At 59.7% G+C, this 44665-nt stretch carries 34 protein-coding genes and 1 pseudogene; 7 read left to right on the top strand and 28 right to left on the bottom strand.

Annotation, left to right across the window (positions count from 1 at the left end; translation table 11 throughout):
- A partial coding sequence (locus tag OBACDRAFT_RS18640; protein ID WP_232767393.1) for a uroporphyrinogen decarboxylase family protein occupies positions 1-1055 on the top strand: 1055 nt, incomplete at its 5' end.
- A gap of 130 nt (positions 1056-1185) precedes the next feature.
- On the opposite strand, the gene OBACDRAFT_RS18635 is transcribed toward OBACDRAFT_RS18640, so the two are convergent.
- The 17 genes from OBACDRAFT_RS18635 to OBACDRAFT_RS18555 all read right to left on the bottom strand — a co-directional run bounded on the left by OBACDRAFT_RS18635 (position 1186) and on the right by OBACDRAFT_RS18555 (position 23159).
- Positions 1186-2733 (bottom strand): adenylosuccinate synthetase, encoded by a 1548-nt coding sequence (locus tag OBACDRAFT_RS18635; protein ID WP_043588220.1) that lies wholly within the window; start codon positions 2731-2733, stop codon positions 1186-1188.
- Positions 2734-2945: 212 nt separating this feature from the next.
- Positions 2946-3590 carry an imidazoleglycerol-phosphate dehydratase HisB gene (gene hisB, locus OBACDRAFT_RS18630; RefSeq protein ID WP_052362240.1) on the bottom strand — a complete coding sequence of 215 codons (645 nt, stop codon included), beginning with the start codon at positions 3588-3590 and terminating at the stop codon, positions 2946-2948.
- Positions 3578-4681 carry a pyridoxal phosphate-dependent aminotransferase gene (locus tag OBACDRAFT_RS18625; RefSeq protein WP_043588218.1) on the bottom strand — a complete coding sequence of 368 codons (1104 nt, stop codon included), beginning with the start codon at positions 4679-4681 and terminating at the stop codon, positions 3578-3580. Before OBACDRAFT_RS18625 ends, hisB begins: the two co-directional genes overlap by 13 nt.
- 204 nt (positions 4682-4885) lie before the next feature.
- Positions 4886-6199: a histidinol dehydrogenase gene (hisD, locus tag OBACDRAFT_RS18620; RefSeq protein ID WP_232767391.1), complete on the bottom strand. Its 1314-nt coding sequence runs from the start codon at positions 6197-6199 to the stop codon at positions 4886-4888.
- A 133-nt stretch (positions 6200-6332) separates the two neighbouring features.
- Entirely contained in the window at positions 6333-7313 is a 981-nt protein-coding gene (locus OBACDRAFT_RS18615; RefSeq protein ID WP_043588216.1) for an acetyl-CoA carboxylase carboxyltransferase subunit alpha, read from the bottom strand.
- 83 nt (positions 7314-7396) lie between these two features.
- A complete protein-coding gene (locus OBACDRAFT_RS18610; RefSeq protein ID WP_043588214.1) occupies positions 7397-7765 on the bottom strand; it encodes a gamma-glutamylcyclotransferase family protein in 369 nt (122 codons plus the stop codon).
- A gap of 295 nt (positions 7766-8060) precedes the next feature.
- On the bottom strand, positions 8061-9074 hold the full coding sequence (locus tag OBACDRAFT_RS18605) for a hypothetical protein (protein WP_052362239.1): 1014 nt from the start codon (positions 9072-9074) through the stop codon (positions 8061-8063).
- Entirely contained in the window at positions 9071-9514 is a 444-nt protein-coding gene (locus OBACDRAFT_RS18600) for a hypothetical protein (RefSeq protein ID WP_052362238.1), read from the bottom strand. The genes OBACDRAFT_RS18605 and OBACDRAFT_RS18600 overlap by 4 nt, the downstream gene beginning before the upstream one ends.
- Before the next feature lie 623 nt (positions 9515-10137).
- Positions 10138-11022, bottom strand: a complete 885-nt coding sequence (locus OBACDRAFT_RS18595; RefSeq protein ID WP_043588212.1) for a PEP-CTERM sorting domain-containing protein — start codon at positions 11020-11022, stop codon at positions 10138-10140.
- A 676-nt stretch (positions 11023-11698) separates the two neighbouring features.
- Entirely contained in the window at positions 11699-12724 is a 1026-nt protein-coding gene (locus OBACDRAFT_RS18590) for a hypothetical protein (RefSeq protein WP_157837182.1), read from the bottom strand.
- A gap of 56 nt (positions 12725-12780) precedes the next feature.
- The gene (locus OBACDRAFT_RS18585) at positions 12781-13233 is read right to left on the bottom strand and encodes a hypothetical protein (protein ID WP_052362236.1); all 453 of its coding nucleotides are present in this window, start codon (positions 13231-13233) and stop codon (positions 12781-12783) included.
- A 712-nt stretch (positions 13234-13945) separates the two neighbouring features.
- Positions 13946-14170, bottom strand: a complete 225-nt coding sequence (locus tag OBACDRAFT_RS18580) for a hypothetical protein (RefSeq protein WP_043588210.1) — start codon at positions 14168-14170, stop codon at positions 13946-13948.
- 634 nt (positions 14171-14804) lie between these two features.
- Positions 14805-15443, bottom strand: coding sequence for a putative globular PEP-CTERM protein (locus tag OBACDRAFT_RS18575; protein WP_043588208.1), 639 nt, complete (start codon positions 15441-15443; stop codon positions 14805-14807).
- Positions 15444-15532: 89 nt separating this feature from the next.
- Entirely contained in the window at positions 15533-19225 is a 3693-nt protein-coding gene (locus OBACDRAFT_RS18570; protein ID WP_081722191.1) for an InlB B-repeat-containing protein, read from the bottom strand.
- A gap of 513 nt (positions 19226-19738) precedes the next feature.
- The gene (locus OBACDRAFT_RS28505; protein WP_157837181.1) at positions 19739-19921 is read right to left on the bottom strand and encodes a hypothetical protein; all 183 of its coding nucleotides are present in this window, start codon (positions 19919-19921) and stop codon (positions 19739-19741) included.
- 95 nt (positions 19922-20016) lie between these two features.
- Positions 20017-20685, bottom strand: a complete 669-nt coding sequence (locus OBACDRAFT_RS18565) for a hypothetical protein (RefSeq protein WP_043588204.1) — start codon at positions 20683-20685, stop codon at positions 20017-20019.
- A gap of 1853 nt (positions 20686-22538) precedes the next feature.
- A complete protein-coding gene (locus OBACDRAFT_RS18555) occupies positions 22539-23159 on the bottom strand; it encodes a hypothetical protein (protein WP_125069302.1) in 621 nt (206 codons plus the stop codon).
- A gap of 503 nt (positions 23160-23662) precedes the next feature.
- Between OBACDRAFT_RS18555 and OBACDRAFT_RS18545 the strand changes: the two genes are divergently transcribed.
- Positions 23663-24568 (top strand): sensor histidine kinase, encoded by a 906-nt coding sequence (locus OBACDRAFT_RS18545; protein WP_157837180.1) that lies wholly within the window; start codon positions 23663-23665, stop codon positions 24566-24568.
- A gap of 5 nt (positions 24569-24573) precedes the next feature.
- Positions 24574-25317, top strand: coding sequence for a LytR/AlgR family response regulator transcription factor (locus OBACDRAFT_RS18540; RefSeq protein ID WP_043588195.1), 744 nt, complete (start codon positions 24574-24576; stop codon positions 25315-25317).
- A 9-nt stretch (positions 25318-25326) separates the two neighbouring features.
- Here the strand turns inward: OBACDRAFT_RS18540 and OBACDRAFT_RS18535 are convergent, their stop codons facing one another.
- Positions 25327-27780, bottom strand: a complete 2454-nt coding sequence (locus tag OBACDRAFT_RS18535) for a DNA topoisomerase 3 (protein ID WP_043588193.1) — start codon at positions 27778-27780, stop codon at positions 25327-25329.
- 5 nt (positions 27781-27785) lie between these two features.
- Complete coding sequence (locus OBACDRAFT_RS18530) at positions 27786-29108, bottom strand: type II secretion system F family protein (RefSeq protein ID WP_043588191.1); 1323 nt, start codon at positions 29106-29108, stop codon at positions 27786-27788.
- A 143-nt stretch (positions 29109-29251) separates the two neighbouring features.
- Between OBACDRAFT_RS18530 and murJ the strand changes: the two genes are divergently transcribed.
- Positions 29252-30946 carry a murein biosynthesis integral membrane protein MurJ gene (murJ, locus tag OBACDRAFT_RS18525; protein WP_043588231.1) on the top strand — a complete coding sequence of 565 codons (1695 nt, stop codon included), beginning with the start codon at positions 29252-29254 and terminating at the stop codon, positions 30944-30946.
- A gap of 160 nt (positions 30947-31106) precedes the next feature.
- A complete protein-coding gene (locus OBACDRAFT_RS28500; RefSeq protein ID WP_157837179.1) occupies positions 31107-31304 on the top strand; it encodes a hypothetical protein in 198 nt (65 codons plus the stop codon).
- A 234-nt stretch (positions 31305-31538) separates the two neighbouring features.
- Here the strand turns inward: OBACDRAFT_RS28500 and OBACDRAFT_RS18520 are convergent, their stop codons facing one another.
- The 6 genes from OBACDRAFT_RS18520 to OBACDRAFT_RS18500 form a co-directional block, all read right to left on the bottom strand.
- The gene (locus OBACDRAFT_RS18520; protein ID WP_157837178.1) at positions 31539-32183 is read right to left on the bottom strand and encodes a transposase; all 645 of its coding nucleotides are present in this window, start codon (positions 32181-32183) and stop codon (positions 31539-31541) included.
- Complete coding sequence (locus OBACDRAFT_RS28495) at positions 32176-32790, bottom strand: hypothetical protein (RefSeq protein WP_157837177.1); 615 nt, start codon at positions 32788-32790, stop codon at positions 32176-32178. The genes OBACDRAFT_RS18520 and OBACDRAFT_RS28495 overlap by 8 nt, the downstream gene beginning before the upstream one ends.
- A gap of 167 nt (positions 32791-32957) precedes the next feature.
- Entirely contained in the window at positions 32958-33587 is a 630-nt protein-coding gene (locus OBACDRAFT_RS18510) for a putative globular PEP-CTERM protein (RefSeq protein ID WP_157837176.1), read from the bottom strand.
- 63 nt (positions 33588-33650) lie between these two features.
- Positions 33651-35966 (bottom strand): SUMF1/EgtB/PvdO family nonheme iron enzyme, encoded by a 2316-nt coding sequence (locus tag OBACDRAFT_RS26935; RefSeq protein WP_081722190.1) that lies wholly within the window; start codon positions 35964-35966, stop codon positions 33651-33653.
- Between the two features lies 1 nt (position 35967).
- Complete coding sequence (locus tag OBACDRAFT_RS28490; protein ID WP_157837175.1) at positions 35968-36186, bottom strand: hypothetical protein; 219 nt, start codon at positions 36184-36186, stop codon at positions 35968-35970.
- A gap of 95 nt (positions 36187-36281) precedes the next feature.
- Positions 36282-36950, bottom strand: a complete 669-nt coding sequence (locus OBACDRAFT_RS18500) for a hypothetical protein (protein ID WP_043588185.1) — start codon at positions 36948-36950, stop codon at positions 36282-36284.
- Positions 36951-38497: 1547 nt separating this feature from the next.
- On the opposite strand from OBACDRAFT_RS18500, the gene dprA reads away from it, so the two are divergent.
- Together dprA and OBACDRAFT_RS25755 are read left to right on the top strand one after the other, a co-directional pair.
- Complete coding sequence (dprA, locus tag OBACDRAFT_RS18490) at positions 38498-39664, top strand: DNA-processing protein DprA (RefSeq protein ID WP_043588181.1); 1167 nt, start codon at positions 38498-38500, stop codon at positions 39662-39664.
- A 321-nt stretch (positions 39665-39985) separates the two neighbouring features.
- Positions 39986-41698: an exosortase/archaeosortase family protein gene (locus OBACDRAFT_RS25755; protein ID WP_052362234.1), complete on the top strand. Its 1713-nt coding sequence runs from the start codon at positions 39986-39988 to the stop codon at positions 41696-41698.
- A 175-nt stretch (positions 41699-41873) separates the two neighbouring features.
- Here the strand turns inward: OBACDRAFT_RS25755 and OBACDRAFT_RS18480 are convergent.
- The 3 genes and pseudogenes from OBACDRAFT_RS18480 to OBACDRAFT_RS18470 all read right to left on the bottom strand — a co-directional run.
- Positions 41874-42493: pseudogene (locus tag OBACDRAFT_RS18480) on the bottom strand (D-sedoheptulose-7-phosphate isomerase).
- Between the two features lie 174 nt (positions 42494-42667).
- Positions 42668-43894, bottom strand: coding sequence for an SGNH/GDSL hydrolase family protein (locus tag OBACDRAFT_RS18475; RefSeq protein WP_052362233.1), 1227 nt, complete (start codon positions 43892-43894; stop codon positions 42668-42670).
- Positions 43895-43992: 98 nt separating this feature from the next.
- Positions 43993-44665: MFS transporter (locus OBACDRAFT_RS18470; protein WP_157837174.1), on the bottom strand; the 673-nt coding region annotated here is incomplete at its 5' end.

Below are 44665 nucleotides of genomic sequence, written 5' to 3'. Positions count from 1 at the left end.
CCCCCCCCCCCGCAACCATTCACCCATCAACCATGACCAGCCTCGAACGTTATTTGAATATGATCGACGGAAAACCCGTCGATTTTGTCCCTCGCATTCCGATCCTCATGCGTTACGCCGCGGAGCATATCGGTTCCAATTACGGCGATTTCACCGCCGATTATCGTGTGCTCGTCCGAGCCAACCAGCAATGCGCCGCCGACTTCGGTATCGACCAGATGAATACCATGAGCGACCCCTACCGCGAGACGGAAGGTTACGGCGCGAAAATCATCTACGAACGCGACTCCGGTGCGCACATCGACGCTCCGCCGCTTGCCGACGGTGATCTTGACGCCGCCCGCCTCGCCGCACTCCTGCGTCCCGATCCGATGACCTCCCCGCGCATGCGTGACCGCATCGAAGCCGTCCGCGCTTACGCCGCGCAAAACGGGACGACCCATTCCATCATGGGCTGGATTGAAGGCCCCGCCGCCGAAGCCGCCGACGTGCGCGGCGTGGAAAACTTTTTTATCGATCTGCTCACCGATCCCGAACGCGCAGGCGACTTGATGGACATCTGCAATGAGGTCGCGCTTCGATTCGCCAAGATCCAGATCGATCTCGGCGCCGACACCATCGGCATTGGCGACGCCGTGGCGAGCCAGGTGTCGCGTGATGTTTACGAGTCGTTGATTCTTCCGCGCGAGCAGTGGATCGTGCGCGAGCTGAAAAAGCACAAGCCGTCGCTGAAAGTGCGTCTGCATATTTGCGGCAACATCACGCATTTGTTGCCCGGCCTTGCCACGCTCGGCATCGACGTGATCGACGTGGACCACATGGTGGATATGACAAAAACACGCGAGGCGCTTGGGCGTGGCGTGACGCTGGCCGGCAACATCGATCCCGTGGCCGAAGTCCTGCGTGGCACTCCCGAAAGCATCCGCCGCCGCCTGCTCGAACTCTATGAACTCGTCGGCAATCCCTTCATGATAAACGCCGGCTGCGAAATCCCCTCCGGCACTCCGCTCGAAAACCTGCGCGCTCTCTGCGAACCCATCGCATGGCGGGCATGAAGTGAGGAGCTATTTTTTGCCTTGGGTGGAGGGCGGGTCTCCCGACCCGCCAGACGCGGCGCAGCCGCGCCTTCCGAAATCGGATGGGCGGTGCTTCGCACCGTCGGCGGGTCGGGAGACCCGCCCTCCCTTATCCGAGTTTCAGCAACTCAGCGGTGGACGGAACATCCTTGATGATCTGCGAGGGATCGGGACCGACGCCGAGATAGCGCAGGTTGGGCAACAATGCGGGATCGGTCGGAATCGTCTCTCCGTGCCAGGCGACCTCAACCAAGGTGCGCATCATGGCTGCAACATAGCTGCGGGCGTTGGCCGGCAGGTCGGCGAAGTGGCGGATTTTGGATACGTCCTCGCTCCAGCCGGGATGTTTTGAATACACGGGGCGGAGCGTCTTGCGCACGGCTTCGTTGCGCGGCACGTGGTGGTAGCGTTTGCCGCCGGCGTCCTCGTAGGCGGTGGCGATGAGCAGGTCGCCCTGCCAGTCTCCGCGGTGCGTGAGGGCGTCGAGCTTGTTGATCATCACGTCCTGATAACCGCCGTAACGGAGGGCGTCGCCTTTTTCCACGGCGTCGTACCAGCCGACCATGCGCTGGCGTCCGGTGGAGGTGCCAAATTCGAGTTGCTTCAACAACGCGGCCAGCGGATGCGCGTCGTCCATCTGCGTAATGAAAGTGTGGGTACCGACCTTGGTGTCGTAGGCCTTGGCCACGCCAAAGGTGTGGATGGGCTGCACCGCGATGCCCGCACTCTGGAAAAACTCGGGAGTGAAGGTGTGCGAGGCAGTGACGTTGGGCGAGAAACCGTGGCGTTTATCGAGCCAGTAGGACTGGCCGAACTCGCCGATGATGGTGCGTCCGGCGCGGACTTCGCGCAGGATGAGTTCGCGGACTTCGCCGATGTTGCGGGCCAGGCGCTGGCCGGTCTGCCAGTAGGTGTCGGTGAGTTTGTCGAGATTGAGCGTGAAGGGGGCGGCACCACGGAAGACGGTGAAGTCAAACTCGGCTTTGTCGAAGACGCCGAGTTCGATGGCCTCGGCATTGGCGCGGAGTTCGGCGGCGGTGAGTTTGTCAAAAAAACTGGCAAAGGTCTCCGCACTGGTCTGGCAGACGTGCTGGATGACACGGAGCGCGCGGTCGGCGCGTTGGGCGAGCTTGCGGGCAAAGGCGTCGCGCGGGCCGAGGAAGTCCGCAAAGGTGATTTGCCATTGCCCGACTTCGTCGAGGTAGGCCGGAGTGATGCCGCGTCCGGTGGAGCCGCGCGGTTCCTCCTTGAGAACGACGGTGCGGTAATCTTCCCACGCGAGGTCGAGCAGGCGGTGCGTGAGGTCGGAGACCATCGTGCGCTCGTCGATCACGAGGCGTTCAAGGACGCCGTAGCCTTTTTTTTCCAGAGGCAGGGCTTCCCAAATGGCTTTGCGGGGATCGGCAACAACGCCGCTGCCAATGGCGAGGTGGGCGATGCATTTTTCGACGACGCCGGCGGGCAGGAGGTTGAGTTTGATGCCGGCAGCGGTGTGGCCGGAGTTGGCGCCACCGTTGACTTTGAGGACGACGCTGACGGGGTGCGGGGTCTCGCGGAGCTCATGAACGACTTCGGGTATGAGGCGGCCCTTGCCTTCGTCACCGAAGGAGATGCCGACATCCGCTATGAGCTGGCTGGAGAAGGGAGTGTGAGACATGATGGCAAACGGGCGAGCGAAACGACCCGAACCGGGTCGGGCAATATCAGAAGACAGGGAACTGCAGGCGGAGGGCGGGTTTTTATTGCCAATCCCCGCCAGACGAACCTTGCACGGAAGCGCGAGGCTCGGGCTCTCACTTCCGGAACGATAGATACGGATGGGCGGCGGCTGCGCCGCGTCTGGCGGGTCAGGAGACCCGCCCTCCGATGTCAGATTTTCCCCTTGGTCGAGGGGAGTTGACCCACGGTGCGCGGGTCGATTTGCGTGGCGGCGTCAAGGGCGCGGGCCAGGCACTTGAAGATCGCCTCGGCGATGTGGTGCGGCTCCTCGCCGTACTCGATGCCGACGTGCAGGTTGCAGCCGAGGGCGTTGCTGAAGGCGCGGCAGAATTCCTTCACAAGAATGATGTTGAAATCACGCACATACATCGTGGGCGCTTCGACGTTGTAAACGAGGTGCGGGCGTCCGCCGATGTCCACGGCGATGCGCGCCAGGGTCTCGTCCATCGGGAGGATGAAGAATCCGTAGCGGCGGATGCCGAGTTTGTCGCCAAGGGCGCGTTTGAACGCGTCGCCGAGCACGAGGCCAACGTCTTCCACGGTGTGGTGATAATCCACGGCGACATCGCCTTTGCAGGTCACGTCGAGGTCGAAGAGGCCGTGCTTGGCGAAGAGCGTCAGCATGTGGTCGAAGAACGGCACGCCGGTGTCGATCCGGGAGCGTCCGGCGCCATCAACGGCGAGCGTGAGCTGGATGTCGGTCTCGGCTGTTTTGCGGGAGAGAGTGGCGGTGCGATTGTCCACGACGGGGGGGGGGGGGGGGAGAGACTTTGGACGGATGTTTATTTTAGCCATGTGTCGATTGCTTCATTGACGGCGAGCATCTCGTCGTCGGTGCCGACGCTGATGCGCAGAAATGATGCGGTCAAGGCGTGGCTGGGGAAGTAACGAACAAGTATCTTGCTCGCAACAAAGTGGTCATACAGCGACTTGGCAACGGCGGGGCCGGTCTCGTCGCGGGCGTTTTTGGGTTCGGTAAAGATGAAGTTGGCCTGCGTCTCGTAAGTGAACCAGCCGCGCCGGGCGCGCCACTCACTGGCCCAGTAGTCGCGGGTCTCGATGATCTTGCCGATGATGGCGTCGTAGTAACCGGCATCTTCGAGCGCGGCGCAGGCGGCGACTTGCGAGAGGCGGTTGACGTTATAGCTGTCGCGCACGCGGTCGAGCACGTCGATCACGTCGGGGTGAGCGAGTGCGTAGCCAACGCGGATGCCGGCCAGCGCGTGGGCCTTGGAGAGAGTGCGCGTGATGACGAGTCGCGGGTGGCGGGCGAGGAGCGACACGGCGTTTTCGCGGGCAAAGGGCGCGTAGGCTTCATCGACGACGAGCAGGCCGGGGAACGCCGCGAGCACGCCCTCGATGTCGGCGTTGCTGAAGGCGACGCCGGTGGGCGCATTGGGCGAGGTGAGGATAAACATCCGGGCGCCCGACGCCGCGATGCGTTCGATGGGCAGGCGCATGTCGCGGGCAAACTCCACCGGCACGCACACGCCGTCCTGGATTGCAACAAGCACCGGGTAAAGCGAGTAGCTGGGCACGGTGAACCCGGTGGCGGCGGACGCGGCGGCGGGGCCGGCGTAGGCGCGTATCAGGAGATTCAATACATCGTCGGAGCCGTTGCCGATGAGCACGTTTTTCTCTGTCAGGCCGTGGCCGTGGACGCGGGCCACGAGCTGGCGCAGCGGGGCGCTGGTCGGGTTGGGATAGAGCCGGAGGCGTTCGCCCTCCCCCCCCCCCCCGGCGAGTTCCGCCTGCACGGCGGCGGCAACGCGCGGGCTGGGCGGATAGGGACACTCGTTGGTGTTGAGTTTCACCCAGCCGGAGCCGGTGGGCTGGAGGCCGGGCGTGTAGGCGTGAAGTCGGGCAATGTGCGGAAGCGGTTGCATGGAAAAGGCGGGATGTGGAATAAATCAGGAAATCCGTTTTTTTAGACAGAATTAACGGAATTTTCGGAATTGCCGGAATTAACAATGAATTGTCCGACAGACAGTGGATTATTTGTTCAGTCAATTCTGCTAATTCCGAAAATTCTGTTAATTCTGTCCAAAAAACGGAGGCGTGGTTTTTTCCGTATTCTGGAAAGCGGCGCGTCACACGGCGCGAATTTTCACGGAGCGTCCGTGGGCGTCGAGTTTCTCCATCGCGGCGAAGGCCGAGACGATGGGCTCGGCTTTTTTCACGCCGGGCTTGGTGTAGCCAACCACGCTTGTGCGACGCATGAAGTCGGCCACGCGCAGTCCGCTGAAAAAACGTCCCGCGCGTCCCGTCGGGAGCACATGGCTCGGACCCGCCACGAAGTCGCCGAGCGCGGTCGCGGTGTGGTTGCCAAGGAGGATGGCGCCGGCGGTGGTGATGTTTTTGAGGAGCGTCTTTTGCGCAGTGTCCTTCACCTGGAGATTGAGGTGTTCGGGGGCGATATAGTTGGCGACCTCAGCGGCGGCGGCGAGGTTGGGCACCTCGATCGACACAAATCCGTCGGCGAGCACTTTTTCGATCTTGGCGGCGCGCGACAGCCACTTGAGTTGCGCGCGCATCTCGACGTGGACGGCCTCAATGATCGCGGCGGAGGTGGCGGCGAAAAAAATCTTTTCGCGTCCCGATCCATGCTCGGCCTGCGCGAGCAGATCGGCGGCGGTAAAGGCGGGGTTGGCGGTGTCGTCGCAGATCACCATGACCTCGCTCGGGCCGGGCAAAGAATCCACACCGACGACGCCGAAAACCTGGCGCTTGGCTTCGCACACGTAGGCGTTGCCGGGACCGAACACCTTGTCCACCGCAGGCACGGTCAGGGTGCCGTAGGCGGCGGCGGCGATGGCCTGCACGCCGCCGATGCGGTAAACTTCGTCGATGCCCACGAGCGCGAGCGCGGCGAGGAGGCCGTCGGCGATTTTGCCCTGCGGGTTGGAGGGCGTGAAGACGGCGATCTCGGGGCAGCCGGCGATTTTGGCAAGCGTGGCCGTCATGAGGACGGTGGAGACGAGCGGCACTTCGCCGCCGGGGACGTAGAGGCCGACGCGGCGGATGGGATAAAACCGCTCGCCGATGGTGGCTCCGTGTTTGTTTTTGCCGCTCCAGTCGTTGGGCAGGGTTTTTTTGTTGAAGGCGAGGATGTTTTCGTGGGCGGCGGCGAGCGCCTTCTTGTCGGCGGCAGGCAGGCGTTTGACGGCGGCGGCGATCTCGGCTGGCTTCACTCGAAATTCGCGGGCGCGCAGTTTGGCGCCGTCGAATTTGGCCGCGTAGTAGGCCACGGCTTCGTCTCCGCGGGCGCGCACGTCGGCGAGAATCGCGGAGACGGAGTCTTGGATTTCTTTGGGAATGACGGCTCCGCGGCAGAAATCAGCCAGCTCTGTTGCGAAGGTTTTGGAGACGAATTGCAGGACTCGCACGGTTTTGTTGTTCGGCAAAAGGGTTGAAGTGAAACGGCATGTGTTAACCGAATCCCGCCTCTGGGCGCGAGCAGGAAAAAGCAAACGTTGTTTGCACGGGGGCGCAGGAGCAACGACGCCAATGGGGACAATCTTTTGACTTTCGGCCCTTTTAGCTTCGCACGGCTCCCGCTTCTTCAAAGGTGCCGAGGTGGCGGTAGCGTTCGTAGCGTTGGTCGAGCAGAGCGGCTTCGTCCAACTGGCGGAGTTCGCGCAGGTGCTTTTGCAGCGCAGTGGCAAGGGCGGTGGCAGCCTTGGCGGGATCGTGATGCGCTCCGCCGTAGGGTTCGGGAATCACGTCATCGACGACGTGGAGTTTGGAGAGTTGGTCGGCGTTGAGCTTGAGCGCTTCGGCGGCCTTGGGCGCGGCGGCGGGGTCTTTCCAGAGAATCGCAGCGCAGCCTTCGGGCGAGATCACGGAGTAGTAGCTGTTCTCAAAAATGAGCACGCGGTCAGTGACGCCAATGCCGAGCGCGCCTCCGGAACCGCCTTCACCGACAACGACGGAGATGGTCGGGATGCGCAGCATGGCCATCTCGCGCAGATTGACGGCGATGGCTTCGGAGACGTGGCGCTCCTCGGAACCGATGCCGGGATAGGCGCCGGGGGTGTCGATAAAGGTGATGACGGGGAGGCCGAATTTTTCCGCGATTTTCATCAGGCGGAGCGCCTTGCGGTAGCCTTCGGGCTGGGGCATGCCGAAATTGCGGATGATCTTTTCCTTGGTGTCGCGGCCTTTTTGCTGGGCGATGACCATGATCGACTCGCCTTTGAAAAAGGCGGTGCCGCCGATGAGGGCGCGGTCGTCGTTGAACTGGCGGTCGCCGTGCAGTTCCAGAAAATCGTCGCAGAGGGCGTTGATGTAATCGAGGGCGTAGGGGCGTTTCGGGTGGCGGGCAATCTGCACGCGCTGCCAGGGCGAGAGGGTGGTGTAGATCTCGCGCTGGGTGGCGGAGATTTTTTTCTCGATGGCGGCGATTTCGGTTCCGAGATCGAGTTTGTTTTCGAGCGACTGCTGCCGGAGTTGCTCCAGTTGCGTGCTGAGATCGCGCAGTGGTTTTTCGAACTCCAGAGTGTAGGCCGGTTGATCCATTGGGAGACGCTAGGAGGCGGGGATTGCGGCTGTCAACCGGAGCGAACCGGGGGAGGGAAAGCGCGGGCGGGCAAATGCAAATATCAGACAATCCAGCACGCGCCACTATCCGGGCAACCGGCCACGGGGCGCAGGTAAAGATAGGTCTGCACGGGCAGGCTCTGAAGCGGAGCGGCGAGGGGCACGGGCACCCGCGCATACAGGCCCTCGTTGGTGCCTTCCAACTGGTCGAGCACGTCAAGGCCAAACGAGTCCACCTCCCAGACCTCTCCTTCCACGGCGAGCGGGTTGGCCGGGTCTTCGACCATCCCGGGAAATCCGCCCACATCGTGCAGCCGGTAGCGTGGGAGGGTGCGGGCGAGCGAGATAAAGCGTTGTCCGGCCATCAGGGGGTGATGCAGGCCGCCGCGTTTCAGCGTGCCGTAAACAAAGAGGCGTTGCGTGGACGACATGGTGGGGCGAGGACGGAGTTGGGACGTGGGAGGGTGCTGCAGGAGAGGGCTCGAAAAATGTGCCGGACGGACACTGGCCTTGGTCCGGCAGGGGCGGATTGAATGGACGGCAAGGCTGACCAATCAATCGCGCAAGCGCGACCTCATTTTTAGGGAGAATGGATGTTTCCGATCCCAATCCCAAACCCAACCGCGAATGAACGCGTTTCGAGCGAAGCGACAGTCCGCCATGGACGCTAATAAAGGCGGGAAAAACAGCCTCTCCGCGCCCCCGCGCCTCCGCGTGAGACCACTCCTACCCCTCCCAAAACTCCAGCGGCGTCTTCCCGTTATTCCTGTAACCCTGCAACGCATACTCACGGTTGTAGTGCTCCAGCCACTGCGCAAAGTGCTCGCGCAACTGCTCCAACCGACGCGCACCCCCTCCCACCGCCTCCGGCTTGCTCCCTTCCCTCCACTCGCCCGGCAGCAATCCACGGCTCAGACGCAACGGCAGCAACCACTCGCTCCTCAACGCCTGTTTGAACCTCACCATGCTCCCGTTCATCGTCGGTCGATCCACCGGAATCACCTGATACTCTATCCCATGCAAGTCCAGATACACCCTGTAAACATGCTCACCCTCCGATCCCCAAAAAACCCTCTGCCGGTTCGTCAACATCCGCCTCACCCTCACACCCCTCTCCTCATACCACGGCAGCACTCGCCTATCCAACAATTCCACTGCCGTCTCCGTCGTTGCATCTTCATGCAACTCCGCGAAACCCACCACCCCATACGTATCCACCACCGCATGCACATGCCACCTCTTCTTTCCCTCCACCGGCTCTATCGGAAATAACGTCTGCGTCAGCACCTCACCCGGTTCATTCCCCTCTCCCGGCCCTCCCCGCTCACCCAAGGCGGCATTCAGTTTCAACGCCCTTGCCAACATCCGCGGCCCCACCTCCAGCCCCTCCACTATCCTCCTCTCCACCTCCAGCGCCCGCTCCCTGTCTCGATGCCTCCTCACCCCATGCTTGGCCAGCGTGTTGATCACCGTCGTCCTCGAAATCACCCTCCCCAACCCCCTCTCCAACCCAGCACAGATTTCCTCAAAACTCAGCTTCTCCGGCCTCTTCGCCATCTCCACCATCAGCGCCGCCACCTCCGGCTCCATCGGCATCGCCCTCTTTCCCCGACGACGCCTCCTCTTCATCAACTCCACCTTCGTCATCCTCTTGTGCAACTCCATCCGCTCCCGCACCGCCTTCTGCCACCCCTGCCTCGCCTCCGCTTTATCGTACCCTGTTGTTGTCGTTGTTTTCATGGTAATTGGATTTCGCATGGAGCGGCAACTTGCTCCCCCGCTCCCAACAGCGCCTGAATTCTCGCCTCCCTGTCGCGCTCCACCTCGAACGTCTGCTGCAACAACTCCCGCAAACGCCCCCTCGAAATTCTCAACCTCAACAAGTTCCGCCAAAAACCATCTTCAGGCGATAGATAATTATATCTCATCATCACCATCCCATACCCCCGCATACTCCGCAACTTTCCCGCCGACGCCACCAAATCAATATCCACCCTGAAAAAATCCGGCTCCATCCATACGATCAACGGATACAGCACCCGCGCCATCACATACAACGACTCCTTGAACACCACCTTCACGAACACCCTTTCAGAGATGCCCCTTTGCTCGCAATAAAGCTCCCTGAACGACTTCCCCCTGGGAGTGCCGGGCTGCTGGTGTGATGACACGGTTTTCATTTCAGCTATCAGTAAGGCCGCATTTCTCGCCACGGCGCGACGGACGCAACGGCTGAGAGGCAGGGAGAAGTCTCACGCAGAGGCAGAAAAAATCTCACGCAGAGACGCAGAGAACGCAGAGCCGGAAAAATACAATATTTGTAATGTTTATTTATAATTATTTTCTCTGCGCCTCTGCGACTCTGCGTGAGATTCTCTCTGCCTCTCAGCATTGCGCCCGTTGCGCCGTAGCGTGAAACTCTGCCTTTATTAGCGTCCATTAGCGTCTATTCGCGGTTGGTTTGTTGGATTAAAAAAACACAATAAAGGGTGGTTCCGGAAATTGCACAGAAGGGAACGAAGATAACGAAGACAAAGACAGGAGAAGGAAATGTATGTTAATTTATTCATTCTAAATCGGTTTATTTTGTCTCACGCAGAGACGCAGAGAACGCAGAGCCGGAAAAATACAATGTTTGTAATTTTTATTTATAATTATTTTCTCTGCGACTCTGCGACTCTGCGTGAGATTTTCTCTGCCTCTCAGCGTGGCGTCCGTTGCGCCGTGGCGAGAAACCCTGCCTTTATTCGCGTCTCTGCGTGATCTCATAAACCTTGTGATAAATTGAACCGACAATGCTCTATCAGGCGCCGCGACTGCGGCGGATGATTGCCCACGCCAGCATCGCCAGACCGGCGAGGGCGGCATACGTGGCAGGCTCGGGCACGGAGGGACCAGAGTACGGCACGATGAGGGCCGAGAGGGTAATGTCATACGTGCCGTAGTTATAGTTGAGTTCATACACCCCGCCATCGTAGGCGAACTCCCATGTGTCGCTGTCTATCTCGCTCAGGGTTTGCTCCACGCCACCGACCTTCAGCGTCTGCCAGTGACCGGCGTTGAAAGTATTGCTGTCGATCAGCACCAGCCTGTCGTTCTGCTGGAGGTTTTCCAGCGAGAGCAGATTAAGCGTGCCGCCGTCCAATTCGGTCCTGTTCGCGGTGATGAGCGCAGCACCCTGGCTGCGCCAGCCGGTCAGATCGAGCGTGAGGATGCCTTCCGCATTTTGCTGAAAGTAATCGGAGGCATGCAGGCTGGATGACTCCAGCAAGGAAAGTGTCCCTCCGCCATATTCGCTGACATGGATAATATCCGTATTCAGCACGGACCCGGAGTAGAGCGTGGCAGTGCCACCCGCAAAGGTGTGCAGGCCGTGGGCGGTCATCGTCGAGGCATGCAGTTCCAGACCGCCACCCACGCCAAGGCAGGCATCCGGTACCATGAGGACAGTGACGTTCAGTCCAGTCATAACGGCGGTGCCCCCGACCCAAGCGGGGATGTCCGCGTTGTCTTGACTGGCGTCAGGCACGCCACCGTTCCAGTAGTTGGGATCGGACCAGTCGCCGCGGCCACTATAATTCCACTGGGTATAGGCTCCGGCAGGGGTGGAAACAGACAGCGCCAGCACGAGGATGGGCAACACCCGCAATAGCAGGCTGCCGTAGTTGTTTTTTGATTTTGTGTTCATGGGTAAATCTTTGATTTTTTAATTCATTGAAAAAAGGACAGTAAGGCCGCATTTCTCGCCACGGCGCGACGGACGCAACGCTGAGAGGCAAAGAGAAGTCTCACGCAGAGGCAGAAAGAATCTCACGCAGAGACGCAGAGAACGCAGAGCCGGAAAAATACAATGTTTGTAATGTTTATCTATAATTATTTTCTCTGCGCCTCTGCGACTCTGCGTGAGATTTTCTTTGCCTCTCAGCGTTGCGCCCGTTGCGCCGTAGCGTGAAACTCTGCCTTTATTAGCGTCCATTCGCGTCCATTCGCGGTTGGTTTGTTGGATTAAAAAACACAATAAAGGGTGGTTCCGGAAATTGCACAGAAGGAAACGAAGATAACGAAGACAAAGACAGGAGAAGGAAATGTATGTTAATTTATTCATTCTAAATCGGTTTATTTTGTCTCACGCAGAGACGCAGAGAACGCAGAGCCGGAAAAATACAATGCTTGTAATGTTTATTTATAATTATTTTCTCTGCGCCTCTGCGACTCTGCGTGAGATTTTCTCTGCCTCTCAGCATTGCGCCCGTTGCGCCGTAGCGTGAAACTCTGCCTTTATTAGCGTCCATTAGCGTCTATTAGCGGTTGGTTTGTCTGCTTCGTTTGTTTCTCTGCGTCCCCGCGCCTCCGCGTGAGACCACTCACCCCTCCCAAAAATCCATCGGCGTTTTCCCCTCATTGCGGTACCCGTGCAACAGATACTCGCGGTTGTAGTAATCCAGCCACTGCGCCAGATACTCGCGCAACCTCTCCAACCGACGCGCAAAACCCCCCGGTGTATTCGGCTTGCGACCCTGCCTCGACTGGCCCGGCGGCACTCCACGGTTCAGACGCAACGGCAGCAACCATTCGCTCGTGAACACCTGCTTGAACCTCGCCATGCTCCCGTTCATCGACGGACGCCCCACCGGGATCACCTGCTGCTCTATCCCATGCAAATCCAAATACACCCCATACACATGCTCACCCTCACACCCGCTAAAAACCTGCAGTCGGCTCGTCTCCATCCTCCTCACCCTCACACCCCGCTCCTCATACCACGGCAGCACTCGCTTATCCAAAAAACTCACCGCCGTCTCCGTCGTCGCATCCTCATACAATTCGGCGAAACCCAGCACCCCATACGTATCCACCACCGCATGCACCTGCAACTTTCCCTCCCCCGCTACAGGCTCCACGGGAAAAATCGTCTGCGTCAGCACCTCTCCCGGTTCCCTGCCCTCTCCCGGCCCCCCCCGCTCGCACAATACAGGATTAAGCTTCAACGCCTTCGCCAACGTGCGTGGTGCCAACACCTCCCCCTCCAAAATACGCTCCTCCATCGCCAGCGTCCGCTTCATGTCACAATACCCCCTCACCCCATGCCTCGTCAGAATGTTCACCACCGTCGCTGTCGAAAGCTCCCTCCCAAACCTCCTCGTCAACTCGTCCCGGATTTCCTTGAACTTTATCTTCTTCGGCCTTGCCGCCAGTTTCACCGCCAGCGCCGCCACCTCCGGCTCCACCGGCATCGCTGCCCCCCCACGCCAATGCCTCTCCTTCTCCTCCCTCTTCTTGAGCATCGCCATCCTCTTCCTCACCGCCCCCATCCAGTCCTTCTCCGGCGCTTCCGGCGCTTCCGGTGCGGCGGTGACCGCTCCTGTTCCTTCATTGTTTGTGGTTCTCATTGGGTTTTGTTCAGTCTTATCGGAGCGGCGACATTCCTGCCTCTGCTCCATCTGCGTCAGCCTACCTCCCCATCCTCGCCGGAAGACCTCCGGGTTTTTTGGGCCGCAAGGCTCACCACCGTTTCGCTCCACTCTCCGCCAAATCCCACATTCACATTAAACAATTCGGGATACAGCGTGCGCCGCATCAGACGCTGCAACCGGCTCACCGAAATCCTCAAATCCAGCAGGCCCCTCCAAAGCCCCCGGTGCCCCGGATGACACAACAACCTCGCCACCTCCACCCCAAAACCCCTCATGCTCCGCAGTTCCCCCGCCGACTCCACCAACTCCAAATCCGCCTCGAAGTAGTCGGGCGACATCCGCACGATCAGCGGATACAACACCCGCGCCGTCGGGTGCAACGATTCCAGCAACACATGCCGGGCGAAATCCCCTCTCGGGATTTCCCTCTGTTCGCAATAAAGCTCCTCAAACGTCCGCCTCGGCTTGGAATGGAAATGGGTCATCGTTGTATTCTTATACTAGGGAGAATAAATACATTTTTAACCGCGAATGGACGCGAATAGACGCGAATAAAAACATAATAAAGGGTGGTTCCGGAAATTGCACAGAAGGCAACGAAGATAACGAAGATAAAGACAGGGAGTATAATTTGATTTAATTTATTTATTTTCAATAGGTCGTTAAAAACAAAAGTTCCATTTCAATTGGTTGTCTTTGTTTTCTTCGTTACCTTCTGTGCAATTTTTAGAACCATCTGTTTTCTCTGCGCCTCTGCGTCTCTGCGTGAGATTCTTTCTGCCTCTCAGCGTTGCGCTCGTTGCGCCGTAGCGGGAAACTCTGCCTTTATTAGCGTCCATTCGCGTTCATTAGCGTCCATTAGCGGTTGGTTTGTTGGATTGAAAAACACAATAAAGGGTGGTTCCGGAAATTGCACAGAAGATAACCAAGAAAACGAAGATAAAGACAGGGAGTATAATTTGATTTAATTTATTTATTTTCAATAGGTCGTTAAAAACAAAAGCTCCATTTCAATTGGTTGTCTTCGTTTTCTTCGTTACCTTCTGTGCAATTTTTAGAACCATCTGTTTTCTCTGCGCCTCTGCGTGAGATTTTTTTTGCCTCTCAGCGTTGCGCTCGTTGCGCCGCAGCGGAAAACTCTGCCTTTATTAGCGTCCATTAGCGTTCATTAGCGGTTGGTTTGTTGGATTGTAAAAATTAACGTAGTTCGTCTTTGATGATTTGGTATCCACTAAAAGTGATGCGGCGGCGCTCGCCGCTCGGTAGAATGATATTGAAGGTGTTTTTGGCTCCAAACGGCGCACGGAACACCAGCGCATAGGGATGGCGTTCTGTTATTATATTCGCCTCCTTCTTGTATCCTGATGAGGCACAGCCGAACGCGACAAGCACCGGCAGGATTATCAGCAAAAATTTGTTCATCGGATATACGATCAGAAATGTCTCACGCGGAGACGCGGAGGCGCGGAGAAAAATATTGGAGGGCGGGTCTCCTGACCCGCCAGACGCGGCGCAAGCCGCGCTCATCCGGAATCGGAAGGGCGGCGTTGCACGCCGTCGGCGGGTCGGGAGACCCGCCCTCCAATGATTAAAAGGACGGGGAACGATTTGCCAGTTTCAGGACTCGAAGGTTCAATAAACAACACAAGAACAACCCTCGTCAGTCATTACACGCCAGCAAGCCCCGCCCCCCGTCCAGTATTTCGAGGGATGCGGTTTATTTTGAGTCGGGCGAGACGCGGTGCATCCTCCGAAAAGTTTGAAAGAACATTGGAGGGCGGGGGTTTATTTCCACCAAACCCCGCCCTCCGCTATCATCTATCGCCAAGGAACCACGAGAGGCACAGAGAGCAGGGAACCCTTCTCTAATTTTTCATTATGTATTTACTACTGCGACCCGGCTCTCCGTTGCCTCCGTGGCTAATTTCTCTAAGGAGGGCGGGTCTCCCGACCCGCCGACGGTGCGAAGCACCGCCCTTCCGTTTTTTTTCGGATGGGCGCGGCTTGCGCCGCGTCTGGCGGGGATTGGCAATAAAAACCCGCCCTCCGTTACCAATCACCGACGACGGCGCACGGCGACGTAGGCGAGGACCGCCAGACCGGCCAGCGCGGCATACGTCGAGGGCTCCGGCACGGAACTATTGACGGTGTACCACGTAAGGTCACTGCCCTGATGGGTTGACGTGCTTCCGGTAATACGTCCCGTCGCACCGGCTTGTTGCTGGTAGGTGTATTCGCCATATGTGAACTCGTCACTGCCGCTGATCAGGGTCTGCCACCGGCCCGCAACACTCCCGTTATCATACAGGTCATGCACCTGATCATAATCCAGAGATTCATTACCATATTTGAATACCCGAATATGGACATCAAATATCTCGGACGAATCCAGCCAGACCGAACCCAGATTGGTTGGCACTGCGTACAACCCATAGGAATCACTGGGCCACGTATCCGACAATTCCCCAGCTCCGACAAGGGCATAATCTCCCTGGTTATTATTGCTCAGCCATACGGTGACGATATAACCATCCGCACCCATCACATAGTCGCCATTCGCCAGCTTGAGCGGATTGGTCGTTGTTGCATAGTCATCCGTATTGGTGAACGTCGGATTGGACCCCACGTTTGTCTGCGCCTGCACGGAGGTCAGGCCAAGGGCCAGAAGCCCAGTTAGTATCAATGCTTTTTTCATAATGTTGTTATATATTGTTTGTTTTCATTCCTCCCCCCTCCATGAGATTTTCCTGCTAGGGGGGGGAGAGATTGTTCGTTTATGGCACGTTACTCCAGCGTTACATTCGTCGAGTCCTCGACGACATTGAGTCTTGGCTCCCAAGTCTGATTGGCGTTATGTTTGACCTCAAACCCTTCGCCGATGTGGATCGTGGTGGGGGCATTGCCCTCCTGCCAGCGTCCGCCTCCGGCTGCTACGTAGGTGTTCGTTCCCAGCAGGCCATCACTACGCCAAGTAGCTACCGTATCACCAAAGACCGGACTGATTCCCAACGCCACGGTGGTCGCTGTAATCGGCAGGGATGTGCCCACGGTTTGGACTTGTCCGCTGCTCAGCGAATAGGTGACGGACTGGGTCGGCACAATCCCGACAAATGCCTTGGCCGCAGCGGCGGCTCCGGCATTGCGGACTTCCGCCACGCTCCCCACTGGGAAATCCAGCGAGCCGATTGTCCAGCGTCCTCCTCCGGCTGGTATCTTGGTTGTAGTGGCCGATGTTCCGTCTGGTTTGATGACGTTGATACTGGACCCGACGGCCAGATCGCTGAACAAGGCCACGGCATCGGTCACGCCTTCGGCCAGTTGATTGGCGACCAGGCGTGTCTGGGTGCCCGGCACCGTCACCTCATACCGTCCGGAGAGCACGGTGTTGTATTTGACCGTGTCGCTGGCCACGGGAGCGCCGCTGGCGTCCACCGGTTGCAGGCTGGTCGCCACGCGCCAGAAGCGGGCGGCGTCGGTCGTCGGATCGATGGCAACCGTGAAGGACAGGCCATCGGGGGCTACCGTCACCGTGTAGGTGCTCGGGTCAGCCACGCTCCACGTGCCGAGGATGTCGGTCGTCGTCACGAGGAAGATTTTTTCCTCTTCCAGTTCCTGTGCCTGCTCCGGGTCCGCCGGGTCGCTGCCGATCTCGCCGCCGATGACGATGCCGCCGGGCGTCGTGGGATCGGGGATCACCACCACCGTATCCGGATCGATTACCGGCGGGATCGTCGGCAACGGCTGCCCCACCGTGATCGTGACGCTGGCGCTCGCGGGGGTCGTGGGCAGCGTCACCGTAATGGGGTCGCTTGCCGTCGGCCCGGCCAGTGCATCGGCGAAGGCCAACAGGACGTAGATGCCAGGTTCCGTGACGGTGTAGCTCGTTCCGGTCACGTCCCTGACGCCCAAGGGCGTGCTCATTCTCAGGAAGCTGGCGCCGGTGACGCTCCAGGAGATCGTCGCAGCAGTGGCCTGCGGCTGCGCCGTCACCGTGTAGGTGTGGTCCCCGACGGCGAGGCCGGTGAGCGAGCGGTTGCCGCTGGCGGAGGTCGAGCTGAGGCCGGGGCCGCTCACGGTGACCGGGCCGGCGTGGGTCGTGCTCCAGGTGATCGTGGAGGCGAGCGGCGCGGTGCCTTGGTCGGGCGTGGCGGTGATCGTGGCGGTGGGCGCAGCCGGGTTGGCCACCGTGAAGCTGTCGATGCTGGCGGGCGCGACGACCGTGATCGTGGTGCTGGCGCTCGCGGGGCCGGGCAGGACCACCGTGACGGGGTCGCTGGTGACCGAGCCGCCGGCATTGGTGGCCTCCAAGGTGTAGCTGCCGGGCTCCGTCGTGGTATAGCTTTCCACACCCGTCACGTCCACGGGGCCTGATGGCGTCAGCAGCGTAAGAGAGGCGACGTCACCGGCCACGCTCCAGTTGAGTATCGCGTAGGGCGCTGTGTCGGCTGTCACCGTGTAGGTGTGGCTGCCTGCCGTGAGACCGCTCACGGCCTGGTTGCCGCTGGCAGCGGCCGAGTCGAGGCCCGGGCCGCTCACGGTGACCGAGGCGGCGTTGCCGGTGCTCCAAGTGATCGTGGAGGCGAGCGGCGCGGTGCCGCTGGCCGGACTGGCGCTGATCGTGGCCGTCGGGACCGGCGGGTTGTCCACCATGAAGCTGCCGATGCTGGGGGGTACCAGCGTCCAGTGCGCGGTCAGCGTGAGCCCATCGGTCACGAGTGTGTCGAAGTCGTAAACGGTCACTCCGTCTTCGTTGTACCAATCGACGAAGGTGTAACCGTCCTTGGTCGGGTTGGCGGGCCGCGTGGCCTTGTCTCCGTGGTTCACCGTCTGGCTGGCCACCTCGGAGCCGCCATCCGAATCGAAATCCACGCTGTAGTAGCTCAGCCTCCAGTGCGCGGTGAGCGTGAGCGCACCGGTCACGGGCGTGTCGAAGTCATAGACGTCCGCTCCGTTATACCAATCGACGAAGGTGTATCCCGGCAGGGACGGCCAGAGGGGCTCCGTGACCGTCGCTCCGTGGCTCACCGTCTGAGGGGGCACGGAGGAGCCGCCAGTCGAGTCGAACGTCACGGTGTATTGGACAGGAGGGACGGTCGGCACGATCAGCCACGAGGCGATGTTAGTCGCCAACGTCGCGTTGTCGGCGATCTTGCCGGTGTCGGTCAGCGCCGTGTAGTCGAGCAGCAGCAGGATGTTATGGTTGTCCCCCCACACGGTGAGGGTGTTATCGGAACTCACCGCCACGCCAGTGCCGGCGGGATCGAGTTTGTAGGCGCTGGGGCCAAACGTGATCGACGAGACGCCGTTGATGAGCGCGGCGGGCGCGCTTGAGACGACGCTCTGCGAGGTACTGGCGGTATAGCCCAGTGCGCCGCCGCCGAGCAGGTCTCGGAGCTGGGGAGCCAAGTTGGCAAACGTTCTGATGCCACCGTTGATCAGGACGGGTGTGTTCGTCGCCAGCAAGGCGTTGATCTTGGCGACCTCGGCCGTCGTATAGGTGCCGGCTGAGCTGGGGAAATTGATGATAACGCCATCAGAACTGCCGATCACGTAGCTATCCAGCGAGCCGGTGGTCAGCGTGGCAACATTTTGCAGATACCCGGTGAAAGTCGTAATATACTGACCATTCGGCGACTGGAAGTCACCAGTGCCGCCCCCAGTGCTGGTCGGCGACAGGATGGCGATGACCGGCTTGGGCACGGGAATCTTGGCAAAGTTGTAGGTGTAAGCATCATCTACGCCCATATAGACATAGCGGTAGCCATTCTTGACGATATTGCCAGTGATGGCCTCGCGCAGGGTATAACCAGCGAGGTCTCCACTCAGCGTTATGTTGTTGACAGTATTTATGTGAGTTCTATCCTGATTATAGATAGAGACCGACCGGCCGTCGGCACTCAGAAAGTAATTATACAATATATCACTGGTACCAATGCAGGAGTGGAGTGCTTCGGTTACATTCATGCCGCCAACGACGCCACCTGAGCCCATCGTCGTGCCAGAGTGATTTACGGCGCGAGCGCCGGTCATGCGAATGTAGGAATCGACGCTGCCATCCGGTTCAAGCATATATAGATAAAGGGTGGCGGTCCCTATGGCATTCGGATGGTTTTTCATGGCCTGCCCCGAATAGGAGCCTCCGGTAAAGTTGCCTGATCCCGAGATGGTTGATATCGAACTAAAATTATCTCTTTTAATGGACGAGCCGTCCATGAAATAGAAGGAATTATTGGCCATGAAATCGCTACCCAAGACAAGACCGTGCTTGGAGTTAGCTCCCAGCATGTTACCTGAATTGAGGAGATTCACGAAATCCGTGTGTGCTGTAGTCCTGGTGCTTTGCGACAGATTGCCACTAGATGCCGTGCCCGAGTATTCCAGTATCTGCACCTGCTGCGCAGTGGCAGCGGCCGCAGCGAAAGCCGCAGCGGCGACGAGGCCTCGCAAAAGGCCTGATAGTATTTTTTTTGTTTTCATTTTTTTGTGTGATAGTGAATAACGATCAAAAATTGTGGATCGCGGGTTTCAGGGAGGTTCTAAAAATTCATTTTTGCACAGAAGATAACCAAGAAAACGAAGATGAAGACAGGGAGCATAATTGGTTCTAAATTATTTATTTCTAATATTTTATTAAAAAACAAAAATTCCACTTCAATTGATTGTCTTCGTTTTCTTCGTTACCTTCTGTGCAATTTTTAGAACCTCCCTTAAGGACTCTTTTTTGGGACAGAATTAACAAAATTTGCTGAATTAACGGAATGGGTTGAGTTGGCTGAGTTGATAATTTGTTGTTGGAATGATTTCGGTTTACTTTGTCTCACGCGGAGGCGCGGAGAACGCGGAGAAATGGAAATGGAATATTTTTAATTTGTTTATACTTATAATATGAATTTTCTCTGCGTCTCTGTATCTCTGCGTGATCTCTTAAATCTTGCGAAAAATTGAATCTATAATGCTCTAAAATAATTCTGTTAATTTTGTTAATTTTGTCTAAAAAAAGTCCTGTCGCAGCAGATGCGGGCGGGACGCCCGCGCCGTGCGTAGCGCAGGCGTCCCGCCTGCCATCTTGTCTATTGCGCGAAGCGCGGTGACTTTTATGGAGTGCGGCGCTTCGCGCAGCAGGCTGGATTGCAGGCGGGACGCCTGCGCTACATCGGAATGCGGGCGTCGCAAGCGACGCCCCTACGGCGGGCGGGACGCCCGCGCCACTCTGCGTGCTTAACATCAGTTGTTCGTTGTTCATTGTTCACTGTTTCACTGCTCACTGCTCAGGGGATGGTGGCGGAGAAGATGTCGCTCCAAGGGCCTTTTTTGCCGGTGGTGTTTTCCCAGCGAAGGCAGAAGTAAACGGTCTTGCCCCGGTCGTGTGCGCTAAACTCAAGGGTGAAGGGGCTGCGAGTATCAAAACTGGAATGCGGCAAGTCCTCCGCCGCCGTGACGGGCGTGGCGCTGATGCCCCAGGCGATCTCGGCGCCTTGCTGACCGAAGGGTTTGGCGTGGTGGAGGTTGTCGGGATCAAAGAAGTGGATGATGAGGTGGGAGATCAGGGAGGTGTCCACGCGGCAGCCGGGAGCGCGGGTGGCGACGGGATGGGGAGTGTGGGTGGTCTTGGGGATGGTCAGGCCCATGTTCTCGCGGTCGGCATCGGTGACGGCCTTGTTGCCGGTCGAGAGGTTGGCTTTCACAAAATCGCGCACGGCGGTTTCGAGGGCCTTGCGGGCGGCGTTTTTGTCCGCAGTGGCGGCGGGGGTGCGGCTGGCGGGGTTGAGGGCGGTTTCGTATTTGTCTCCCCAGTTGTTGACCAAGGGGCTGAGGGCGGTGAGGTCGGCGGGCTTGACGCCGAGGCGGGCGGCGTTGCCTGCGACGTAGGAATACAGGAAGCGTATCCAGTCGTTGAAGGCGGCATCGGTGCGGGGGATGTAGTCGGCGTTGGGCATGGCAGGGGGGGAATTGGAATTAATTAATAATTATGGGAACTTCTAAAAATTACACAGAGGACACAGAGGAGGCACAGAGTTTGGGGAGGCCTGTCCGGTGGAAGGACATTTTCCTCGCGAATGAATGTCTCTGTAATTCATTTATTATAAATAAAATAATATTTTTACGGAAAAAGGAGCAAAGTCGTTTTGTCCTCCCTAAACTCTGTGCCTTCTCTGTGATCTCTGTGTGATTTCTGATTTTTAGAACCTCCCTTAAGAATTGATGATTGATGATTGATATTGTCTCACGCGGAGGCGCGGAGGGCGCGGAGAAGAAAATAACGGAACTCCGCGTCTTGTAGGTCTGCGCGGCGGGTTTCGTGCGTTTTTTGAGGGAGGATTCGGAGGATTCGTATCCTTTTCCGCAGGCTTCGTATCCTTTTCCGCAACTTGCGTATCCTTTTCCACGGGTCGCGTATCCTTTTCCGAAGGTCGCGTATCCTTTTCTGCGGGTCGTGTATCCTTTCCCGGAGCTTGCGGGGGAGGGCATGGAGGGGGTGTGGAAGGTTCCGAGGGGGGCGTAGAAGGATACAAAGGTTGCGTATCCTTTCCCGAATGGCGCGTATCCTTTCCCAAAGTTTACGTATCCTTTAACGGGAGTTGCGGGGAGGTCTCCGCAAGGCCGGGGGTGGGCTTCGGAACGGCTGGGAGAGGGGCCAGAGATTGCGGACGGGGATACGGGGTTTGCGGAAAGAGATGCGCGTGGCCGGGGGTGTCCACCGAATGGCTCGGGGCACTTGCCGAAGGTCGGCACAATCTTCCCGTCAGTAAATGCAAATTTAGTAAAATACGCAGTTAATTTGCGATTAAAACCATCAACTAAACTACTGCTTGGGGGGGGGGGGTAAGTTGCAAATTAGTAACAACTTGCGTCACTTTTTCCGAGGCGCTCGCTTCGGAATTTGTTGTGAGGCTGTAGTTGTTGATGTGCATGTGTCGCGGGTTCGAAGCGGCTGGAAAAGTAAAACGTGCGCAGACCTTAAACTAAATCGCGAGGTGCGCCTAGTCCGGTAAACGCCCTACCCCCTACCCTTTTTTGGGCAAAAGAGGGTTGCGGCGTGGATGGCGCGGTGGCAAGAGTTGCGTGATTTTGCATTGCGCCGGTGCGGAGCGAAATCGCGGAGTGCATGGTGGTAGATGTCATGTTGATCCGAATACGCAAGGAGCATGGAAAATCCATAGTGAAAAGCGAGTTTTTTATCGGAAAATTGGCTGGTATTTTTTAATGGGATGTACTCATCTCATGGATACAAGGTAGGAGGGCATTAAAAATTACGCAAGTGTTGACATAGGAAGGGCCGGAAATGGCCGGAAACACGGGGGTTTTGAGGGGCAAAAAAAAGTTGAGATTTTTTTTGAAGGAGGGGAGGGATGGACGGATTTTGGGAACGCCGAGCCTCAGTTCGGCACACACGAAGCGGGCGGGACGCCCGCGTCATAGCGTAGCGCAGGCATCCTGCCTGCAAGTCAGTCTATTGCGCGAAGCGCCGCCTTCCCAAATAACTGATGTTACGCAGTCGAAGCAAGGAGCGGCGGTCTCCAGGCCGCCGGATGGATCGGCAGCAAAACGTCGCCCGTTTGAATGATGAACTGCATGAGGCGAGGCGCGTTGCGCCTCGTCCGGCGGCCTCAACCGATCCGCCGCTCCTTGGCAAACGTCCGCGTAACATCAGTCAAATAACAAAATCAGCAAAAAGCAGAAGAGAGCACCGCGCTTCGCGCAACCTATGGATTGCAGGCGAGACGCCTGCGCTACGGGATGCACGTTGCGGGCGGGACGCCCGCGCCACTTTTTTCTGCAAATCCTCCGTTTACCTATCCTGATTGCGCCTGAATTTTGCCGTTCGGGGCGCCGTTTGGAGACGGGAGGGGAAGGGATCGCGCGATTCCATCATGGGCACTTCCCGTGTCTGCGATGTCGAGGCGGAAAGGAGGCGGTTCTTCCTCGTCAGGCATAAACCGAGGGGACGGCCAAGCATGGTCGATGTCAGCACTGGCAGCGCATACAAGAGCACCATCAGGGCACTGCCCAGGGTGCGGGCCTGAAAAAGATAACCCAACGGAGGAATGACCACGATCCCGGCCAGATAAAACAGGCTCGTGTTGCCAAAACACACCGCTGTCGCCATGGCCAGCACCACCGCGGCAACGGCGCATACCGGGGGCATGATCCCCAGCGTGATTCCCATCAGGTAGGCGACCGGAGCCAGCAGCGTTGTATCGCTGTTTTCATCACTTCTCCCCCATAACTGACAAAACACACCGATGGCCGGAATCAGCGCCATGAAGGCAAACTCGTCCCGAGTCAGGTTGTCCCCGGTGAAACACACCGCCGCGCCAAGCCAGCCTCGCGCCAGATTGATGAAAGTCGCGCGGTTCAGGAGCCGCCACCATCGCGTTTTGTTTTCCAGAATATGAGAGAGCCGGACCAAGCGGTGTTTTCTCGGTAGCAACCACCGCGACGGCATCCACAAGGCCGCCGTCGCCAGCACGCATAACAGTATCCTCATATAAAACGCATCCTTTTGTCCCCATCCCCATCCCCATCCCCGCACTCCCCGTTCCTGATATTCCCGCCCTCCTTGATTCGCTCCAGCGCCTGCCCGACCAGATCGGCTGGCGTGCAGCCCCGTTGCGAGGCCTCGATGCGAATCGCCTCCAGCACCTTGGGCGGGATGTCCGGCTCCGGTAAAGTGGGACTTCGATGTCCTGCAGGTCTTAACAGCGCGACGAGTGCATTCATGATTAGTCCGTGGCGCGAAGCCGCGAGAAGAGCGTGGAAATACATCCTTGTTTATGCCGCACTAAAAATATGACGAATGGCCATTGGCAGGGATGAACGGCCACTTTTCCAGTTTTGTAACTGTTATGCATAACAGTGATTTGCAAAATCATATCTCGCCATCACCGCGAATAATGCCCCATGATTTGCGCGATGGCAGCCGCACGCTCCGGCCTCTGCGTCCGCATCCTTCGCCGCCTGTCTCTTGTGGTCTCCAATGCTCTCCACCTTGTGGTCTCCAATGTTCTCCAGATATTATTCCATTCAACCACGCGCAGGACTCGCTTGCTGGATGCTGCCGAGAGCGCCCGCCTGCATCTGCTCCAAGTTCAGATCGGGACGCATTTTCTGGGCAACACACTGGCCAATGCCTCCGCCCTGCTCGACCACGATGTCGCCAAGGCCCGCCTGTTGCTGGCGGAACTGACCAACTACCTCGAAGGCATCCTGCTCTACACCCGGCATGACGAGGTGACGCTCGCCGACGAGATCGACACCGTGGAGAGCTATCTTGAAATCCAGCGCATCCGCCTGGGCGGCAGGCTGCACTGGTCGCTCGACATCCCCCCCGCCTTGCTCTGGCAGCCCATCATGCCCCTGCTCCTGCTCCCGCTGGTGGAGAATGCCGTGACCCACGGCATCGGACGCCAGACCGGTCCGGGCGGCATCCATCTTCGCGCCTGGTCGTTTCAGGCCCCGGACACCCGCCGCCCTTTCTTCCGCCTGCGCCGGGCGTCCCCGCCGGCCGGTGTCTGGTCGGTCGAGGTCACGGAAACGGGAAACGATGACCGGTGCATGCCCCCTCCCCCCTCCCCCCCCCCCGGTCCCTCCGCCGCAGTCCATCCGGGGCACGGCATCGCCATCGGAAACATCCGCGAACGCCTGCGTATCCGTCATGGGACTACAGCCAGACTGGACCTCGAAAAAGATCCGGACAGTGGCCGTGTCTCCTCCCGCTTGACCCTGCCCCTCGTCACAATTGATGCGCCGGAGGACCTGCCGCCGCCCCGCCGTTCCGCCCGCGCCGATTGTCCGTTCAAGCAAGCCCCTCCTCCGTGACGTCCATGAAAATCCGGGCAATCATTGCGGACGACGAACCCTATCTCGCCGCGCACCTTGCTTCCATGATCCGCGCCGCCTGGCCGGCCGTCGAGATAGCGGACGTCGTCCACGACGGACACGCGGCGGTCGAGGCCGTGGCGCGGCTCCGCCCCGATCTCGCCTTTCTCGACGTGCGCATGCCGGGTCTCAACGGCATCGAGGTGGGCTGGCGCGCCACCGGCACGCATGTGGTCTTTGTCACGGCCTACGATGAATACGCCGTTGCGGCCTTTGAGCTGGGGGCGATCGATTATCTATTGAAGCCGTTGACCGAGGAGCGGCTGACGCGGACCATCAACCGGCTCAAACCCTATTTCTGTTTTTCCTGTCCCAGACAGCGTCATCAGGCCGTCGATTTCCCCCGATTGCTGCGCGTCGTGTCGTCGGGCGGGAATGAGCATTTTTTTATCCGTCCGATGGATGTTCTCTTTTTCCAGACCGCGGGCAACTACCTGCTCGTGGAGGGCCGGGACAGGCGTGGCATGATGCGGTCCTCGCTCTCCGAACTGCGTTCGCAACTCGATCCCTGCCAGTTCGTGCAGATTCATCGCGGCACGCTGGTGAACATTGATGCCGTGGATTGTGTGCGGAGGCAGGGACATGGGGCGGTCGTGACGCTGTTCGAAAAAAACGTGGAGTTGCGCGTCAGCCGTCAGTTCGCCCACCGGATGCTCTCCCGGGCGGTGCTGGGCGATGTGCGGCAATGACCGGGCGGCTCACGTCCCAAAATCAAATTTCACCTCGCCGGCGATCACCTTGAGTTTCGCGTCGAAGGGCTTCCCGGCCTTGGAGGTGAAGCCGGCCAGGGTGTCGGTGACGCCGTCTTGCAGAAGTTTTTGCACGATGTCGGGCGTGATCTCCTTTTGCGCAATCGTCTTCCACACGACGAACCGACAGCCGTTGCGCCAGTTGGAACAACCGTAGGCTTTGACACCGGCGACGATGTCGCCGCCGCACGCCGGGCAGCGTCCGAGGGTGTCGCTCCCCTCCCCTGCTTTGTTGACCTGCTGCACGACGTCGTGCGTGAGCGCGCCTTTTTTGTCGAGGCGGAGCGTGGCGAGACAGGGGCTTTGTTTTATGACGACAGGCTGCGGGGCGAGGGTGTGTTTGTGGATGAGAATTTCGCGCGCCAACACAGGCGTAATCGTCAGGCCGAGATAGTCGCCGGGGAGCACAAACTTGCAGCCGCCGCGCCATTGCGAGCAACCGTAGCCGGTGCGTCCGCGCATGACGGGGGCGTGGCACGCGGGACAAGGACCGAGGTTGGAGAGATTGATGGTTTGCTCGGCCCGGTTTTTGAGAATCTCGCGCGTGTAGGCTTCGACCTCGCTCATGAACACACGCGGTTCGTATTCGCCGCGTTCGATCTGGCGGAGACGGTATTCCCAATCGCCAGTGAGTTCGGGAGATTTGAGGCGTTCGTCCTGCACGAGCGAAATGAGCGCGCGGCCTGAATCGGTGCTGATGAGATTTTTCTTTTTGCGCTCCACGTAGCCGCGCGTGATGAGCACTTCGATGATGGCGGCGCGCGTGGCGGGCGTGCCAACGCCTTTGTCCTTGAGCGCTTCTTTGAGGGTTTCGTCAGTCACGATTTTGCCCGCCGTTTCCATCAACTGGAGAAGACTGGCTTCGTTGAAACGCTTGGGCGCGGAAGTCTTGAATTGCGGCAGGCTCGGCTCGTGCGGGTTGCGCTCGCCTTCCTGAAAATCGGGCAACTGCTGGGCGGAATCCGCGGCGTCAGAATCTTTCGCATCGCTCTCGCCGGACTCGTTTTCGTCCGCGTCTTTTTTGGCGGCGTTCTTGCTTGCTTTTTTAGCCTTGGTGCCGGTGCCGGCGTCGTCATCGGACACGTCGCCACCATAAAGAGCCTGCCATCCGGGATCGACAAGGACGGTGCCCCGAGCGCGAAAGGGTTCGCCCGCCGACTCCGCCTCAACCGTAGTGACGGCTTTGATACAGGGTGGATAAAACACGGCGATGAGGCGCGTGAGGACCGCGTCGTAAACCTTGGCTTCGTCGCCCGTGAGGTCGCCGCCGAGGACGTTGGTCGGGATGATGGCGTGGTGGTCGGAGACTTTTTTGTCGTCGATGATGCGTTTGGAAAAGGCAAGCGCGCCTGTATCCAATTTTCCGATCTCGGCGGGTTTGAGCGCGCGCAGGCGGTCGAGCAGCGGGCCGATGGTGGGCTGGATGTCGGTGCTGAGGTAACAGCTGTCGGTGCGCGGGTAGGTGAGGTGCTTGCTTTCGTAGAGGGACTGGGCGAGGCGCAGCGTCTGGTCGGCGGTGAGGCCGTGGCGTTTGTTCATGTCGCGCTGGAGGCCGGTGAGATCGTAGAGGAGCGGCGGATGCGTGAGCGCGTTTTTCTTCGTGACGTTCTTGATGACGAGTTCGTGGCCGGTGATGCGGTCCACGATGGCCTGCGCCTCGGTCTGCACGGTGAATTTGCCAGCGGTGTGCTTGAAGGTGGCGCTGCGGCAGAGGGTGTGAACTTCCCAAAAATCCTCCGGTTTGAAGTGCTCCACGTCGAGGTCGCGTCCGACGATCATGGCGAGGATGGGCGTCTGCACGCGGCCAAGGCTGAGGAGGAGGTTGCGGCGTCCGTATTCGACGGTGAAGAAGCGGGTGGCGTTGAGGCCCACAATCCAGTCGGCTTCGCTGCGGCAGCGGGCGGCGTGGTAAAGGCGGTCGTAGTCGGAGCCGGGGGCGAGGTTTTGGAAGCCTTTTTCGATGGCTTCGTTGGTGAGGGAACTGATCCAGAGGCGGCGGACGGGTTTGGCGAGGGGGGGGGGGAGGGCTTCGCAGCCGGTCCAGGTGTAGATGTAGCGGAAAATCAATTCGCCTTCGCGTCCGGCGTCCGTGGCGCAGATGATTTCGTCGGCGTCGAGGAAGAGTTTTTTGATCGTTTCGAGTTGTGCGCGCGCGGTGCCGTCGGGGTCGGAGGCGCGGGGGCGGAGGGCAAAGTCGGCGGGGATGATGGGCAGCGTGGAGAGTCGCCACGCTTTCCACTCGGGCTTGTAGTCCTCGGGTTCCTGCAACTCGACCATGTGCCCGAAGGCCCAGGTGACGGCCCAGCCGTTGCCTTCGAGAAAACCGACGCCACGTTTGGTGGCGCCGAGGTGTTTCGCAATGTCGCGGGCGACCGAGGGTTTTTCAGCGAGGACGACTTTCAACGGCGCTAGCTGAGGCTCTGGATGATCTTAATCAGCGGCATGAACATCGCGATGACGATGGTGCCGACGATCACAGCCAGAAATACGATCATGACGGGTTCGATGATCGAGGTGACGGAGGCGACGGCGTTGTCCACTTCGTCGTCATACACGTCAGCAATACGGTTGAGCATGTCGGGGAGCGCGCCGGTTTCCTCGCCGACTTCCACCATGGAGCTGACCATGGTCGGGAAGATGCGGGTGGCTTCGAGGGGTTTTCCAACGCTGTCGCCTTCCTTCACGCGGTCGTGAACGGCGTTGAGAGCGTTGGCAACGTGAACATTGCCCGAGGTGTCGCGTGTGATGAGGAGGGCTTGCAGGATGGGAACGCCGGAGGAGAGGAGGGTGCCAAGGGTGCGGGTGAAGCGGCCCACGGAGGCTTTGAGGAAGAGGGGGCCGACGGCGGGGGTTTTGATGAGAATTTTGTCGATGAGGCTGATGCCAAATTTCGTCTTCTTGAACATTTTGAAGCCGATCCAGCCGCCGATCACGAGGATGAGCGTGATGATGAAGTGGTCTTTGACGAAATTACTGACGCCGAGCACGAGGCGGGTGATGTCGGGCAGGGGCTGGCCTTTGAGGAGTCCGTCGAAGATTTCCTGGAACTTGGGAATAACGAACACCATGAGGGCCGAGACGATGGCCACGGCCACGAAGAGAATGATGATCGGGTATGTCATGGCGGACTTCACCTTGCCCTTAATTTTCATGGCTTTTTCCATGAACTTGGCGAGGCGGTCGAGGACGGTGCCGAGCACGCCGCCGGCTTCACCGGCTTTGACCATGTTGACGTAGAGACGGTCGAATACTTTGGGGTTTTGCAGGAGTCCGTCGGAGAAGGTGCCGCCGGAGCGGATGGTTTCGGCGACGTCTTCGACGACGTTTTTGAAGGGGATGTTTTTTTCCTGCCGGGCCAGTGTTTCCAAGCTGCGGAGGATGGGCATGCCGGCGTTGATGAGGGTGGCGAGCTGGCGGGTGAAGAGGGTGAGGCCTTTTTGATTGATGATTTTGCCGATGACGAAGGCTTGTTTCTTTTTCTTCCCGCCCTGGGCCGCGCCGCCGACGTTGAGCCAGGATTTAACGTCCGCCCCGGAGCCGGCGTTGTGCTTGGTGGTCTTTTTAGGCCCCAATTTGAATGCGCCTGCATTGCCTTCACCCATGATCTGGGTCGGGAGCAAGCCCTTGGCCTTTAACTCGATGGTGGCTTGTTCGGAGCTGGCGGCTTCGATCACTCCTTTGCGGTCTTTGCCGGTCGCTGCGTCAATGGCGGTGTAGGTAAACTTGGGCATAGGGGGGAAAATGCTTCTGAAAGGCGCGAACCTTGTGACGTGCGGGAATCGCTGGCAAGCAGGGAAACTCACTGAAATCAAAGAGAATTGCGAACTGCTTTTGAGTTGGACGGCGGGCGGCGGAGCGGCGGAGAGTGCGCGCCGTGTCGCAACAGCCGCGTCAGCACCATCATCTTAAAAACATCGGAATCGTCTCCGGCGTGACCTTGGGGTCGCGTGTCCTGGGGCTCGCGCGCGACATAATCACCACCGCGGTCTTCGGCGCGAGCGCGCTCAACTCGGCCTTCGTCACGGCATTTACGCTGCCCAATCTTTTCCGCCGCCTTCTCGGCGAAGGCGCCCTGACCGCCGCGCTGGTGCCGACCCTCCACGATGAATTGAAGCGCGGCGACCGCCACAGCGCGTTGCAACTGGTCAACAAAGTCGCCAGCTGGCTGCTCGTTGTGACCGGCGGGATCGTCGTTCTGGCCATGCTCGGCATCACGATCGCTTTCACCGCCACGCATGGCGATGGCAGCGGCACGGTGGCGCATGTCGTAAACGCAAGCGGAGGGGGGGGGGGGGGACTTTGGGGATTCGCGCCCGAGACTGTCGCACGCTGGGAAACGGCGGCGGGACTGACCGTGATCCTGTTTCCGTATCTCGTGTTCGTGTGTCTGTCGGCGGCGTTCAGCGCGGCGTTGCAGACATTTGACCGATTTCTCGAACCCGCGCTCTCGCCCGTGTGGCTCAACCTCTCAATGATCGGCCTGCTCGGCGGCGCGGCCTGGCTGGGCTGGGCGCAGTCGGACATGGGTCGCATGCACTGGTTATGCGCGGGTGTGCTGGCGGGCGGATTCCTGCAAATGCTCGTGCCCGCGCTCGCCCTCATGCGCGAGGGCTGGCGACCGCGCTTCGACCTGCGACGCGACGACAACGTGCGGCAGATCATGCGCCTGATGGTCCCCACGCTCTTCGGCTCGGCAATCTATCTGATCAATATGGCGGTGTCGCGCGTCATTGGACTCTCGCTCAACGACTCCGCCGCCGCCGTGCTCAACCTCTCCACGCGTCTCATGGAGTTGCCCATCGGGGTGTTTGCGGTGGCCGTCTCAACGGTGATTTTCCCGCTCATCTCGCGTCATGCCGCCGCCGGGGACATGGCCGGACTGGCCGCGGACTATCGCAAGGGCATGCGCCTTATCCTGCTCATCAACCTGCCCGCCGCCGCCGGCATGATGGCGCTCGCGGAGCCCATCGTGCGCCTGCTGTTCCAACGCGGCGCGTTCACCGCAAGCGACTCCGCGCTGATGACACCCGTGCTCGCGGCGAGCGCGCTGGGGCTCCCGTTTTTCTCGTTCACCAACCTCGCCCTGCGCGCCTTTTACGCGCGCAAAGACACCAAAACTCCGGTGCGGGCCGCGCTATGGAGTTTTGTCGTCAATGTCGCGGCGAGCCTCGTGCTCATGCGGCTCTTCTCCACCGTCGGACTCGCCCTGGCCGGCAGCCTCGCGATCGTGGTGCAGGCGGTTTATCTGCAAACGCACCTCGCCCGTTCCAACGCCGCGCTCGCCTTCCGTCACCTGCTGCGCGACGTGCTGCGCATCACCGCCGCCAGCGCCGCAATGGGCGCGGTCGTGTGGGGATCATGGAGCGTATTGCAAGCGTGGATACGCGGTGCATGGGGAGGGGGGGGGGCACGCTGGTTCGACGTCGCGGGCGTGCTGGGGGGCGTGGCGCTGGGCGTGACGCTTTACGCATCCATTATATGGATACTCAAAATCGAGGGCCGCGAGGAACTGCGCGCATTGGTCCTGAGAAAACTGCGCCGGAAATTAACCGCGAATGGACGCGAATAGACGCGTACCGAGCGAAGGGCATTCTATCCCAAAGCCCACCTGGGTAACTGATGTTACGCGGACGCCCAAGGAGCGCCCAAGGAGCAACGGTGTCATCCTGCCGCCGATATTCCGAGTGGCGCGGGCTTTTTCTGCCAAACGCCCGCTGTAGGGGCGTCGCTTGCGACGCCCGCATTCCGATGTAGCGCAGGCGTCCCGCCTGCAATCCAGCCTGCTGCGCGAAGCGCCGCACTCCATAAAAGTCACCGCGCTTCGCGCAATAGACAAGATGGCAGGCAGGATGCCTGCGCTACGCTATGGAGCGGGCGTCCCGCCCGCTGTAGGGGCGTCGCAAGCGACGCCCGCGCACGCCATTTGAGGCTACGTCCTGCATACGCGGGCTTCGCAAGCGAAGCCCCTACACATGTGGCGCGGGCGTCCCGCCCGCTCCGTGGATTGCTCCTCGTTTGTTGGCTTGGGATAAAGGGGAACCACGCGAGGCCCAGAAGACAGGGAAACCTTGATTTGCATTCCTATGCAACCCGGCCCTCTGTTGCCTCCGTGGTTAATTACCTATGGAGGGCGGGTCTCCCGACCTATAAGCGCTAACATGTTAAGATTTGATGAGGATACGGTGGGGGATGCGCTTGCGAGGAGGGTAGCCGAGGGAACCGCGTAGGCGATGGCCGCAGAGAAGGAAGAGGCTTAGGGAGAGAGGGATGGCCAGACAAGAGAGGAGACAATCGCGAGCGAAGACAAACTCAGTCCATCTGGAGTTAGTCAGGGAGGATGAATCCCCAGGGGGAAAAAACCTCTGATTGGAGGAGGGATTTTTCGATGAGCAAGCAGGTGAGTAATTTGGCTTGGAGCCATGAGCGGGAGCGTGAGGGGGTCTTTTTTGGGACGTGGCCAGTGTCAGGAGTGATTTGAGGCGTTTGAAAGCCAGTTCGATCTGCCAGCGCAGGCGGTAGAGTTGGAGGATGCCGCGGGAGTCCAGGCAAGAGGAGGGCAGGGAAGTGACAACGACAATGTAATCAGCCATGCACAGGCACTGGCAGGAGGGTTTGCGGCCGTTTTTTTTGGCGCTGAGCCTGATTTTGGCTCGTTCGCGTTGGGCGGCCTGTGGGCTGACGCGAAGGGCGCACAGGCGCAAGGCGGTGCCGTCCTTGAGGAAGACGGGCAGTCCGGAGCACTGACGGGAACGCAACTGGGCCAGCCATGCGGGAACGTCCAGCGCATGCCCCTGCTGGTCAAACAAGGGCAGACTGGTGCTGTGCCAGCGTAACAGGACCGCCCCCTGATGATCCATCACATGCCTGATCTGCGGGGCCTCGGCAAAAATTCCGGTCGCCCAAAAACAAATCCCCCTTGCGCACCTTGTAACGGCACAGACTTTCGCCCCCCTTGTTGTCGGTCAGTTCGGCCTGTTCGCAAAACAGGCTGGGCAGTCCGATCGCATAATGCAGTCTCCAGTCCGTTCCGCTTGCTCCGGATTCCTCTATGGTCGTGCTGTCCACCGCCACCGCCGTCCACCCTTCCGGCAATCTCGACCACCTCGGCTGTCCGGCCTGCTGCTCAAGCAACCTTACGCTCATCCACCTCAGCCAACCCTCCGCGTTCCTCAGCCTCTTGAGCAACGCCACATCCGAGACCTCCGGCAACCCTGCCGCCGCCCCCCTCGCCACCGCATGCCTCAACGACAGCCCGCTCCCAGCGTGCATCAATATCAGCCTGAGCAACTCCTCCGCCGTTCTTATCCCCTTGGCCTGCTTGAACGCTCCTTGCTCCCTGGCCGCCACCTCCCACCCTTCCGGCAGCAGCCCCTTCACCAGCCCCCACTCTTCCGTCATCCATGTCTTTTTCATCCCACCTATCTACCCGTTTCCTCCTCCCATGTAAAGACAACATGTTAGCGCGTATAGGTCGGGAGACCCGCCGACGGCGTGCAACGCCGCCCTTCCGTTTTTCCCGGATGGGCGCGGCTGCGCCGCGTCTGGCGGGGATTGGCAATAAAAACCCGCCCTCCGCAATATTACCGGCGACGGCGCACGATCACATAGACCATGATCGTCAACCCGGCGAGCACCGCATACGTCGAAGGCTCCGGCACCGCTCCTGAGGGAGCAGGCGTATCCTTGACGCCGTTGAGCAGGTATTCGGCAGGGCCAAACGTGACATTGGTGGCAAGACCATCCGGGTCGAGTTGACCGGTGAAGGTCAGTGCACCCTGTGACACCTGCGTGCCTTGGATCAGGTCCCAGTATTCGGCCAGCTTCGTGAAATCCTCGGCATTCAGGTTTTCCACATAGCTCAGATCGATCGTCTCGCCTACCGTGTACTGGAATATACGCGCTTCCATGTAGAGCGGATCGCCTTTGGTCAGGCCATCGACATAGAAGGCGGCAGTGTTGAACAGCCCTTTTGTTTCCTCACCGAACTCCGAATCCGCAATGTTCATCGCGGAATGGGCAATCGTCAGCGTCGAGCCTGCGCTCGAACCATACCAGAACGTGACGATGTATCCGTCATAGGCGGACAGGAGACTTCCGGCTTCGTCCTTGATAAGGTTGACTGCGCCGTCTATCCCAAAGCCGAGAGGTACGGCTTGTGCCTGAAACGAGAGAACCAAGGCGGCTCCCGCTCCGATCATTATCTTTTTCATTTTATTCGATATCATATTCGTAATACAGACTAACATTGGTTGTGGTTTTACACAGACGGTTACCTATCGGGTAATCGCCAGATTATCGGGGCTTACGGTTACGCCCGGTTGCACCCACGTCCTGTTGTTTTTGGGCGTGAGATAGAAGCCTTGCCCGATAGCGAAGGCGGGCTGCGTGCCGGTCCAGCCGCTGCCGAGCGCGGGAACAGAGCCCATAACTGGTACGCCTCCGGCATCGTACCAGTTGAAAAGCTCGTTGGCCGTGCGCGTGTACCCGATTTCCACGGGGTTGGTGGCTTCCACGGGCAGCGTGGACGCCAGCAGGGTCTTGACTCCGTTGCGGAGATCGTAGCTTCGGGCTTCTGTCGGCACGATACCGGTGAAGGTCAGCGTCGTAGCCGCTCCTCCGTTGGTCACATGCGCGGCGTAACCCATCGGAAGTTCGATGTTGGTCGTGCCGGTCCAAGAATTGCCGATGGCTGCCTTTCTGACAAAGGCAAACGAACCGTCGGGTTGCTGGACATTGATGTTGGTGTTGCCACGCACCCCGGCGAACAGGCTGGTGACAAGGTTGCTGCCGCCGTTGTCCAAGAGGTTGCCGACGAGTGCGGCACCGTTGGCCGGCACCGTCACCTTATAGCTACCGAAGAGCACGGTGTTGTATTTAATCGTGTCGTCAGCGCCAGGAGCGCCACTGATATCGACCGGCTGGAGGCTGGTCGCCACGCGGTAGAAACGGGCGGTGTCAGAAGTCGGATCAATGGCAAGGGTGAAGCTCTTGCCGTCAGGAGCAACCGTGACCGTGTAACTTGAGCGGTCAGCGGCATTCCACGTGCCCAGGATGTTGGTCGTCGTCACAAGGAAGATTTTTTCTTCTTCCAACTCCTGCGCCTGCTCCGGGTTGTCCGGGTCGCCGCCGATGCCGCCGTCGATCACGATGCCGCCGGGCGTCGTGGGATCGGGGATCACCACGACGCTGTCGTCGTCGATCTCCGGCGGGATCGTCGGCAACGGCTGCTCAACCATGATCGTTATGCTGTCGCTCGCGACGTCGGGCAGCGTCACCGTCAGGGGGGCGCTGCTCACGACATCGTCAGGCGTGTTGGAGGCTTTCAAGATGTAGGTGCCGGATTCCGTGGCGGTGTAGCTCGTCTGCCCGGTCACGTCCACGTCGCCGGAAGGCGTCTCGAGCGTGAGATTGGTGGCGTCGGTGGTTGTCCAGCTGATCGTGGCGCTGGTTTGCGGTTGCGCCGTCACCGTGTAGGTGTGCGTGCCTGCCGGGAGGGTCACGGGCCGGTAGCCGATGGCCTCGGCATCCGGCAAGTCGAGGTCGGGGCCGCTCACGCTGACCGTGGCGGCGTTGCTCGTCGTCCATGTCACCGTTGAGTCGAGCGGCGCGGTGCCGGTCGGCGAGACGGCGTTGATCGCCGCCGTCGGGGTTGCCGGGGTCTCCACCGTAAAGCTGCCGATCACCGGCGGGGGCGTCAGGCTGGAGACCGCTACACGAAAACCGATGTCAGAGACATCGGTAGCTGGGGAGATGCTGTTGCGGTACGAGGAGGCGAGGTAATTGGTGTCGGAGTTGCCGGCCGTGCCGCCCCGCTGACCACGGTTAGTAGTAGAAACAATAGTTTCGTTCCGTTCCCAGGTGTTGCCTGCCATATCGAATGCCCCGTTCGGGTTCGCCAGGTAACTACCTACATCCTTAAACACCCAAGACATACCGCTGGCGTAGTTCGCCTCGCTGGTGCTGATCGTGTTCTTTCCAGTCCCATACAACGAATAGCTGTCCGTCGTCGGATTGTAATACGCCGCCTTGTACCACTCGTTCTCTGTCGGCAGCGCCCAGCCTCCCGCCGCCCACGCATCCGCATTCCGGCTTACCGTGTTGTTGGTCGGATTCTTCACCCCGCCCAGGTTATACACGCCCGTCTCCGTATCTCCCGACGTCAGCCAGTTGCAGAATCGCGCCGCATCCCAGAAATTCACATACGCCACCGGCTTGTTCGGGTCCGTCGCCGTGTACGTCCAGTTTCCTGCCGATCCCGAGCGCGTCAGCCCACGGCTCGCCATGTCCGTATTGTACAGCGCATACGTGTCGCTCTGCTTCGCCACCGCATTCAGGAACTGCGCGTACTGCGCGTTCGTTACTTCATACGTCCCGATATAATAATCGTAGGGGACGGCTCCGTAGCCGACCTGGTTGGCATTACTATGGCCGTAAGCAGAGCCATCCGCAGCGTTGCCGCCCGTGATCTTCACCGTCTTCATGTCGATGATGCTCGATCCGGGAGTTGCGGCGAAGGCCGTTGTCGCGGCCCCCAGCGCAGTCAGTGTCGCCAGCAAGGCGGCGGTTATTCTTTTTCTGTATGTCTTCATTTTATTTTTGTGGGTTAGTTCTGTTCGTGCTCATGAGGCCAAAGGGAGGGGGGAGGAGTGGCGCGGGCGAGACGCCCGCATGCTGACGTAGCGCAGGCGTCCCGCCTGCCATCTTGTCTATTGCGCGAAGCGCGGTGACTTTTATGGAGTGCGGCGCTTCGCGCAGCAGGCTGGATTGCAGGCGGGACGCCTGCGCTACATCGGAATGCGGGCGTCGCAAGCGACGCCCCTACTGCGGGCGGGACGCCCGCGCCACTCCGCGTGCTTAACATCAGTTGTTCACTGTTCATTGTTCACTGTTCCACTGTTCACTGCTCAGGGGATGATGGCGGAGAAGATGTCGCTCCAAGGGCCTTTTTTGCCGGTGGTGTTTTCCCAGCGAAGGCAGAAGTAAACGGTCTTGCCCCGGTCGTGTGCGCTAAACTCAAGGGTGAAGGGGCTGCGAGTATCAAAACTGGAATGCGGCAAGTCCTCCGCCGCCGTGACGGGCGTGGCGCTGATGCCCCAGGCGATCTCGGTGCCTTGCTGACCGAACAGTTTGGCGTGGTGGAGGTTGTCGGGGTCAAAGAAGTGGATGATGAGGTGGGAGATCAGGGAGGTGTCCACGCGGCAGCCGGGAGCGCGGGTGGCGACGGGATGGGGAGTGTGAGTGGTCTTGGGGATGGTCAGGCCCATGTTCTCGCGGTCGGCATCGGTCACGGCCTTGTTGCCAGTGGAGAGGTTGGCTTTCACAAAATCGCGCACGGCGGTTTCGAGGGCCTTGCGGGCGGCGTTCTTGTCCGCAGTGGCGGCGGGGGTGCGGCTGGCGGGGTTGAGGGCGGTTTCGTATTTGTCGCCCCAGTTGTTGACCAGAGGGCTGAGGGCGGTGAGGTCGGCGGGCTTGACGCCGAGGCGGGCGGCGTTGCCTGCGACGTAGGAATACAGGAAGCGTATCCAGTCGTTGAAGGCGGCGTCGGTGCGGGGGATGTAGTTGGTGTTGGGCATGGCAGGCGGTGAATTAATTAAGAATTAATAATTAAGAATTAATAATTGATGATTGATATTGTCTCACGCGGAGGCGCGGAGGGCGCGGAGTTCGGAATGGCGGTTGTGGTTGGGCTGGCGTGGGTTGTCAGAGTCTGCGCGGCGGGTTCCGCGGACTTGGGAATGAGTTACAAGGCTCCGGTAACTTGTTACGTGAGCGGCGGAATGAGTTACGGAGCCTCTGTAACTAGTTTTGGAGGGCGCGTAACTTGATCCGCGCTCCGCGTAACTTGCGCCAAGGGTCGTGTAACTAGATCCGCGAGTCGCGTAATTTGATCCGCGGATTTCGAGGTGTGTACCAAGGGGTCTGTCGGGGGTTCCAGAGGGTGTGGAAAAGGGGGAAAGGGTCGCGTAATTAGTTACGCGGAGCGCGTAATGAGTTACAGAACCCTTGTCGGCTTTTCCAAGAGTTGGGCGGAGGGCTCCGAAGGGTTGGAGGAATGTGCCGGGAAGGTGGGCGGGGGCTCCAGAGGTTTTGGAACGAGTGACAAAGGGGCCGGAAAATGATCCGCACAGCCAGTTGGGTTCAACAGACTGCCGGGAGGTTAATTGCGCTAAATATGCAATTAAATTATTGCATGGGGGGGGGGGGGGGGGGGGGGGGGGGTAATAAGATTATTAATGCAAAGCCCCTGCATCCTATTGGCCGTGGCGGCGAAGGGTGTCATGTGGGAAGAGAGATGCATGTAAGCGGAAGCGGGAATGGCTGTTTTGTTAAAACGAGGCAGACGATAGCAAAAAAAGGAGACCCCATTAAGTCGGGCAAAGACCCGACCCACCCCCATCGTTTTTTGAGTTACGTAATTTATGGATGACTCCAAAATGGGAAGGAATGAGGGTTTTGTTGTGATGGATGTCATGTGTTTTTCGCGTGTCCGGACATCCTGCCTTGATCAGAGGTAAATGCGAGGTTTTTCGTGAATGGTTCGCTGGTATTTTTTAATGGGATGTACGTAATCCATGAATACAGCATCAGGCGGGTTTAAAAATTACGTAAGTCGAGAAATTGAGGCCATTAGATATTAAAAACTTTCGTCTAAAACCTTCAAAAAAGGGGCTTGCAGGGGGTCAAAACCCTTCCTTTTTCCAAAAAATTTCACGCGGAGACGCGGGGGGCGCGGGGAAAAAGGCAGGGTTTCCCGCCACGGCGCAACGGGCGCAACGCTGAGAGGCAGAGAGATATCGCAGAGGCGCAGAGGGAATACATCTGGGAGGTCCTGAAAATTCATTTTTGCACAGAAGATAACCAAGAAAACGAAGAGAAAGACAGAGAGCATAATTTGTTTTAATTTATTTATTTTCAATAGGTTGTTAAAAATAGAAATTCCATTTCAATTGGTTTGTCTTCGTTTTCTTCGTTACCTTCTGTTCAATTTTTAGAACCTCCCAGAATCCTTTGCTTTTCTCCGCGCCCCCGCGACTCCGCGTGAGATATTTCTGATTGGAGCCGGATAGTGGCTTTAATTTCAGTTCCCCCTCCCTTCACTTTCGTTTTTTGTTGTCCTCCCATGCTTACCGAAACCCAGGCGTATCTCATCCTCAACGCTCTGCCCGACATCGGCCCCATCACCACCAACCGACTCCTCGACGCCCTCGGCGGCGACCCGCGCGCCATCCTCGACGCCACGCCCGCGCAACTCGAACAGGTCAAAGGCGTCGGCGCGAGAATCAGCGGCAACATCCTCAACTGGCGCGCCCACTTCGACCTCGCACGCGAAGAGGATCGCATGGCCCAGTCCGGCGTGCGTTTCATCCCGCGCAACGCATCCGGCTACCCCGCCCTGTTGCGTGAGATTCCCAGCCCGCCCGTCGGCCTGTATCAGAAAGGCAACTACGCCTTTGACCGTCCTGCCGTCGCCATTGTCGGCACCCGCCGCACCACGCTCTACGGACAGGCCACCGCCAAAAAACTCGCCTCCGAACTCGCCCGCCTCGGCTTCTGCATCGTCAGCGGACTCGCCCGCGGCATCGACTCCTGCGCGCACGAAGGCGCGTTGCTCGTCAACGGCGCCACCGCCGCCGTCCTCGGCACGGGCATCGACATCATTTACCCGCCCGAAAACCTCGATCTCTACCGCCGCATCGAAAACGAAGGCGGCGCGATTTGTTCCGAATTCCCCTTCACGCGCCGCGCCGACCGCCAGTCCTTCGCCATGCGCAACCGCATCGTCGCCGGCATGTGCTCGGCCATCATCGTCGTGGAAAGCGACGTGAGCGGAGGCTCCATGATAACCGCACGTTTCGCCGGAGAGCAGGGCCGGCTTGTATTCGCAGTTCCAGGACGCATCGACCAGCCGGGCAGCGCCGGCTGCCACCAACTCATCCGCGACGGAGCCACGCTCCTCACCTGCGTCGATGATCTCTTGAACGAGATCAACTACCTCGACGGCATGCGCCCGCAGCCCATCCCGGCAAAAGGCTCCGACGCCGGCGACGGCGGAGACACGCCGGCGCACGTCCCCTCCTCCACCCTCTTCGGCGGCGACCTGACCGACGACGAACAGCGATTGCTGGCCTGTTTTGCGGGCGGCGCAATGCCCGGCATCGACACCCTCACCGCCCAGACCGGACTGCCCGCGCATCACGTTTCCTCCACGCTCATGATGCTGGAGTTGAAGCGTCTCATCGCCAAACGCGCCGACGGCACTTTTGAGGCTCGATCCCGATCCCGCTGATCCGGCGGCCACTCCGGGCTCTTTTTAGAGCATTTTCGGTTTATTTTGTCTCACGCGGAGGCGCGGAGAACGCAGAGGAAGGGAAATGTAATATTTTTAATTTACTTATAATTAGTAACATGGGTTTTCTCTGCGTCTCTGCGTGATCTCTTAAATCTTGCGACAAATTGAACCGACAATGCTCTAGACGAACTCTGTTGCTCAGTGCCTCTATGGTTAATTCTCGAAAACACGGACGCAGACTCGACCTTCCGACCTTCGCATCTAGATTCCCGCCCCGATGCCACTACCACACGCCACCCGGGGCGCGCCTCGCTCCGCATGAACCAGCACCCGGCACCCGCCCCTCGTCGCGGCACTTGGATTTGGGCCACCGTCCTCGCCGCCCTCTGGCTGCCCCTCTGCTGGCGGCTTTACCCTGCATGGAACGCCTCGGCTGAACTCGCCCACGGCTGGGCCGTCCCGGTCTTTGCCGCATGGCTCGCCTGGCAACGCCTCCAAAATCCGCCCGCCTCGGCCCTCCCGGAACGCGCGGCGCAGACCGGGCCTTCGACCTCCCGCTGCCGGGCTCTCGACGGCGGCGCAGCCGCCTCCATCCTCGCCTGGATCGCCCTCCCGCCCGCGATGATTGCGCTGGTCGCCTCGCTTCCCGTTCTCGAAGCCAACCCGCAATGGCCTGCCGCACAGTGGCTCGGCACCACTGGCGCCATCGTCGCCACGCTCGCCCTCATTCAACTCGCGGCGGGACGCACCGCTTGGACAACGCACCTCGCCTTCCCGGTCCTGTTCATGCTCACCGCACTCGACTGGCCGGCGGCGGCGCGCCAGCCGCTGCTTTCCGCGCTGTCCGTGTTCAACGCCCAACTCGCCGCCGAGGTGACTTCGCTGGCCGGACATCCTGCGGTGGCCGAGGGGAGCGTCATCGCGGTCAGCGGCGGCTATGTCGGTGTGGACGAAGCGTGCGCCGGGCTGCGCTCGCTCCAGGCCGTGTGGATGTTTTCCTGGTTTTTCGGTGAATTGCACCGGCTCCGCCTCGTCCCTCGTCTCGGTCTGGTGGCGGTGGCTCTGCTGGCCGCGTTTGCCGGCAACCTTGCCCGCACCCTTTTCCTCACCTGGCAAATCGCCGCCCACGGAGCCGAGGCCGGACACCACTGGCACGACCGCGCGGGTCTCATCGTACTCATCGCCACGCTCGTCGTGCTCGTGGCGTTTTCGCAATGGCTCGCCAGCCGGGCGGCAAAACATCCGCACCCCGGCGGCGTATCCTCCGCTCCAATACCAGCGCCGCCGTCCGCGCCACCCGCGCCGACACCGGCGGCATCCCCGGCAACGCCCGCCGTCCACACTGCCCGCGCCGCGACCCTCGCGGCGCTTCCAACGGGCCTCGCGGCGAGTGTCGTTGCCCTTGTCCTCGCGGCGGAAGGGGGCACGCAAGCTTGGTTTGCGCGGCACGCGGCCCGGGCGGGCGGCGCGCAATGGCAGTTGCGGACTGACACCCCCCACTGGACACGCCTCGAAATACCGTCACGCGTGCATGACCTGCTTGGATTCACCAGTGGAGAATACCTTCTGCGCGAAGGCTTGCCCCGCGGCGGTGCAGCCGTGGCCTACGCCCTTCGCTGGGAAGGCGACGTGGCGGCGGGCGAAGTCACTGAACTGCACGACCCGACGATCTGCATGCCCGCCATCGGAGCACGGCTGGAGCACGGACCCGAGCAAGTGCGCGTGGTCGAGCCCTACAGTGGGCGCGAGATCGTGTTTGATGCCTGGCGATTCTCGACGGCGGGAGCGACGCAACATGTGTTTTTCTGCGTCTGGGACGCCTTTCATGGCCGCCCCCGCACGCGCGACCCGGCCACCGTCGGCGCGCGTTCCTGGAGCCCGCCGCGTTTCCGCCTTGAGCGCGTCGCCGAAGGACGCCGTCGCGCCGATCTGGCGCAGGTGATTTTCGTCCTGCAAGGCGAGGCCACCGACGCCGAAGCCCGCGCCTGGCTGCAAACCGCCGTGTCCGAGTTGTTGCGCGAAAAACACTGAGTGGGCTGCGGCGCTGTAGCCATTGTCTTAACGGTAGGGAGGCCTCTCCGAGGCCTCCGAAACCACGCTCCAAGCACCTATGAGTTTCGTATTCACCATCACACTACGCACGGCGGAGGCCTCGGAGAGGCCTCCCTACCAGGTATCAAATGGCTACAGTTTAAATGAAAGTCCTCTAGTCGCCGAAAAACTCGTCTTCCAACATCAGGCAAAGGCAGTGGTAAATCGGCAAGTGGTATTCTTGAATCCGATACGTTTCATTCGCCGGTGCGCGCAGACAAAGGTCAGTCAAACCAGCGAGTCTCCCCCCCCCCCCCCTGTCAGGCCAAGACGTTTTAGTCCGCGCGCTTTCGCCGCCTCCATTGCGGCGCAGACATTGCGGGCGTTGCCCGAAGTGCTGATCCCGATAAGAACATCGCCCGGACGACCAAGACCCCAGACGAGTTGCGCATAGGTGAGATGCGGGTCCACGTCGTTGTTAAACGCCGTCGTCAGCGCAAGAAATCCGGTGAGCGGAATCGCCGGGAGCGCACCCTGCAGCTTTCCGGCAAGTTCGGCAGGAAGCTTTGCCTGATCGGCTTCAGGCAAGGGACGCAAACGCGCAAACCCCTTCAATAACTCACCCGCCCAATGCTCGGCGTCAGAAGCACTGCCGCCGTTCCCGCAAAGCAGAAGTTTGCCGCCAGACCGGTAGCAGTCGCGCAACATGACGAAAGCCGCCTCAACATCGGCGCGAATCGGATCAAGCGCAAAACAACGTGTAATGAGATTTTGGATATGAGTGTTCAGGCGCATGTTTTTTTAAGGGAAGTTCTGGGAAATTATTTATTCACCACAGAGACACAAAGACACAGAACATCGGCAAAGGCAGAGGAGGTAACTCAGAGAATGTCATTTTTCTTCGGTTTGATCTTTGTGTCTCCGCGTCTCTGTTGTGAATTTTTATTCGTTAACTTTGTCGCAAAAAAATCAGTGGGCGAGGCGGGCAGTGGCAGGAGCCCCAGCCACACAGATGCTCTCGATGCGGAGTTCCTGGGCATCGGTGAGTTTGGGGATGATCTCGATGATGTGCTCGACCGCCGGATCGAGGTTTTTGGCGATGATCTGGAAATAACGCATGTTGCCGCCGGGCGCGGTGACTTTCCAAGTGGCCGGAGTGGCGCCATCGATGCGCACCTCGTAGCTGCCGGAGGCGGGCGTGGCTTCACCAAAAAGCATCACGTCGCTGCCGCGCACGGCGAGGCGCAGGGGACGCGCTTCGGGACCGCAGGCGATACTCACGTCGTCCAGCCAGCGCGACATTACAAAGTCGTAGGCCACAGCACCACGATACGGCTGACCAACTGTCCAGCCGGCGGGGAACGGAGCGAGTTGCGAAAGGCGGATGCGGGCGGCAGCCATATAGGTATCCGCATTTAACATACGCGCCGGAACCTGACAAACGAGGCGGTCGGCGACGGCCTTGGAAAAGGCGTTCCAGACGGCTTCGGCGTAGAGCGCATAACCGGCGTCGCCCGGATGCGTGGTGTCGGGCGGCGCATCCCAGAGCGCGTCAGGCGTGGCACGTCCGGCGTTGACGTGGTCGCGCATGAAAGCGACGGCGTCACCAGTGGGAAGTCCGTAGGCGCTGGCAATGGCACGATGCGCTGCGTCGAGCGGGCGGGGGGGGGGGGAGGGCAACGCGTCTTTTTTCGACGCGAAGATCGCCTGCACGACGGGAATGCCCCGCGAAACCATCCGGCGAACCAGCGCTTCGTAAGCGGCCAGGCGATTGGGATCGGGGGCGGCGTAGGGGTTGTCGTTGATGGTGAAATCGAGGAAAACGAGGTCGGGATTGTGAGCGAGTACGTCGCGTTCCAAACGGAAGGCGGCGAGTTGCGATCCGGTGCCACCGATGGCGGCGTCATGAAAACGGAAATGCGCGGCGGGATATGTCTCTTCCAATTTGCGTGCGGTGAGCGCGCGGTAGGAGGTGAGTTGCGGGTTGGTTGCCTGCGCGCCCCACGTGAGACTGCCGCCAAGAAAAGCGACGCTGAGGCGTTCACCGGCGCGCGCGCGGGCGTCGAAGTCGGCGAAGGAGGCGGTGGTGCTTGCAGGGTTCTTCGGTGCGGAGGGAGCCACGTTGGCGGCGAGGCTGGCAGAGGCCAAACCAAGCGAAAGCAGGAAAACAGGGGGGAGCAGTGGGTGGCAGTGCATAAAGGATGAAGGGGGTGATTCATGCAGTGCGCCGCTCGCCCGTTAAGGATAAAAAATCGGTGCCGCAGGGGCGCATGGGGCGATATAAAAACCCGCCTTCAAGAGGGGTCGGTGTGGTCGCGGCGGGTGCGCAGGACGGGGAGAAGGGTCAGGATCAGACCCGCGGCAAGCAGGGCGGCGCTAAATAGGAAGGCCGTGCGCGCGGCGGTGTCGGGTTGGTGGTCGCGGAGCCAGGCCATGAACTTGGGGCCCGCCAGTCCCGCCGCCGACCAAGCCGTTAGGATCACTCCGTAAAGCAGGGCCATGCGCTTCGCGCCGAACAGGGCCTGCACGTAGGAGGGGATCGTGCCGAAGCCGCCGCCGTAACAGAGGAGGATGTAACAAACGAGTGCGCCAAATATCCACGGTTCGGTGGCACGGGGCAGGGCCAGAAAGACGACGACCTGGCTGCCGAGCATGAGCGTGAAGGCGAGGGACTGGCCGATGCGATCGGACACCGCACCCCAGAGGAAGCGGCCGAGTCCGTTGAAAATCGCACCGAACGCGATGAGCGTTGCGCCTGCGCTGGCAAGCGCGGCGGCGTCCATGTCGGGGGTTTTGCGCAGGAGCAGGTCCTGCAGGAGCGGGGATTGAAAGCTGATGATCGAGATGCCGACAAAGATGTTGCAGAAGAACAGCAGCCATAGGGCCGCGAAGGGGGCGGCGATGGGCGAAGGGGCGTCGGGGGCGCGGCCCTGAACATCCAACGTCGAACATCCAACATCCAATGTC

This window comes from Geminisphaera colitermitum TAV2 (assembly GCF_000171235.2).
Taxonomy (GTDB): domain Bacteria; phylum Verrucomicrobiota; class Verrucomicrobiia; order Opitutales; family Opitutaceae; genus Geminisphaera; species Geminisphaera colitermitum.
This window is presented reverse-complemented; position numbering and strand designations above follow the sequence as displayed.

Excerpts from the sequence above, each read along its gene's own strand:
- OBACDRAFT_RS18635 (WP_043588220.1), bottom strand. The coding sequence starts at position 2,733 with ATGTCTCACACTCCCTTCTCCAGCCAGCTCATAGCGGATGTCGGCATC.
- hisB (WP_052362240.1), bottom strand. The coding sequence starts at position 3,590 with ATGGCTAAAATAAACATCCGTCCAAAGTCTCTCCCCCCCCCCCCCCCC.
- OBACDRAFT_RS18625 (WP_043588218.1), bottom strand. The coding sequence starts at position 4,681 with ATGCAACCGCTTCCGCACATTGCCCGACTTCACGCCTACACGCCCGGC.
- OBACDRAFT_RS18615 (WP_043588216.1), bottom strand. The coding sequence starts at position 7,313 with ATGGATCAACCGGCCTACACTCTGGAGTTCGAAAAACCACTGCGCGAT.
- OBACDRAFT_RS18610 (WP_043588214.1), bottom strand. The coding sequence starts at position 7,765 with ATGTCGTCCACGCAACGCCTCTTTGTTTACGGCACGCTGAAACGCGGC.
- OBACDRAFT_RS18605 (WP_052362239.1), bottom strand. The coding sequence starts at position 9,074 with ATGAAAACAACGACAACAACAGGGTACGATAAAGCGGAGGCGAGGCAG.
- OBACDRAFT_RS18600 (WP_052362238.1), bottom strand. The coding sequence starts at position 9,514 with ATGAAAACCGTGTCATCACACCAGCAGCCCGGCACTCCCAGGGGGAAG.
- OBACDRAFT_RS18595 (WP_043588212.1), bottom strand. The coding sequence starts at position 11,022 with ATGAACACAAAATCAAAAAACAACTACGGCAGCCTGCTATTGCGGGTG.
- OBACDRAFT_RS18590 (WP_157837182.1), bottom strand. The coding sequence starts at position 12,724 with ATGAGAACCACAAACAATGAAGGAACAGGAGCGGTCACCGCCGCACCG.
- OBACDRAFT_RS18585 (WP_052362236.1), bottom strand. The coding sequence starts at position 13,233 with ATGACCCATTTCCATTCCAAGCCGAGGCGGACGTTTGAGGAGCTTTAT.
- OBACDRAFT_RS18580 (WP_043588210.1), bottom strand. The coding sequence starts at position 14,170 with ATGAACAAATTTTTGCTGATAATCCTGCCGGTGCTTGTCGCGTTCGGC.
- OBACDRAFT_RS18575 (WP_043588208.1), bottom strand. The coding sequence starts at position 15,443 with ATGAAAAAAGCATTGATACTAACTGGGCTTCTGGCCCTTGGCCTGACC.
- OBACDRAFT_RS18570 (WP_081722191.1), bottom strand. The coding sequence starts at position 19,225 with ATGAAAACAAAAAAAATACTATCAGGCCTTTTGCGAGGCCTCGTCGCC.
- OBACDRAFT_RS18565 (WP_043588204.1), bottom strand. The coding sequence starts at position 20,685 with ATGCCCAACGCCGACTACATCCCCCGCACCGATGCCGCCTTCAACGAC.
- OBACDRAFT_RS18545 (WP_157837180.1), top strand. The coding sequence starts at position 23,663 with ATGGCAGCCGCACGCTCCGGCCTCTGCGTCCGCATCCTTCGCCGCCTG.
- OBACDRAFT_RS18540 (WP_043588195.1), top strand. The coding sequence starts at position 24,574 with ATGAAAATCCGGGCAATCATTGCGGACGACGAACCCTATCTCGCCGCG.
- OBACDRAFT_RS18530 (WP_043588191.1), bottom strand. The coding sequence starts at position 29,108 with ATGCCCAAGTTTACCTACACCGCCATTGACGCAGCGACCGGCAAAGAC.
- OBACDRAFT_RS28495 (WP_157837177.1), bottom strand. The coding sequence starts at position 32,790 with ATGAAAAAGACATGGATGACGGAAGAGTGGGGGCTGGTGAAGGGGCTG.
- OBACDRAFT_RS18510 (WP_157837176.1), bottom strand. The coding sequence starts at position 33,587 with ATGAAAAAGATAATGATCGGAGCGGGAGCCGCCTTGGTTCTCTCGTTT.
- OBACDRAFT_RS26935 (WP_081722190.1), bottom strand. The coding sequence starts at position 35,966 with ATGAAGACATACAGAAAAAGAATAACCGCCGCCTTGCTGGCGACACTG.
- OBACDRAFT_RS18500 (WP_043588185.1), bottom strand. The coding sequence starts at position 36,950 with ATGCCCAACACCAACTACATCCCCCGCACCGACGCCGCCTTCAACGAC.
- dprA (WP_043588181.1), top strand. The coding sequence starts at position 38,498 with ATGCTTACCGAAACCCAGGCGTATCTCATCCTCAACGCTCTGCCCGAC.
- OBACDRAFT_RS25755 (WP_052362234.1), top strand. The coding sequence starts at position 39,986 with ATGAACCAGCACCCGGCACCCGCCCCTCGTCGCGGCACTTGGATTTGG.
- OBACDRAFT_RS18475 (WP_052362233.1), bottom strand. The coding sequence starts at position 43,894 with ATGCACTGCCACCCACTGCTCCCCCCTGTTTTCCTGCTTTCGCTTGGT.